Raw genomic sequence first — 56,588 nt, 5'->3', positions numbered from 1 at the left:
ATCTGGCCTGGTGGTTGTATCTGGGGCGCCAGTTTGAGCAACGGCTGGGGCAGGTAATGTTGCTAAATGTCACCCTGTCGGTGGCGCTTATTTCAAATGCCGCGCAGTACTTTATGGTTAATCCTAATTTCGGCGGCTTATCTGGCGTGGTGTACGGTTTATTTGGTTATTTCTGGATTGCAGGGCGGTTGAACCCGGCGCAGGGTTTATATATCAGCCCGGGGCTGGTCGGGTTTATGTTGTTATGGTTATTACTGGGGTTTTTCGACGTGCTTTGGGTAAGCATGGCAAACTGGGCGCATCTGGGTGGTTTACTAGCCGGTATGGGCTGGGCCTGGTTGTTGCGTAAACAAACAGGCCGTGAGCATGCGCAATAAAGGGCTTACTGATACAGGTGCTACTGATATAGATATTTGGTAAATAAAATATCTCTGATCATGGCGTTACCGGTTTCTTTTTTCATCGCCTGTTGCAGTTTATCTAAAATAGCCAGGCGAATTTCTTCACGGCCGGTAAGTGACTTTATTTTATCTTCCGGCTGTTTGGTAAAGGTGCCGATAATAAGATCCAGTATCAGCGGCTCGTGATGTTCAATAGCGGTCAGATAAGCTTTATCTTCGATCATCAGCTCTACAGTAACGCGGATATAACCCAGGCTGCGACGGTTGCCGGAAATATAGTTAGTCACGATATCCGGGTCAAAACCGTAATAGACAATTTCTTGTGGCTGCTGTGCAACAGCGGGTTGTGTTGCAAATAGCAGCGGCACTGACAGCACCAGAGAAAGCAGCAGGCTTTTGATCATAAGTATCACTTTTGGTTGAGGAATAAATGGCGGCAACGACACTAACAGTAGCGTTAAGCGTGGCATTTTACCAGCTAACTGAGTTTACAGTAAGCCGTTTTTCTGTGTTGATTACGGCTGAAAAGTCAGCCTGAAGTTGCTATGATACGGCCAGACTTTTGGTTGCAGAATAGATATTTGTGAGCACTCCCCTGATTTCTCTTGCCCGGCACTGGCAGGATGCCAATACCCTGACGTTGCCTGTCGCGTTAGCGCCGTGGATTTTAGAACCCGCCTCGCTGACCGCACGTTTAAAGCAGCATTGTCAGCACTTTCGTCTGCAGGTATTGCAGGAATACAGCGCTGTCTTACCCGAATTTTTACAACCTTTGCTACCTGACACTAATGCAGTGCAGGTGCGGGAAGTGATTTTATGGTGTAACGATATGCCCTGTGTGTATGCACAAAGCTGGTTACCCGAGCAAACTATCACCAAGCTAAGGCCGCTGGCCGATTTAGGCGAACGGCCATTGGGTGACTATATTTTTCAGCATCAGAGCCTGCACCGCGGCACTATTGAAGCTGCACAGTTGGACGTTATGCTGCCACAGCTGAATATTGCTGCATGCTGTTATGTCCGTCGCTCAGTATTTCAGCTGGAAGGCCAGCCACTGCTGGTTGCTGAAGCCTTTTTGCCTGATATCAGTAAACTGGAAGCCACCTTGTGATGAAACTGGCGCTGAACTGGGCCAACCGGGGTTATTACCTGCAATTGATGCGGATAAATAAGCCGATAGGTACATATTTGCTGCTATGGCCCACCTGGTGGGCATTATGGCTGGCTGCCGAAGGCCCGCCGCCGCTGTATTTGCTGCTGGTGTTTAGCGCCGGAGTGGTACTAATGCGCGCCGCCGGTTGCGTAATTAACGATTACGCCGATCGCAAATGGGACGGCGCGGTAGAACGCACTAAACAGCGGCCTTTGGCCAGCGGGGCGATAAGCAGTAGTGAAGCGTTGCAGTTATTTGCACTGTTGGTGTTACTATCTGCCGGTTTATTGCTGTTTTTAAACTGGCAGACGGTATTGTTATCGGTAGTAGCTTTATTGCTGGCGTCGGTGTATCCCTTTATGAAACGCTACACCCACCTGCCACAGGTAGTGCTGGGCGCAGCGTTTAGCTGGGGTATGCCAATGGCGTTTATGGCTATTCAGCTGCAATTACCGCCGCTGCTGTGGCTGCTTTACGTTGCTAACCTGCTGTGGACAGTGGCTTATGACACCTACTATGCGCTGGTCGACCGGCCGGATGATCTGATAGTAGGCATTAAATCTACCGCTATTTTATTTGGCAAATATGCCTTGCCTATTATTGCGCTGCTGCAGTTTTGTACTTTACTGCTGCTGGTTGCAGTGGGGTATCTGGCGCAATTACATCTGGTGTATTACCTTAGCCTTACTGCTGCAGCCGGCTGTTTTATTTATCAGTATATTATTGCCAGAGGCAGTCGCCAGGGCTGCTTTATTGCATTTTTGCACAATCACTATGTGGGTATACTGGTGTTCGCCGGTATAGCCTTAAGTTACCTGTTACAAGGATAAACCTATGATAAAACGATGTTTAGTTATGCTAGCCATGGTAATACCATTGTTGGCTTGTGCCGTACCGGCCGATGAGCGGCAAGTATTCAGTTTGGTGCCGTTGCAGCTGGGTAAGCAATTAATTCACGTGCAGCTGGCCGATACACCGCAAAAGCGCGCACAGGGGCTGATGTTTCAGCAAAGTGCAGACCCAGGCATGTTTTTGCTGTATAGCGAGCCGCGAGAGATTTCATTGTGGATGTTAAATACCTCGATGCCGCTGGATGTGGCTTATATTGATGCCAACTGGACGATAGCAGAGCTGATTACGCTTGAGCCTTATGATGAAACGTCAGTACCATCAAAACAGCCAGCAATAGCTGCGCTGGAAATGCCGCGCGGCTGGTTTGCCAAATATGGCGTAGCGGTTGGGCAAAAGGTAACGCTACGTCCAGAGCAAAAACCCTGAATTTAAATTAAAAACAGGGAGCACTGCGCCGATAGCGCAGCCTTGAGTATCACTTTGCCCACAGACTTGCTAAGTGCCAGCTTCGTAGCACGAGATAGTTGCCGGTCTGCTCGCCACAGCAGGGTTACGGGCATCATGCCCTCCACCAGGCGGACCAGCTGCGCTGACCAAATTCGTTCCAGACGAATTTGTTATCCGCCTTCGCTAACGCGAAAAGGTCCGTGGCTGCGCTATCGACAACTATCTCTGCCTTATTTCACTATCCGCTTAGTATCAGTTTGCTGGTAACACGCGGCGCAGCAGCAAAAAATACAATACCGGCATTAGCAGCATCGACACCAGCGGTGCGGCCAGCATCCCGCCCAGCATAGGTGCGGCAATGCGCTGCATAACCTCATTGCCGGCGCCACTGCCCAGCATTACCGGCAGTAAACTGACAATAATAGTTAGCACCGTCATCGCTTTTGGCCTTACCCGCTGGACAGCACCCTGCATAATGGCCTGCCATAGCTGCTGCTGATTTTGTGGTTTTACTTCCTCCACTGCGCGCTTTAAATACAGCAACATTACTACGGCAAATTCAGCCGCTACGCCCCCTAGGGCAATTAAGCCCACGGCAACGGCTACCGATAGCTGGTAATCCAGCAAATACAGCAACCATAAGCTGCCGCTAAGCGCAAAGGGTAAAGTAACCAGCACCAGCAGCACATCACTAAAGCGGCGGAAGGTTAAATACAATAGCAACACAATAAGCAGTAAAGTAAAGGGCAGCAGTTGCTGCAGGCGCTGTGTTACCCGCTCCAAGTATTCATACTGGCCGCCGATACTTACGCTAACCTGTGGCGCAAAACGCTGCTCTGCCAGCAGTTGCTGCAACTGGGTGATATAATTACCCAGCTGGGTTTCTGCCGGTATATCAATATAAACCCAACTGGTTAAACGGGCGTTTTCAGCGCGGATCATCACCGGGCCTTTTACTACCTCTACTTTTGCTACCTGCTCCAGCAGCAGGTAGGCGCCGTCAGCGGTTTGCAGCGGCAATTTACGGATGTCGTCCGGGTGGCTGCGGCTGTCGCGCGGGAAGCGCAGGCTGATATCGTAGCGCTCGCGGCCCTGAATACTTTGTGCCACCGGCGCACCGCCAATAGCAAAGGCGACATATTGCTGCAGCTCGGTAAGTGTCAGGCCGTAGCGGCCCAATTGCTGTAAGTTGGGTGTGATTTGTAAATACAGGCCATCTTCAACGCGCTCTGCAAATACCGAGCGGCTGCCCGGCAGTTGCTTGATCAGGCTTTCCAACTGTTGCGCTGTTTGAGAAATAGTCGCCAGATCCGGCCCGCTGACACGTACCCCCACTGCGGTACGAATGCCGGTAGATAACATATCAATGCGGGTTTTTATCGGTGGCAGCCAGGCATTAGTCAGGCCTGGTACCTGCACGGTGGCGTCCAGCTCGGCAATAATATCATTTAGCGTAAACCCATCCCGCCATTGGCTTTGCGGCTTTAACTTAATGCTGGTTTCCAGCATTGTCAGCGGGGCCGGATCGGTGGCGGTATCGGCGCGGCCACTTTTACCCAGCACGGTGTCTACCTCGGGCACGGTTTTTATTAAGCGATCCGTTTGCTGCAATAACTTCGCTGCCGTAGCCGGGCTTAGGCCGGGCAGAGTGGTGGGCATATACAGCAGATCGCCTTCAGCAAAGGCTGGCATAAATTCGGTAGATAACCGTTGCCACGGCAGCAGGCTGGATCCCAGTGCCAGCACACACAGCAGCACCAAAGTTTTTGGGAAGCGCAGGCACAATGTTAGCAGCGGCGTATAAAGCGCAATCAGCAGGCGGCTAAGCGGGTTGCTGTGCTCTGAGGGCAGCTTGCCGCGTAAAAAGTACAGCATCAGCACCGGGATCAACGTTATTGCCAGCAATGCCGCCGAGGCCATAGCAAAGGTTTTGGTGTAAGCCAGCGGGGCAAATAAGCGGCCTTCCTGCGCTTCAAGCATAAACACCGGTAAAAAACTGACGGTGATCACCATCAAAGAGAAAAACAGCGCCGGGCCAACATCCAGGCAGGCATCGATAATGGTTTGGCGAAACTCTGCAGCGCTCAGCTCTTTGCCATTAGCACGGGCTTGTTCCAGCTTTTTATGGCCGTGCTCTACCATGACAATGGCTGCATCTACCAATGCGCCAATGGCAATAGCGATACCACCCAGGCTCATCACATTGGCATTAATACCCAGCTTTTGCATCAGCAAAATACTGGCTAATAGTGCCAGTGGCAAGCTGATTACTGCCACTAACGCAGAGCGGGCATGCAGTAAAAACACCAGACACACCAGCGCGACTACCGCCATTTCTTCCAGCAGTTTCTGGCTTAAATTGCTGACGGTATTTTCAATCAGTTCAGAGCGGTCGTACACCGTTACCAGTTCTGCGCCTTCTGGCAGGCCGTTTTTCAGCTCAGCCAGTTTGCGCTTTACTGCATTGATGGTGCTAAGGGCATTTTCGCCCTGGCGCATCACAATAATACCGCCAATCACTTCACCTTCGCCGTTAAGCTCGGCAATACCGCGCCGTGCAGCCGGTACTAATTGCACAGTGCCGATATCAGCTAATGTCAGCGGGTAATCGGCGCTGTTACGCACGCCAAGTGGCACTGCGGCCAGGTTTTCCAGCGATTGAATATATTCACCCGCCTGCACCAGCAGTTCAGTTTCGGCTACTTCAATAATGCCGCCGCCCTGCTGCTGATTATGGTTGTTAATGGCACTAATCACCTTCGCCAGCGTAACGTTATAAGCGCGCATCAGCCGCGGCTCTATTTGTAACTGATAAGTTTTTGCCATACCGCCGATGCTGGCGACTTCTGCCACACCGCTGACACTTTGCAATTCAGGTTTAAGGAAAAACTGCTGCAGGCTGCTTAGTTGCTCCAGCGACTGCTGGCCGGTTCTATCGACCAGAGCGTACTGAAATATCCAGCCGACACCGCTGGCATCAGGCCCTAAGGTAGCATTGGCGCCAGCGGGTAGCGTAACGGTTTGCAGATATTCCAGTACCCGCGAGCGCGCCCAGTACGGGTCGGTACCATCTTCAAAAATAACATACAGATAGCTGTCGTTCGGCATGGAAAAACTGCGTACTGCTTTGGCTTTGGGTACTGCCAGTAACGCACTGGATAGCGGATAGCTGATTTGTTGCTCTATCGTTTCCGGTGTCTGGCCCGGGTAACTGGTTTTTATAATAACCTGCACATCAGATAAATCCGGCAGGGCATCTAATTTCAGCTGCTGGCTGGCCTGATAGCCAAACAGTGCCAGCGCAAAAGTACTGAGCAAAATCAGTAGCGGGTTTTGTACTGACCAGCGAATAATAGCTTTAATCATGTTCGCTGCTCCTAATGCTGATGAGTGCCAGCTGTGCTTTGTGGCAACTGGCTTAAACTGGCCTGGGCATCAAGTAAAAACTGGCCGGATACCACCACCTGTTCACCCTGATGCAAGCCGGTTAACACCTGCACATAACCCTGAGCGCTGCTGCCGGTAGTAATATGCCGTGCGCTAAAGCTATCGCCATCTTTCACAATAACCCGGCTGCTGTTACCTGATAACAACACAGCGTCACGCGGCACTGCTAACACATCACGTAGCGGGCCGCCGTATAGCCGCACTGGCAGCAACATATTGGGCTGCAGCAGTTGCTGTTTGTTATCTACCGTCATGCGTACTTTGCTGCTGCGGCTTTGCGCATCCAGTGCCGGATAAATAAAATCGACCTTGGTTTCAATGCCTGTTACCTGATGCTGGGGAATATCTACCTCGGCGTTCATACCGTCACGTAACCAGCTTTGCTGCGCTTCAGGTACATCGGCCAGTAGCCAGACTTTGGCTAAACTGGTGATTTCCATCAGGGTATCGCCTGGGCTGATATACATGCCATCGCGCACGTTCAGCATAGTTACCACGCCATCCTGATGGGCATACACAGTAATGTGGTACTGGCTTTGCCGGCTTTGTTGTAGCTGGCTAATATCGTTATCGGTAAGGCCAAGCAGCCGCAGGCGGGTTTCGGCGCGTTTTAGCAGGCTGCTGCTGCGCTCGCCATTTTGTTTACTGACAGATAGCGCCTGCAGATAATCATCCTGCGCTACCAGTAAATCCGGAGCATAGTAACTAAACAGTTTTTCACCGGCTTTAACGCGCTGGCCCAGGCTGCGCACATATAATTGTTCTATCCAGCCCTCCGCGCGGATATGGCTGTGGTGAATAGCATCTTCCGGGTATTGCACCTGGGCATAGCTTTCAATAAAGCGCCATAACGTACGCGGCGAGGCAACTTCGGTGCGTATCGCCAGCGCCTGTTGCATAGCACCGTTAACTTCTACAGCTGTTGTTTGCTGCTGGCGCTGCTGCACTAATTCCATGCCACAAATCGGGCAGTTACCGCTCTCGCCCTGCTGAATATGTGGGTGCATCGGGCAGACATACAGCGGTGTTGTTTGTGGTAATATGCCAGGCTGCGCGGCAGGCGAAGCAGCCGGTGTGGCCTGATGAAGATGTTCACTATGATCTTGTGCCGATACAGCAAAAACCGGTTGCAATAACAGCAAGGTTATAAAATAAAAAGTACGCATAATATTTTCCTGAAACAATACAAACCCGTGTGCAAAAGCACAGCATTAACGTGGTTTAAACGGTTCAGGCGTTTATAGGCGGCGGGGGATCTTCAGTAAACAACCACTGTGGCAGGCTGTCAGAGAGCCTTGCAACGGTGTTATCAGGGCGGATATAGCGAAATAACTCAGTGGCTAACAGCGCACCGGCTGTAGCACAGTGCTTGGCGCAGCAATCACCTTTGCATATATGTTGAGCTTGATCACAGCAACTCTGATCGGTCTCTTCAGGTACCGCTTTTTGCGCGCTATGGCATGGCATATCCATTTCGGCTACCGGTGCTGTATGCTGATGCTGAGCCATTGCATCGGCCAGCGTATAGGCATGCGCCTGCTGCACTGATCCGCTAAGGCCGGATAGTGCCAGAGTAAGCAACAGGAGATAGCTAAGTACAGTGCGCATGGCGCTCATCATATGCGGTTTAACTTGCCGGGTCCAGCACGCCGTTAATGCTGGCATTTTTACGAAACCAACCGGCAATGCTGTAGCGGCTGTCTATAGCTGGCAGTACTTCATGTGGGAAGCGCTCGCTTTCAAACAAGATCAGGCCGCCTGCAGTGGGCAGAAATTTATCAATCAGGTTGTCGTGTTCATCATACAGGGCTAACTCGCCGCCCGCGCTGACGCTGTTTAAGTAACTTACCGTGGTAAGCACCCGGTTTGAGCGGCCGCTAAAAGCATCAACATGCTTTTGGTAATAGTCGCCGTTTTGGTAGCGGGCAAAATGGCATTCAAAATCAAATAAACCTAAAAAGCAGCGCCGGTTAAATAGCTGCTGTAACTGTGCCATCTGTGCCAGATATTGCTGCTGAGCCGCTGTGCTGCCATCAAGCCACTGCGTGGCATCGCGGCGGATCTGCTGATTTAACTGGTGATCGCTCTGTCGGCCAACACCGGCTGGTGCCAGTTGTGCATTATATTGTGCCTCGTGCGCCAGTGCGGTATTTAACTCTGTGCTTAAAAAGTTGGGCAGCCAAACCCAGCCGTGCCGATAAAAAGCATCGATAATAGTGTCACTGGAAAATACGGGGCCGGACATAGCGTTACTCAGAAGATAAACGGCGTTTATTGTCGCTGAAAAAATCACGCCCATAAAGCGGATTTTGTTACTCTTTGCATCCGGTTAGTTAACGCCAGAGGAAAACCATGTCAGACAATATCTATTTCTATGAACCCGCGAAAGGCCATGGCTTGCCGCATGACCCTTTTAATGCGCTGGTCGCGCCAAGGCCGATTGGCTGGATTTCATCACAGGACAGCGAAGGCAAGCTTAACTTAGCACCTTACAGCTTTTTTAATGCCTTTAATTACACGCCGCCGATTATTGGTTTCGCCAGCACCAGTTACAAAGATACGCTGCGTAATATTGAGCAAACCGGTGAGTTTTGCTGGAACCTGGTAACTAAACCGTTAGCAGAGGCGATGAACCAGACCAGTGCCGCTGTTGCACCTGAGGTAGATGAATTTGCGCTGGCGGGTTTAACAACCAAAGCGTCCAGTATTATCAAGGTGCCGCATGTTGCACAAAGCCCGGTTACTTTTGAGTGTAAGCTAAGCCAGATAGTGCAGCTAAGTGCAGCCGATGGCAGCAAAATAACAACCTGGATGGTGTTTGGCGAAGTGGTAGGCGTGCATATTGCGCGGCATTTGCTGGTGGATGGACTATACGATACAGCTGCTGCTGAGCCGGTATTACGCGGTGGCGGCGCGGGCGATTACTTTGTCGCAGATGCAGCAACGCGGTTTCAGCTATTGCGGCCAAAGATTTAATAAAGTAGACGAATGTTTAAGCTGCTCACCTAAGTGAGAATCGACTTGCCCTAAGCCAACCGTTGAAGGCATGGATGCCTGAGTCGAGCCCCCAGGGAGGGGTTCACGGCGCGTTGGCGTGGGCAAGCCGGTTCGTTAGCTGACCGGTTGTAGATTGTTGTGTAAAGCTAAAACCGGTAGCTATTGGTTTTAGCCAGTAAATCTTTTGCTTTAATTTTGCCGGTCATACACTGGTTAATATCGGCTTTTTTTACCACCCAGTAATAGCGGCCTTCACTACCACGGTTGTTTACCTGCAAGGTAACGTATTCGTTGTCCGGTATATCGCGCAGGCTGGCGCCGTAGTCACACAATACCTGGCTGAATTTCTCGCCCACGACCTTAACCATAGCTGCGGTTTGTTGTTGTTGTTCAGCCAGTTGTTTGGCGCGTTGTTCCTCCAGCTGTTTACGGCTTAGCTCTGCTTCTTTGGCCACTTCGGCCAGCTTTTCCTGCAGCAGCTTGGTTTTTTGCTGCAGCATTTGCAGTTCCTGCTGCTGCTCTTTATCAAGCTTGGTTAGATTTTTATTAAATTCTATATCGCGCTTGTCGCGCTCAGTATCACGCAACTCACGCTCTATCGCGCGCTGCTTTTCCGCTATGCGATAGGTTTGGCGGTGCTGATCCTGCATCTGCTCGGCCATCTCTTGTGCAGCCTCAGTGATTTTTTCAATATCGCTGGTATCAAACTCAAATTCACCGCCCGGTAATGGCGGCACTGGTGCAGCCGGCGCCGACGGTATACTCATATTTCTGAACTGAAAAATATGCCGGCCGCCACTGCTGGCCTGAAATAATAAGCCCTGGCCAGTTAAGTAACTGTACTGCATAGATGATAAGTTGCTGTTTTCGTTATCTTTAAACGCAGTTTGAAGGATGGTTTGCAGAATGTCGGCATTTTTTTTCAGTGCCGGGCTAACTTCTGCGGCCTGCAATGGCATTAACGCTAAAACTGCGCCAACGGTTGCGGCATAAATTGGGGTACGGCGTAATGCATTCATGGTTTTACCACTCCGGTATTGGTTGGGCTATAGTAATTGCTGGCAGGACGATAACCGGCCTGCATCGGCTGATAGTTTTCCTGCCAGTATTGCCAGTCAGCCTGGCGTTGCTGGTTAAGGTATTCCACCAGTTGCAGCATATCGCTGCGCTGGTCGCGCTTCAGTTCATCCTGCAAGTAATCTTTCAGCAATACCAACTGTGAGCTGGTGCTTTGCTGCTGCGTATCCAGTTGCTGCACCAGCCATTGCTGCTGTTCTTTTTGGTAAGTCAGCAGTGCATGGCTGACGGCGTTGTTAATTTCATTCTGGCTGTTTTGCCAGCTAAGCGTCAGGCTGCCATCCTGTAGCTGAAATTTAGCCGGCGACAGGCTAATTAACATGGCCGCACAAGACAGTGCCAGGCTAAGCTGCGGCCACCAACTACGCTGTGGTTTGGGCCTTTGCCACTGTTTGGCAAATATTGCGCTACTGTCAAAATCCGGTACCGCTTCAAAGTGTGGCGCTTTAGCATCGGTTTGTATTGCCTGAGCATTTTGCATACGGCCGTACCAAACAGCATCATGCTGTAACGCGGTGGCACATTGCTGATCGGTAATTTTACCGTCGAGCCAGTCTTCAAAAATTTGCTGATTGTTCGACATGATCGTCCTCCAACTGCAGGCGCAATTTATCCAGCGCGGCATAAAAACGTGATTTAACGGTGTTGCTTGAAATCGCCAGCTGACTGGCAATTTCGTCAAAAGTAAACTGCTGATAAAACTTTAGCTCCAGCACAAGCCTTTGTTCCGCCGGCAAACTGCGCAACTGCTGCTGCACTTGCTTTTGTTGCCGGTCGCTGGCCAGTTGCTCTGGCAAGCCGGGGCTATCGGCTGGCATTTCAGCCAGTTCATCATCGTTGTCGCTGTATTTTCGCCGGCGCAGCATGTCCATGGCACGATAGTTGGCAATGCCAAACAACCAGCTTTTAAAGCTGCTATCGCCACGGTATTGGCCTAGATTACGGCACAGCACCATCAATACATCCTGTAGCAGGTCATTGGCGTCTTCACGCGAGCCAAGCAAGCGTAAACCAAAGTAAAACAGCGCACTTTGATGTCGGTTTACCAGTTGCTGCCAGGCACTTTGATCACCATTTAACGCTTTGGCAATTAAGCTCTCGTCACTGCGTTTAAACACGATATTGTTATTCTCTGCTGGTTTTGTTTATTAAGTCGGGCTGACTGCAAATTTAGTTGGCTGTTAGCAAAATTTTTTTATTTTCTGAGCTGACAGTTGCTGCGCTGCGTAGTTTGTCAGATTAGTGGAGGGATTTATGCACAAATTATCGTTAGCGGCAGTGGTTGCCAGCACCCTAGCAGTGGCTGGTTGTAGCCAGTCGGTGTCTGAGTATAGTAATGAGACGCCGGTATTAAAGCTGGATCAGTTTTTTCAGGGTGAAAGCCTGGCGTGGGGAGTGTTGCACAACTGGCAAGGTAAACAGAGTGTACGTTTTAGCGCAGAGTTATGCGGCAGCTGGCAGGGCAATACCGGTAACTTGTATGAGCTGTTTCATTTTAGCGATGGCCGTACAGAGCAGCGCCACTGGCAACTGCAACAAAACGCTGATGGCAGTATTAGCGGTACTGCCGGTGATGTAATCGGCAACGCCACCGGGCAACTGGCCGGGAATACTTTGTACTGGGAATATACACTGCGTATTCCGTATGATGGCGACACGCTTGATGTAAAGGTTAAAGACTGGCTCTATCTGGTAGACGAACAGAATCTGATAAATCGTAGTACTCTGCATAAATTTGGTTTAACGGTAGGTGAGCTGACCTTGGCCATTCAACAGCAAAATAAAAACGCCGACTGTGCGGCGTTACAACAAAAAATTAAGCAGCTTATACCTGACGCTGTTTGAGCTGCTTATTCTAACATCAGGCCGCAGTTAAGACTGCGGCGTAACCTGGCGGGTAGGGTATTGCTGGAAAATCAGGCCTACAACTTCTGAAATTGCCTGCTTAGGCTTTTCCAGATCCGATTTTTTCAGTGTGCCCTCAGAAATACCTTCCCAAATCAGCTGTTTTTTCTCTGCGTCAATCACATCAATATTTACTGTGCCGTATTTATAGCGAATGGTATCTACATCATTGGTGTAAAGCGGGAAGCCGGCATAGAAACCACGGCGGTAATTGTAGTAGCCGTAGTTAAAGGTTGCTGATGGCATAGAGCGCACATCGGTGCGGGTTTCCACATTAGAGTTAAAATTTACTAGCAAGTCAGCATTGGCTTCACTGTACTGATAACCTAAAGCCGTCATTTGTGCGCTGATAGCATCTTTAAAGTGCTGAGTTACCAAAGTGGCATAACCTGCTTTATCGGTTGCCGGCTCGGGCATAAAAGCAAAGGTTTTATAGTCCGCGAAGTTGGTGTTCGCCGCCGCGTCAGAGCGTACTTTTGGCCCGGTAGCACAACCGGTGATAACCAGCGCTGCCAGTGCGGCACAGGTAATAACCATCTGTTTAATATTTTTGCGTAGCATACACTTCTTCCTATGCTTAATCTGGGTACGCATCGCGTATTGCGAGGAAAGCATCCAGATTGTTTAACAAGATATCCGCTAATACCGGGTCAAAGTGTTGACCACGTTCATGGCGGATAAGTTCGATAATTTCCGGCAATGGCCAGGCTTTTTTATAACACCGGTCGCTGCCTAAAGCGTCAAAAACATCTGCCAGAGCGGTTATACGCCCGGCAATATGAATATTGTGGCCACTCAGTCCTTGCGGGTAACCTTTACCATTCCACTTCTCATGATGCTGATAAGCGATAGTGGCACCCATCTGCAGTATCTCGTTAGTGGAATGTTGTAAAATCTGGTAACCGAGTTCGGCGTGTTGCTGCATAATAGCCCATTCACTGGCATCATGTTTAGCGGGTTTATTTAAAATATAATCCGGTATCGCGATTTTACCGACATCGTGCAGTGGCGAGGCCAGTTTAATTTTCTCCGCCTCATATTCAGGCAGGCCACATTTAACCGCCAGCAGATAACTGTAATTAGCCACCCGTTTTACATGGCTGCCGGTTTCTTTCGAACGTTTTTCTACCGCTTCACCCAAAATATATGACAGCTCGCGCTGGCTTTCCCGCATCAGCTCGCGCAGTTGGATATTTTCATAAGCTATGGCGATGCTGTGCGAGAAATAACTGAGTAGATGATGATCACTCTGCTCTAACTTACTGCCTTTGCTAACAAAGAGGAAGTTTTCGTTGCCTTTGTGCGTGGTGAAGTAACCAATAAAGCAATCTTCGGCATAGTAAGACTCTTTATTTTGCTGCACCTGTCGAATTTTGCTGGCAACGTCGTCAGGTAGCTTATTGCCGCTGGCAGGGTTGCTGCTGGCAATAATATCTAACCTGGGTACTGGCTGCCCGGCGTTATGAATTGCAGCGCAACAGTATATTTGCTCCCGCTCAAGACCGAGTAAATAAGCAACCTGCCCCAGAATTAATGAGGCAAACTCTTTTAAACTGCTGCACTGTAAAAAACTGGTAGTGCAACCAATTATTTTTTCCAGCCCGGTTTTGTGGTGATCAATAATGCATAAATCCCGGTATGAACGTAGCGCGGCGTACAACATGGTTTTTAGTTTTATCGCGGTTACTTCAGTTTTGTTTTTGTAATCGTTAATGTCGTAATCGCGGATAACGTGCTCTTCGGGCGCCTCTCCCGGCTGGCCGGTACGTAAAATCAGCCGCATACTGCGGTTTTGTAACTGCTGGCGAATAGTTTTAACTAATTCAAGGCCGGCATGCTGTGTTTCCATAACAACGTCAATGATGGCCAGAGCAATGTCCGGCTGCTGCGACACGATGCTTAAAGCTTCGCGTGCGCTGTAGGCATGCAGTAACTGCAAAGGCCGCTGTTCAAATTCAAAATTGTTCAGTACCAAAGTGGTGATTTGGTGAATGCTTTCATCATCATCAACTATCAGCACCCGCCACGGCGGACTGGTGTTGATGTCTGGCTCTTTATCCGGGCCTGGGCTTTCATCCTGAAACAGAAACTCTTCATTACTCATGCTGCCATCCGGTGCTGGTTGTCATCATCGGTGTCCATTAGCGGTTTTGCAGTGATTCCAGTTCTATATTTATGGCATCACAGGATATTTGGATCTCATATAAAGAATAGAGCAGACTAATTAATAAGCTAATCAGGCTGACAACAAACAACAGCTGGCCTGCCGTTTGCCACAACATAAACAGGCAGAACATAGCCGCGGTGCACAGTACAAAGCTAAGTACACCAAAAGCCTGCATTACTTTTATTAACACTATACGGCGGCGTAAGTTGTCAATCTGGCGCCTGGCCATTTGGCGTACATTGTCGCCTTCGCGCTGGTTCAGCTCCCGGATCAATTGCGCCAGCACCAAAAAGCGGTTGGTATAAGCCAAAAACAGCAAAGAGATGGCGGGAAACAGTAGGGCGGGGGTGGTTAAATCCATCATATGCAGGCTCCTGTTATAAAAATTAAACCGCGAAAATGTTAAAACTATCAATAGCGTTAGCTATCAATGATAAGTCATATTACACTAAAGTCCGGCATAGTATGTTATAGCCTTTTTATGCTGATTTTCTGGCTATGGTGTGCTTAACTGTTGACGTCGTGGCGCTTGCAAAACTCAGGCAATGGCTACCGAAGTAAAGCGAGAGCTGATAATGAATGCAGTGAAGGAAAACAACAATAAAAACGAGCAGCAAATTATTGCCGATTTAACCCAGGCTGCCCAGCAACAGTTGGAAGCCAGTCTGGTTGATTTTTCCAGCCAACTTCTTAATGTTCAGCAGCAACAACTGGAGCAATTTGCCAGCGATGTACTGGCCGATAGCCAGCAACAGTGGCAGCAGCGATTGTTTGAACAAGAACAAGCCTACCAGAAGCTCTTTAAAGACTGGCAACACACCAAACAGCAACTTGATATGGCGGTGCCGGTTGCCAGTGCCGATCATCAGGAACTGGCCAAGTTGCGCCAGCAACACGATGACGTTACCGGTGAACTGGAGAAAACCAGCACTCAGTTGTCGGCAATACAGCAAAATTACACTGCACAAATTAAACAGTACGAGCAATTACAACAGCAGGTTGTGCAATTACAGCGCGCCGATAACGGCAATAGTGAGGCTGAGAAAAAGCTGCAGCAGGCCGAATTTCAGCTGAGCCAGCTGCAGCAGCAACTGGCATCAGCAGAGGCTGACACCGAGCAAGCCAAAGCGGCTGCTCATGAGTTAAAGCTGGTAGTGCAGCAGGGTAAGGCCGAGCTGAAAATAGCCAATGAACAACAGCAAAAACATCAGCAGCAACTTGATGCACTGCAAGCTAAGTATGAGTTACAACTGACAGAACTGCAGCAAAACCTGAACACGCAAGCTGCAGCGTTAACGGCAGAGCATCAGCGTATTGCTGCGATGGAAGGCGCGCAGCAGGATAAACTACAAGCTATTGCCAAACTGCAGCAAGAAGTGCAGGACCGTAAAAGAACCCATGAATTACAGCAGCAAAAAATTCAGCAACTGCAACAGCAGCTTTTGGCTCAGGCTGAGCAACAGCAGCAATGGCAGCAGCAACTAAACGAGTCAGAACAGCAGCGGACAGATTTGCAGCAGCAACTGACCAGCGCTACTGACGAAAGCAGCAGCTTAGGCTCTGAACTGACCCGTTTGCAGGCCGATTACGTTAACCTGACAGAGCAATATCAGCTTAGCCAAGGCAGACAGCAAAAAATAGAAGCCCAGCTTGAGCACGCACAAAACCGCCAGTATGCGGCAGAACAAAAACAGCAGCAGGAAGCTGACAGTAGCCGGGAATTAATCCGCACACTTCGCACCGAGTTACAACATCAGCAAGAAACGCATCAGCTGCAGGTGCAGGCAATGGAAGAGCGCATGATGGAGTTCAAACTGAAATTTGAATACGCGCAAAAGCAACTTAAAGTGACGGGCTGACAGTGGAGTTGTTGCACCCCAATGACGTGCAGCAATGGCTGCGGTTATATCAGGCGGCCAACAGTTTTGAGGCGGGCCTGGTGCAAGGCTTATTGCAGCACGGTGCGGTGTTAGTCAGAGTGAGCGGTGAATATCTTGCCGGCGCAGCGGGTGAGCTGCCATTAAATGACGTTGGCATCCAGCTTTGGGTGCCACAGCAGCAATTTCCCTCTGCACAGCGTATAATCAACCAGTATTTACAACAATTACAGCATGAACCAGCACAGTGGCAATGTAGCTGTGGTGAACTTAACTATCAGAGTTTTGATATTTGCTGGTCATGTCTTCAGGACAAAGATGAAACAAAAAGCCAATAATTTTCAGGCGATGCGTGAGCTGAACTTTTACCAGCAAGCCGCTGTCGCTGCCACCTTGCTTGAACGTATGTTACCGAACTACCAGCTGTTTGCTGAAGTAACCCAAACCGGTGATGCCGAACTGCCACGCCATATTTTGACGCTGGTATGGGAGTGGTTAACGGTAAAGAAAGCCAAAATTAATTTTGAAAAGTTATCTGAAGAGCTGGACGCAATAACGCCGGAATTAAGTGACTTTGATATTTTTGGCGTCTATCCGGCAGTAGATTGCGCCACGGCTTTGGATATGATGCTAAGCGGTATTGCCCAGCAAGATGCCGGTGAATTTATCAATGTCGCTAAAATTTCTCAGGCAACCGTAGCGCGGTTAATTGAGCATGACAGTATTGATGATGATATTACGACCGAAGCAGAGCTGAAAAAAATCGTTCGCGAACACCCGCTGATGCAATACGAAATGGACTGTCTGGCGGAGCTAATTGAGCTTGTGACGCCAGTTAAGCAATTTGGCCGTGAAGAGCGGCAAATGCTGCAAAACTGGGTAAAAGAGCAAGGCCTGACTAACCTGGGTATGGATCTGAGCAATACAGATTAACCCTCAGGCGCGGTATTAACCGCGCTGATATAGCCGGTAAGCCAGCTGGCCGGCTATTTTCTCTTTTAGTAAGCGCCAGTTTGCCGGTATTTCTGTTGTGGTAAGTTCTTTTTCCGTTTCCAGATATACCAGTGCATTATCGGCTAACCATTGCTGCTGCTCCAGCGCCTGACAGCAGGGCAGTGCTAAACCTTTGCGAAAAGGCGGATCGATAAATACCACATTGTATTGCTGTGTTGCCATGGTGGATAACAGGCTTAAGCAATCCTGACTTACCACCTGGGCGTTGTCGCAGCTTAGCTTTTGCAGGTTTTGTTTCAGATGCCGCGCCAGGCCTGCATCGCGTTCCACTAAGGTGGCATGAGCGGCATAACGTGATAATGCCTCTATCGCCAGGCTGCCGCTACCGGCAAAACAATCCAGCACCGTTGCCCCGCTAATGTCGTGCATCAGCCAGTTAAACAGCGTTTCTTTTACTCTGTCAGTGGTTGGCCGCAGGCCTTCTGCATTTAGCACGGCCAGTTTGCGGCCGCGCCATTTACCACTTATTACCCGTACTTCTCCAGGTGCACCCGCTGCCGCAGCAACGCGTTTTGCACCGGTAGAAGGGCGTTTTGTTGTGCTTTTTGCTTGTTTCATCTAATCCGTTTTGCCTTTAACACAAAGGTGTTAGTATAACGGCCAAGTTTACCTTAGTTTTTATCTGCATACACTTGGGCTTATGAGCAAAAAAAATAAACTGTTTTCCTGGCTTGGCTTTGGCAAAGACGATAGCCAGACTGAAACTGCTGTGCCAGACACCACTGTAACTGATGCTGAACCAGCGGATATTGCACCTGTTGAGGCTATTGAGACTACAACTGAAACTGCCGATGAACCGGTAGCCGCTGCCGAACCCGTTGCTGTTACTGAACCGGCAAAAAAAACCGGTTTTTTCTCCCGTTTAAAGCAGGGCTTAGCTAAAACCAGCCTGAATTTGGGCTCTGGTCTGGCGGGTTTATTCAGCGGCCGGAAAATAGATGACGAGCTGTATGAAGAGCTGGAAACTCAGTTGCTGCTGGCCGATGTGGGTGTTGATACCACGCAGAAGCTGATCCGGCAGCTGGAGCAGCATGCCGATCGTAAATCTCTTAAAGACTCTTCGCTATTGTTTGAAAAATTGCAGCAGGATATGGCAGCGCTGCTAAAAGATGTTGAACAGCCATTGTTACCGGTAAATGCGGGTGGGCCTTTTGTTATTTTGATGGTAGGTGTTAACGGTGTGGGTAAAACCACTACTATCGGTAAAATGGCTCAGCAATTTAAGCAGCAGGGCAAGTCGGTGATGCTGGCGGCAGGCGATACCTTTCGCGCTGCGGCGGTAGAGCAACTGCAGGTATGGGGCGAGCGCAACCAAATCCCGGTTATTGCTCAGCACACCGGTGCAGACAGTGCCTCAGTTATTTTTGATGCCTATCAGGCAGCCAATGCGCGTAAAGTTGATGTGTTAATTGCTGACACGGCCGGGCGTTTGCAAAACAAAGCTCACCTGATGGAAGAGCTGAAAAAAATTGTTCGTGTGCTGCAAAAAATTGACCCGACAGCACCACATGAAGTGATGCTGACACTCGATGCCGGCACGGGCCAGAATGCGCTTAGCCAGGCCAAAGTGTTTAATGAAGCGGTGCAGTTAACCGGGATCAGCTTAACCAAGCTTGATGGGACCGCCAAGGGCGGCGTAATTTTTGCCATTGCTGATCAATTTAAAATGCCACTGCGTTATATCGGCGTTGGTGAAGGTATAGATGATTTACGCGTGTTTAACAGCCAGGATTTTATTCGCGCGCTATTTAACCGGGACGCTTAACTATGCTGGAGTTTGATCAGGTCAGTAAAAGCTATCCGGGTGGTTTTGTTGCGCTGGATCGTGTCAGTTTTAAACTGGAAAAAGGTGAGATGGCATTTCTTACCGGCCACTCTGGTGCCGGTAAAAGTACGCTGTTAAAGCTGATCAGCCTGATTGAACGCCCCAGTGTTGGCCGGGTGTTGATTAATGAAGTGGATTTAAGCCGTATTCGCCGGCCACATATTCCTTATGTACGCCGCGATATAGGTATTATCTTTCAAAACCACCGTCTGCTGATGAATCACACCGTATTTGACAACGTCGCACTGCCGCTGGTGATAGAAGGCTTTAGCGGTAAAGATATGGTAAAGCGTGTGCACGCTGCGCTGGATAAAGTGGGCCTGCTGGATAAAGTACGTTGCCTGCCGCAAACCTTATCTGGTGGTGAACAACAGCGGGTAGGTATTGCCCGTGCTGTGGTTAATAAACCGCCTTTGCTGCTGGCTGATGAACCTACCGGTAACCTTGACCCGGATTTATCCAAAGACATTATGCGGGTGTTTGAAGCCTTTAATCAGGTAGGGGTATCGGTGCTGGTTGCCACGCACGACCTTGGCCTGGTTGCGCGGATGAAATACCGTACCCTGACGTTAAAACAAGGCAAAATGATTAACGACGGCCTGCTGCAATATCAGGAAGACCCGCTATGAGTATTCTGTTTTCCGGCCGCGCCAGTAGCGGTGCTTCGGCACATAAAATTAGTCTTGGCCGCCGCTTTGTGATGTTTTGGGTTAACCATGTCCGCCAGGCACTATTTAGCCTGGGCGAGTTATGGCGTACGCCTTCTGCTTCTATTCTGACTATTGGAGTGCTGGGTGTTAGCCTGACACTGCCCGCAACCTTGCATCTGTTGGTAAAAAATGTGCAGCAGGTGAGTGACAGCTTTACTCAGGCTGCCGAGATCAGTTTATTTATTAAAGACGGCACTGACGACAGGCAAATTAACAGTTTGCTGAAAATTCTGCAGGCCGACAATGACATTGCCCGCGTTACCCATATTAGCAAGCAGCAGGCGCTGGACGAATTTGCCGACGTCTCCGGTTTTGGCTCAGCACTAACTTACCTGACGGACAACCCGTTACCGGATGTGCTGCTGGTTTTGCCGAAAAATACCAGTGCCGGCAGTGCCCGTCAGTTACTCGAACGCTTGTCAAAGGAACGTATTGTCGAGTTTGGAAAGCTGGATATCGACTGGCTTACCCGGCTTGACGCTATTGTCAGCCTGTTGCGCCAGGCCGTGCTGGTTATCGCAGTTTTGCTGCTTGGTGCTGTATTGCTGATTATTGGCAATACCATCCGGCTATCCATTATGAGTAAGAAAGACGAAATTGAAGTTATGAAGCTGGTTGGGGCAACCGATGCGTTTATTCAGCGGCCGTTCTTATACAGTGGTGTATGGTTTGGTGTATTCGGCGGCCTGCTGGCGTTTTTGATTGTAGAAGCTATGCTGTGGTGGCTGCAGGGCGCTATTGGCAGCGTCACCTCTTTATACGATAGCGAGTTTCGCCTGATGGCGTTTAGCGTAACGGAGTTTTTCAGCTTAATGTTACTGGCGGTATTGCTGGGGCTTACTGGCTCTTACCTTTCAGTACGCCGGCATATCAGTGCCATTGAACCCACCGGCCCTTAATAGCGTTTAATTATTACACCGCAGTTTTTAGAATAAGCAGATCTAAAAACTGCCGCAACTAAAATTAGCACTCTCTGTCAAAGAGTGCTAATATCGATTCACTTAGTTAGGACAGGACACACAAATGAGCGATACAGCAGAAATGATGTCATTACCGGTAGCAGCCAGCAGCAGCCTGGAAGCTTACACTCATGCTGTCAGTTCCATTGCCATGCTTAGCGCAGAAGAAGAGCGCAATCTGGCTGAACGTTTACACCAGAATGGTGATTTAGAAGCTGCGCGCCAGTTAATTATGTCGCACCTGCGTTTTGTAGTGCATATCGCCCGCAGCTACTCTGGTTATGGTTTACCGGTAAGCGATTTAATTCAGGAAGGTAATATCGGCCTGATGAAGGCAGTAAAACGTTTCGACCCGAATGTGGGTGTGCGTTTAGTTTCTTTCGCCGTGCACTGGATAAAAGCTGAAATTCATGAGTATGTGCTGAAAAACTGGCGCATCGTAAAAATTGCTACCACTAAAGCCCAGCGCAAACTGTTCTTTAATTTGCGTAAAGCCAAGAAGCATTTAGGCTGGTTTAACCAGGAAGAAGTGAAAAACGTAGCTGAGTCGCTGGGTGTAGCCGAGCATGAAGTGCGCGAGATGGAGTCGCGCATGAGCAACTATGATATGCCATTTGACGCGCCGGATGATGACGACGAAGCAGCCTATACTGCACCGGCGTATTATTTGCAGGATAAAGCCTCTGATCTGGCTCTGCGGGTAGAAGAAGATCAGTGGGATAACGCTGCGGTAGACCGTTTACAGGCCGCAATGCGCACCCTTGATGATCGTAGTCAGGATATTATCCGTGCCCGCTGGCTTGACCACAATAAGCTGACGCTGCAGGAACTGGCCGACAGATACAGTGTGTCTGCGGAGCGTGTACGCCAGTTAGAAAAGAATGCAATGAAAAAGCTGCAGGCAGCCATGAGCTAAGCCTGAGCTGAATAAAAAAAACCGCCAGTTGGCGGTTTTTTTATTCCTGCAAGTTTACTGTGCCGCTGAAATAGCCGGAGCAGTAAAACCAGCAGCAACGACATTGTGGCTAACTGGCAGCAATGCCGAAATACTAACCAGCTCTATGCCTTGCTGGCGCAACGCCGGCAGGTTTTTACGTAAAAAACGGTACGTTTCCGGGTAAGGATGGCCAATAGCAATGGCGCTGTGGCGCTTGCGGGCAATGGCAAGCAACTGCTCAAACTGTACCGTGATAGCGGCTTCTGTCTGTATGTTATCGAGAAACACATGCCGGCTTAAATTTGTTACACCATAATGGCTGGCATATTTAGCTGCTGTGCTGTCAGGCGTGGTAAGGCTGTCGACAAAAAACAGCTGGCGGCGGCTTAAATACTCCATCATCCAGGCCATTGGTTGTTCCTGCGCGGTGTAAAAGCTACCCATATGATTATTAACGCCAATAGCGTAAGGGATATCCGCTAACGCTTGTTGCAAGGTGTGCTGAATTTGCTGCTTCGACATGTCACTGGTCAGGGCTCCCGGGCCAAGTGCCTTGCCGTTGCTGGCTTCCATTGGCATATGCAACATCACATCTTTTTGTTGCGCAAAAGCCTGCCTGGCAGCTTGGGCGCCATAAGGTGTGTGTGGCAACACGGCATACGTTAACAAGAACGGTAAATCAATAAGTTTTAAATCAGATTTTTGATAACCAATATCGTCAATGATAATGGCGATTTTTGCATTAGGCTCTACAGCATACAGCTTTATGCTAAGCAGGCTAAGCAGCAGGTAAGTTAACAAACGCACGTTATTGTTATTCCTATTTTTCAACCGCTAATTCCTGCTGAGCCATTGTAGCGGGTTAACCGCCTCACCTTTATTGCGGATCTCAAAATACAGCCCGGCAGAGGACTGGCCACCGCTGGTGCCTGCCAGGGCAATGGTTTCACCTGCACTGATACGGGTGCCTGGTTTTTTCAGTAAGTTTTGATTATGGCCATACAGGCTCATAAAACCAGCGCCATGGTCCAGCACGATGACCCAGCCATAACCTTTAAGCCAGTCAGCATAAATGACCTGACCATCAGCAACGGCTTTAACGGCTTGACCTTCTGTACTTTGGATCAGAATACCACGCGATGATATACCGCCCTGACGGCTTTCGCCAAAGCGTTGCAACAAACTGCCTTGCAGTGGCCAGGTCAGCTTGCCTTTATTTTTTGTTAACCCTGCCAGTTCACGGGCTTGCTGTGCCAGCCGGCGCAGCTCTTCCAGTTTGCTTTGCAGGCTGGCTTCGTTCTGGCGCAGGTAATCCAACTGCCGGCCTTGTTGCTTTAACATGGCCTGTAACCGGCCAACGGCTTGTTGTTGCTCGGTTTTAGCGCCAAGCAGTTGCTGTTGCTGCTGCTGCAGTACTGTCAGAGTTTGTGCCAGTTGTTGCTGTTTTTCGCTCAGCTCAGACAGAACCTGTTGTAGTTGGCTAATGGTGTTGTTAAGTTCGGCCAGTTGTTGCATACGGGCCCGGTTAAAGTACTGGTAGTAACTGAGCACACGCTCCAGCTTGCCTGAGTCCTGCTGGTTTAGCAGCATGCGGCTGTAGTCGTGTTGCCCCAGGCTATAAGCACTTTTTAACTGTGATGCCAGCAGCTTTTGCTGCTGTTGCAGACTTTGCTCCAGCTCTGTTTTTTGCTTAAGCAACTGTTGCTCGCGCGCAATAAGTTGCTGGCGTTGTTGCTCGGTTTCGCGTACTTCGGTTGACGCTTCTGCTAGTGCTTTATCCGACTGTTGCAGCTTTTTTTCAGCTTGCTCCAGCTGCTTTTGCTGCTGTTTAACTTCTTTTTCTGTTTGCTGTATTTGCTGTTTAACTTCTGCCAGCTCTTGCTCCTGCTGTTGGGCAACTACAGTGGCGGGCAAGCAAAAGCACAGCAGCCAACAAGACTGCTGTATGAAGCGTTTTACACAGAGTAGAAGCATCTATTTTAGCTGCATCAGTACTTTACCTGTCATCTCGGCAGGCACTGGCATCGACATTAAATGCAACATTGTAGGAGCGATATCACTCAGAATACCGCCCTCAACGACTGTTGCCTGGCGTCCAACATAAATTAGCGGTACCGGCCCGCTGGTGTGAGCGGTATGAGCCTGACCAGATTCAGTGTCCAGCATTTGTTCTGCATTGCCGTGGTCTGCAGTGATCAGACATTCACCACCCACTTCCTGCAACGCGGCAACAACACGGCCGATACAGGCGTCGACAGCTTCAACGGCTTTAATCGCTGCAGACATAATGCCAGTGTGGCCAACCATATCGCCATTGGGGTAGTTACAGATAATAACGTCAAATTCGCTGCTATGAATCGCGGCTACCAGTTTATCTGTCAGCTCAGCTGAGCTCATTTCTGGTTGCAGGTCGTAAGTGGCTACTTTGGGTGAGTCAATCAGAATACGTTGCTCGCCGCTGAACAGCTCTTCACGGCCACCACTGAAGAAAAAGGTAACATGGGCGTATTTTTCAGTTTCTGAGATGCGTAACTGGGTTTTATTATGTTTTGCCAGCCACTCACCCAGTACATTATTCAGGCTTTCTGGTGGATAGGCACAAGGCGCTTTAATGTCGGCGGCATATTCTGTCAGCATAACAAAACTACTCAGAGCCGGGCGGTATTCGCGCTTAAAGCCATCAAAATCATCATTGATAAAAGCGCGGCTAAACTGGCGTGCCCGATCAGCGCGGAAGTTCATAAAAATCAGTGCGTCGCCGTCCTGCATTTTTACCGGTTTACCATCTTTACCTACTATAGCGGTGGCTTTGACAAATTCGTCATTTTCATCACGCTGGTAAGCTTGCTGTAACGCGGTGACAGCATCTGCCGCCTGAAAAGCGGCTTTGCCCTGAGTGAGCAGATCATAGGCTTTTTGCACCCGGTCCCAGCGTTTGTCGCGGTCCATGGCAAAGTAGCGGCCAATTACAGAGGCGATCTGGCCACTGCCGCTGCTGGCAAAATGTGCCTGGATTTTTTCCAGCGAGGCCAGAGCACTGCGTGGCGGGGTGTCGCGGCCATCAAGAAAGGCATGCAAATAAACCGGGCCTGCACCTTGTTGTTCAGCCAGTTTAATCATGGCCAACAGATGGTCTTCATGGCTGTGTACGCCGCCTGGTGACAGCAACCCCATAATATGTACTGCTTTTTGTTGCTTGGCGGCAGTGTTTACTGCCGTTGTCAGTACCGGGTTGGTGAAAAAGTCACCATCGCTGATGGCTTTAGTAATACGGGTAAAATCCTGATATACCACGCGGCCAGAGCCCAGATTAACGTGGCCGACCTCTGAGTTACCCATCTGGCCGTCAGGCAGGCCGACATCCAGTCCTGAGCCTGAAATCAGCGTATGCGGGTAATCGCGCCATAACTGGTCCATTACCGGAGTGTTGGCCTGGGCAATCGCATTGTTGCTGGTTTCTTCACGGTGACCCCAGCCATCGAGAATTAATAATACCAAAGGTTTTTTGCGACTGGTCATGTGTGCTCCGTTGTTTAGCTAAGACATGCGGATAAAGGGAATGGCTATCTTACCGAATTTTGCGCAATTCTCCAGCCCTGTATCGGCAGTGCGCTGGCTCAGGGCTGGCAAACTGAGTATACTCTGCGCTGGTTTATTTTCCGATAAGCAGAATGAGTATGCAGCAGTATATAGAGTTTGTTACTAATCATCCGATCTTAAGTGCAGTTTGGGTGGTGTTATTTATTATGTTAATCACCAGCCTGATCAAGTCGCGTTTTTCTGCGATAAAGCAGATATCACCCACAGAGCTGACATTGCAGGTAAATCGCAACAATGCGGTGGTGCTGGATATCCGCACTGAAGCCGATTTTGCCAAAGGCCATATTACCGGCGCTAAGCACTTACCACTGGCCGATATTGAAAAACAACAGCTGGCCGGGCTTGAAAAGCAAAAAGACGTGCCCATTATTGTGGTATGTCAGGCTGGAATGACCGCATCAAAAGCAGCTTCCAGTTTAGTTAAGCAGGGCTTTACTACTGTATCTATATTACAGGGCGGTATGGGAAGCTGGACAGGTGCCAGTTTGCCGGTCGTCAAATCGAAGAGGTAATTGATGTCGCAAGTCACTATTTACACTAAGGCCTATTGTCCTTATTGTGTTCGCGCTAAGTCGGTGCTGGACAATAAAGGTGTGGCCTATCAGGAAATTCGTATTGATGAGCAACCCGAGCTGCGCCCCCAGATGATCGAACGCGCTGCCGGGCGCACAACAGTGCCACAGATTTTTATCGGCGAGCAGCATATTGGTGGATGTGATGACATGCTGGCGCTTGATGCGGCAGGCAAGCTCGATCCTTTATTACAGTCATAAATAAAAAAATAGGAATTATCATGGCCGAACAACAAGTAAACGGCGTTGCCACTGAGCAGGGTTTACAATTTTCTATCCAGCGTATTTTCGTAAAAGACATTTCGTTTGAAGCACCTAACGCACCTGCTATTTTCCGTAAAGAATGGAAACCAGAAGTGCAACTGGATCTGGATACCCGTAGCGAAAAGCTGGAAGACAACGTGTATCAGGTGGTGTTATCTCTGACAGTAACCACCAAAGTAGAAGGCGAAGTGGCGTTTTTGTGTGAAGTTCAGCAAGCGGGTATTTTCTCTATCGGCCAGCTGGAAGACTCACAAATGGCGCATATGTTAGCGTCGTTCTGCCCAAATACGTTATTCCCTTATGCCCGTGAAGCCGTATCTAATCTGGTGAACCGTGGTACTTTCCCGCAGCTGAACCTGGCTCCGGTGAATTTCGATGCGCTGTTTGCGCAATATTTGCAAAAACGCCAGGCGGATATGCAAGGCGTGAAGGCAGACGCTTAAATAATGCAGCCTTCAGCAATTGCTGTGATCGGAGCAGGGTCTTATGGCACTGCTTTGGCTATTTGTCTGGCGCGTAACGGTAACACCATTAGTTTGTGGGGCCGTAATGTGCCGGAAATGGCCCAAATGGCTGAGCACAGAGTTAACCAGAAATACCTGCCTGACATCCGCCTGCCCGATACATTGCAAGTAAGCTCAAACTTAGCTGATGTTGTTGCCAGCAGCCGCGACATTCTGATTGTGGTACCAAGCCATGCCTTTGCTGACACATTACAGCTGATTAAACCGCATTTGCAGGTTAATGGCCGTGTGGCCTGGGCCACCAAAGGCCTGGAGCCCGACACTGGCCGGCTGTTGCAGGATGTGGCACGGGATATTCTGGGCGAACAGGTATCGCTGGCGGTATTCTCGGGCCCAACTTTTGCCAAAGAAATGGCCATGGGCTTGCCCACGGCTATCTCGTTGTCATCAACCGATCCTGAGTTTATCCGCGAGTTATCAGACTTACTGCACTGTGCAAAAAGCTTCAGAGTGTATACTAACCCCGATTTTATCGGTGTTCAGTTAGGTGGCGCAGTAAAGAATGTGATTGCCATTGGTGCCGGTATGGCCGATGGTATTGGCTTTGGTGCTAACGCCCGCACGGCATTAATTACCCGTGGTATTACCGAGATGTGCCGCTTAGGCTGTGCGCTTGGCGCCAAAAAAGACACCTTTATGGGTATGGCCGGGTTGGGCGATTTAGTGCTTACCTGTACCGACAACCAGTCACGCAACCGGCGCTTTGGTTTACTGCTGGGGCAGGGCAAAGGCGTTGAGGAGGCTGTACAGGCCATCGGCCAGGTGGTTGAAGGGTACCGCAACGCCAAAGAGGTGTTTAATCTGGCGCAGCGTGTCGGTGTGGAAATGCCGATTACTGAGCAGATCTATCAGGTGTTGTATCAGGGCAAAGATGCCAAACTGGCCGCACTGGATTTACTGGGCCGGGAAAAACGCGACGAAGTTACTTAGAGTGAGTGACGCAGTTAACTACTTAAGTTAACCACGTTTTACTAGCTAACTTCTTTACGTAGTAGCCGGTTTTCTCTTGCCAGCAAAGCGGGCACTTCGCTTGCTGGCAGTGCTTTACTGAATAAGTGGCCCTGTAAAATATCACAACCCATCACATGCAACAGGTACGCCTGCATTTCATTTTCAATACCGGTTGCTATCACATCTATTTGTAAATAAGACGCCAGTCGGATCAGGCTGGCCGTTATATTACGCTGTTGCTCATTGTGTTCCATATCCCGGATATAGCTCTGCGCTATTTTCAGACTGTGCAGTGGGTACTCGCGCAACACAGACAATGACGACACGCCCTGGCCAAAATTATCCAGCGTTAAATGAAAGCCCAGTGTAATAAGCTGCTGTAACGTGGTGTTTATGGTGCTGTCGGGTTGTAGGAAAATATCTTCATGCAGCTCCAGTTCAAACAGCTCTGCTGTTAACTGCGACTCTTCCAGTTGTTGCTGTAGCGTGCTGACAAAATCTTGCTGGCGAAAGCTCAGGGTTGAGATATTCAAGGAGATACGGCCACGGCTGATACCGGTTTGTTGCCAGTGCTTCAGTTGCTGGCAGCACTTACGGAAAACCAGTTTATCCAAGGCAACCACCTGACCGGTATCATCCGCGATATTAAGAAAATACTGGGGCGCCAGTATGCCGCGTTTCGGATTGTGCCAGCGCAGCAAAGCCTCATAACCGACAACACGGTTGCTGCCAATGCTGAGCCGCGGTTGATAATAAACATCGAATTCGTCATTATCCTGTGCTTTTAGTAACTCTGCTTCCAGCGTGAGATATTCCGGCGCTTTAAGCTGATACCGGCTATTGGCAAACTGCATATTACTGCGCCCCAGCCTGGCGGCGTTGCAGACGGCTGTTGAAGCACTACTTAGCAGCATTGCCGGGGTTGCACCGTCCAAAGGATAAATGCTGATGCCAATATAGCTTTGTAAAGCTGATTGCTTAAATTCTTGTGCAGCCTGATCGGCAGCCAGCAACATTTTTTGTGCCAGCCGGTTCAGGTTCACTTCAATTTGGGTAGAGCATAGGTGTGCGGGGACCAGTATGGCCAGTGTATCGGTATTGTATCTGGCAACTACTGCACCTTTGCTGCTGTATTGTTTTAACTGTGCGCTGAGGCTGCGAATCACATCAGGCACTTTGCCTTGGGGGGCAGCGACCATATAACTTAATACCTGATTGTACTTGATCAGGAAGATAGCAAATTGGGGTTGTCTGGATGTGGTGCTGTGTATCGCGGTCTGAATAAATTGATTAAGCAGTAATGGCGTAAAAAGGCCGGTGTCAGTATCGTAAATATAATCAGCGTCTTGTTCGGTTTGCTTTCGCTTACAGCTGCTGATATCACGCCCGGTTAGCAAGTAACTACCACTATTCTGATGGTGGGTCATTGTTAATGCTATCGGCATGCGTCTTTCATTCTGTGTAAGCTGCAGCCAGGCCTCACCTTGCCAATGTGGTTGCCTGGCAATCTCGTTAAGCAGCAAAACATCGCCTTCTTCGTCTTTAAAAACCGCTAGTGGATATTGCTGGACTGGAATAACGGATGAAAAAGCCGGGTTCAGGTAAGTGGGCTCTAAATTGCTGTCCAGAACCGCAATGAATTCAGCCGACTGATCAAGCAAGTTTTTCAGTATCTGCTGTTCAGAATCAGCGGCTTTATTGTTGTGCATCAGTTTGCGGTTGTACAGGCTAAGTACAATAATCAACAGCAGTAATACGGTTAGTGCCAGTAGCATAGCGTGAGTATCTCCACTCAAAGCAACAGCTGCTGGCAGCGGTAACACAGCAGACAAGAGCAGCCAACCAGACAGCGGCATAGTATCGACATCCTTGTTATCGATAAAAACAACTCTAAATATAGCCGGAGTCTTTTACTATATGCAAATGCTATTACGGGTTGTTATTGCCTGGCTCCGGCGTAGCCCAGCTGGCGCCATGATTCATAAACAAAAACAGCTACGGCATTGGATAAATTCATTGAGCGGCTGTTGGCTGTCATTGGAATACGCAGCCAGTTTTCTGTTGGCATTTGTTGCAACACCTCTAATGGCAGGCCACGGCTTTCCGGGCCAAATACCAGAGCATCGCCCGGGGCAAAGGCGGCATCGCTGTGGCGGGTATGGCCTTTGGTCGTGCAGGCATATAAGCGGGCTGGTTGCAGTTTAGCAATAAAGTCGCTGAAGCTGGCGTAGTGTTTTACATCGGCAAACTCATGGTAATCGAGCCCGGCACGTTTTACCCGCTTGTCGTCCCACTCAAAGCCTAGCGGCTCGATCAGATGTAACTGATAACCGGTATTGGCACAAAGACGGATAATATTGCCGGTGTTCGGCGGAATTTCGGGTTCAAACAGCACTATATGTAACATGTGGCTCTCCGGCATAATAAGGCGGTATTGTAGCAAAAGCAGCTTAGCCTGGCAGCTGTGCCAGAAAATCATTAATAGCAGCGAATGCCTGTCGCCTGATGCTGTCTGTTTCCATAAAAATTTCATGTCGCGCTGGCCTTAGCACAACACTGCGGTGATAAACCGTTGCAGGTAATTGCTGATACCAAAGCTGCTGGGCGTAATTGCTGACGACTTTATCGTCACCGGCTTGTAGCATTAACACTGGCGTGTGCCACTTAGCAGCTTCTTGCTGCAGGCGCCGCATGGCTATTATGGCTGCACCAACCCAGGCGGTTGTCACGCCGCCAAGCCTGGCGTCGGGGTAAGTACGATATAGCTGATGTAGCCACTGATAGCGCTCTGCACTGCTGGTTAAGGGGTTATTGGCAAACGCTTTTTCCTGATAATTATGCTGGCCTGGAAAATACCAGGGCTGCTGACTAAGCGCCCGGTTAACAGCACCAAATGCCAGTGCCAGTGGTTCGGCGAAACGGGCTGGCACCAGGCCGGTATAAATACCCAGCATAGGGGACGCCAGTATGGCAGCACTAAACGGGTGCGGCTGTTGTTGTAAATAACCGGCAAGAATGGCGCAACCCATTGAGTGTGCCAGCGCAATATGGCTGCTGTGACCGGTTGGCAGCACAATATGCTGAATAAACTGGGCTAAATCTTGCTGATACAGAACAAAATCAGCTACATAACCTTTATGTGGGTTGCCCAGTTCACGCTGCGACAGGCCCTGCCCCCGGTGGTCGAGTAAAAAAACACTGTAGCCTGAACTGGCGAGTTCAAAACAGAGTTCGGCATATTTTACTGCCATTTCCATCCGGCCTGCGCTGATCACCACTGCATGGCGCGTGTTGGGGTGTTGATGGTAGTGGTAACACAGTTTCAGGCCATCGCTGCTGGTAAGTACGCCTGAGGTCATATTTTGCCAGAATGGCTGTAATTGCTGCGTCCAGCGGTCAGCCAGATCGACAGCGTTACCGCTGGTCTGCCACTGTGGAAAATCACTTGCTGTCAAAATAGACTCTTTTAATCAGTATTGTGGCGCTAGTGTAGCGGTAACTGCACAGTGATACAAAGCCCTTGCTCGGCGGCATTGGCTGCATACACTTTGCCGCCATGCTGGCGGATTATTTGCGCCACTATTGCCAGGCCAAGCCCGGTGCCACCGGTGCTGCTGGTGCGGCTGTCAGAAACCCGGTAGAAGGGTTCGAATATTGCCTCAAGCTGATCGGTGGCAATACCCGGCCCCTGATCGCAAATTTGTAACACCAGTTGTTGCTGTAGCTGAGTGACAGCACAGGTTATTGCACTGTTTGGCGGCCCGTATTTAATGGCGTTACGCAAAATATTTTCAATGGCCCGTGCCAGCAGCCTGCTGTCGGCGGTTATTTCCAGGTGTTGCGGCGCTTGCATCAGTATTTGTTGTTGCTTTACATCCGCCTCTACCCGGTTAACATCAATAATATCGGACAGCAATTCGGTTAAATCGAAACGTTGCTGTTGCAGCTGATACTGGCCTGCATCCAGCTTACTGAAGGTCAGCAGTTCATCCAGCATAATATCCAGCCGGTCCAGCTCTTGCTTTAGCCTGGGGACCTGCTCAAGATTTTGCTGACGTTCGGTCAAGCCCAGCGCCAGCTGCGCTCTGGCAAGCGGCGAGCGTAACTCGTGCGAGATATCACGCAGTAAGCGCTGCTGATTGGTTAACAGGGCACTGATGCGTTCGGCCATGGTATTAAAGCTGTGGCCTAATTGTCCCAGTTCATCTTTACGCTTAATCAGGCTGGTTACCCGGCTATTAAGCTGGCCATCGGCAAATTGCAGGTTACGCTGCAACAGCTCACGTAGCGGGCGGGAGATGGATACCGCCAGCACAAAGCTGGCAACGGCTGAAATAAGTAAGGTAAATAACATTAATACATGCTGCGGAATTTCGCTCAGCCGCCACCATGGCTGCGGCGGGCGTTGTCTTTTTTGGTACAGTGCCAGGGTTTCATCACCAAGCTGTAAAATAAAAGGCCCGGCAAGCGAGGTGTTGTGGTGTTTTAGCCAGCGCGGGCGCGATAATTGCGACAGCTCAGTCAGCCAGTGCTGATCAAAGTCACGCGGCAACAGCTGGGGGGTTAGCACGCTTTGGGTTTGCGCATCGACTACCAGCCAGCGATCCGGGCTGTCTTGTTGCAGCCGGGCAAGTAAATGCTCACTGTTTTTGCTGTCGGCCAGCGGTGCAAGTTGTTGCTGTAGCTGCTGAATTACATTATGTGGCAAGCGACGGATTTCGGTTTGCTCAACTAAAGCCCGTGATAAGCCCAGAGTAGCAAACACAGCACTTAACAATACCAGCCAGAACCAGAGAAAAATCCGCCCGGCCAGATAGTGAAACGGGTTCAGGTGAGTTAACCAGCTCATACTTTACCTTGTAAAAACAAATAACCGCTGCCGCGTAGGGTCTGGATTTTTTCGTCACTGCTATATACCGCAATTTTTTTACGAATATTACTGATGTGCATATCCAGGCTGCGGTCATACATTTGCAGCCGTTTGCCTAATACTTCGCGGCTGAGCTCGTCTTTGCTGACCACTTCGCCGGCGCGGCGCATCAGCAGTTCCAGCAGTTGAAACTCAGTGGCGGTTAGCGCGACAACTTCGCCATTACAACTGAGTTGCCGGTTAGCCGGGTTTAGCAACAGCTCGTTCAGGTTCAGCACGCTGTCACTGGTGCTGTTGGGGGCTTGTGTCAGTTCAACCCGGCGCAATATCGCTTTAATACGTGCAACCAGTTCGCGTGGGTTAAAGGGTTTAGCCAGATAATCGTCTGCGCCCAGCTCAAGGCCAACAATACGGTCAACATCATCGCCACGGGCGGTTAGCATTAATACCGGACAGTACTGGCTGGCTCGCAGCGCTTTAAGCACCGACAGGCCATCCATGCCAGGCAGCATGATATCGAGCAGAATTAACTGGTAGTCGCCACTTTGAGCCATAGTCAGACCGTGCTGGCCGTCGTGGGCGGCAGTAAACTGAAAGCCATCCAGCGCCAGATATTGCGCTACCAGTTCACAAAGTTCGGTATCATCGTCGATCATTAAAATTGCAGGCATAACCACTCCTTATTTGTTATGAGTTTACCTAATGTAAGTGCCTCGCAATATAGCTTTACAGAATCTTTACCCGGCCTTTGCGTTGCTTTGCATTGGGAGTTTTATGCTTAGCCTGTCTTAATAAAGGAGTGCATCCGATGAAAGTATCAAAACTGATTTTTGCGTTAGGTTTACTTACTGCCAGCAGCCTGTCTGGTGTTGCTTTAGCACATGAACACAAAGCCGCAGGTTATGAACATGGCCGCCACATGCAGCATGCTCCGATGAAGCGCATGCTGGCCGGGCTGGAATTGACTGATAGCCAGCGGGAACAGATCAAACAGCTGATGCAACAACACCGTAGCGAGCAAAAAGCGGCCCGGCCTGACAAGGCAGATCGCCAACAAATGCGTGACTTACTGGCTGCAGATACCTTTGATGAAGTCACTGCACGTCAGCTGATAGAAAAGCAGCAACAACAAGCCGTAGACAAACGGCTGGCCGCGATGAAATTACAGCATCAGGTATTGCAGGTGCTGACAGATGAACAACGCCAGCAGCTAAATGAAAAACGGCAAAAATGGCAGCAAAAAAAGCAGCAGCGCAGTGATTCCTGAGATATTCACTTTGTACATCACACTGTAGGCGTTTCTTACAGCTAACAGCAGGCCGGTGCGTTTTAACGCCCGGCCTCGTTATTTATTCTATATCCAGTTCTTTAAGTTTACGGGTCAGGGTGTTGCGCCCCCAGCCCAACCGTTTTGCTGCTTCCTGTTTATGGCCGTGGGTAAACTGCAGTGCTTGTTGTAACACTGTGCGCTCAAACTCCGGCCCGGCTTCTGCAAGAATATTCTCTTCGCCGGCATTTAACTTATGGCTGATCCAGCCTGCCAGTAAATCCTGCCAGCTACCACCTTGGCCATTGAGCACTGTTGGTGCAGCCTTTTGTGGCGATGTCAGCTCAGGCGGTAAATCGGCCACTACAATATGTTTACCACTGGCCATTACCGTGAGCCAGCGGCAGGTGTTTTCTAACTGACGCACGTTACCGGGCCAGTCGAGTTGGCTTAAAAACTGCTCAGCCTCCTTGGTCAGGGTTTTCGCCTCAACATTTAGCTCTTTTGCCGCCTGCAATAAAAAATGCTGTGCCAGTTTGGCGATATCCTGCTTCCGTTCTTTTAATTGCGGCAAATGTACTCTAATCACGTTTAGTCGGTGGAATAAGTCTTCACGGAATTTGCCTTCACCGACCAGATGCTCAAGGTTCTGGTGGGTAGCGGCAATAATGCGTACATCTACACCAATCGCCTGATGGCCGCCAACACGGTAAAATTGGCCATCTGCCAGTACCCGCAGTAAGCGGGTTTGCACATCCAGCGGCATATCGCCGATTTCATCGAGAAATAAAGTGCCGCCATCGGCTTGTTCAAAGCGGCCTTTGCGCAGATTATTCGCACCGGTAAAAGCACCTTTCTCATGGCCAAACAGCTCTGACTCAATCAGATCTTTTGGTATTGCGGCCATATTCAGTGCAATAAACGGCAATTCGCAGCGTGGGCTGTGCTTGTGCAGAGCCCGTGCGACCAGCTCTTTACCGGTACCAGACTGGCCATTAATTAATACGCTGATACTGGAACGTGCCAGCCGGCCAATAGCGCGGAAAACTTCCTGCATTGCCGGCGCTTCGCCAATAATTTCCGGCGACAGAGTAGGGGCTGCAGCCTTATGCTTAGGTTGACGTGCACTGGCGTGTTCCAGAGCGCGGCTGATTAACGCCACTGCATCATTGACATCAAAGGGCTTTGGCAGATATTCAAAAGCGCCGCGTTTAAAGGCGTTAACCGCGCTGTCCAGATCAGAATGCGCGGTCATAATGATCACCGGTAGCTCGGGGGCCAGCTCTTGCAATTTACTCAGTAAAGCCATGCCATCAGTACCGGGCATCCTGATATCTGACACCACAACAGCAGGCTGATCATACTCCAGCCGCTGCAGCATTAAATCGGCTGAGGCATAGCTTTCACATAAAATATCCGCGCGGGCCAGGGCTTTTTCCAGAACCCAGCGGATAGAATTGTCGTCATCAATAATCCACACAGTATGACTCATTAGTTCAATCCTCAGTGTCTGCAATTGGCAGGTATAACGTAAATTCGGTATGGCCGGGCCAGCTGTCACAATCAATCCAGCCGCCATGCTGATGGATCAGGGTTTGGCCAATAGACAAGCCAAGCCCTGTACCACCGGCTTTGCCACTGACCATCGGGTAAAATAAGGTATCTTTAATATCGGCAGGAATACCTGGGCCATTGTCGATAACCCGGATCAGTGCCACCAGCTTGTAGCGCTTGCCATGCAGAGTGTGTTGGTGTAACACACGGCTTTGCAGGCAAATTGCCGGTTGCTCAGTTTGCTCCAGAGCTTGCTGGGCATTACGCACTATGTTCAGCAGGGCTTGCTCAATTAACTCCGGGTCAAACGGAAAGTCGGGAATGCTGGGGTCGTAGTCGCGGCTAAACTGCACTAATGCCGGGTTGTCCATCAGTGCCAGCTGGCGCACTTGTTCAATAATCTGATGCAGGTTGGCACTAACGCGCTGTGCTGGCCGGTAGGGCCCCAGTAGCCGGTCTACCAGATTACGCAGCCGGTCAGCCTGCGCGATAATAAGCTGGGTGTATTCTTTTAACTCATCGTTTAACGATTCTTCCAGTAACTGTGCGGCTCCGCGCAAACCGCCAAGTGGATTTTTAATTTCGTGTGCCAGGCCGCGGATTAATTCCCGCGCTGCCAGGTGCTGATGTTGTTGCAGGCTTTCCAGACTGATTTTGCGTTGTTGGTCAACCTGGCGAATTTCCAGCAATAAATGCTCTGGCGGGTTTTCGCAGATAGTGACTGAAATATCCAGCAACAGATGACGACCGTCGGCCAATACGGCTTGTACATCACTGACACCGAAACCCTGTTTGCTGTTTAGCGCACTAACAAAATGGTTAGCGTTAATATCGCAATGTTGGAATAAATCCGGGAAAAATTGCGCACTAAGGCGCTTTTCGCCCAAGCCCAACACAGCACAACATGCGGTATTGAAGTAGCGGATCATCAGATCGGCGTCCAATAGCATTATTGCAGTTGTCAGTTGTTCGCTGATATGAGCGTGTAATTGTTCAGTTGCTATTACTGTATTTGTCACTGCTTCACCTTATGCACCAAGTTGGTGCGCTAGTTTTGCAGTGTAATTCAGTTCAGGCTGAATTGCATAGCGTACGCACTAATTTGGTGAGATTACCGATGTTCTATGTAAATAGAAGGTCGTTACAGGACTTGTTGCAATAAGCTTGCCGCTTTGATCAAAAAGCTCCATCTGCAATTTGTGTTCGCCGCGGTGTACATCGCGCAGAATAAATACCGCGTTATTTTGTGGCTCACCCTGTGGTTTACCGTCTAATAACAAGCGCACCCGTAAGCCACGTTCAAACATCGGGCTGATTTTGCCAGATACATAAACAGAGCCGGTATTGTCACGCACTGTACCTTGTTCTTCAGGCTGCACAATCTCAACATTAAAAGGCTCTGCGGCTGGAGCTTTGCGGGCGGGTAAGGTAGGGTCTGTTGCGGCCATAATATTGGCCCGGGTTGATAGCGTCAGCTCTTCTGCGCCGGGTTGCGGGCTGTCAGAAAATACCAGTACGCCATTGGCATCGCGTGTGACAAATACTTTTTTGTTTTCCTGGGCCGGCAAAGGTGGTGTACAAAGCAACATTATTAAAATAAACAATACTTTATTCATATACTTTGCAGGTTCCATTTTATTTATTGTTGTTACTCCATCCGATTACTCTAGCTTGCTTCGGTTTAATTTTCTACAAAAAAAAAGCTCACCGAAGTGAGCTTTTAATCAGATTGTCATTTAAACACTGTAATACAGTTCAAATTCCAATGGGTGCACGGCTACAGCCACTTTACGGGCTTCAGCACGTTTAATGTCGATATAGGCATCGATCATCGCATCAGACATTACACCGCCTTTAGTAAAGACTGCGCGGTGTTTATCCAGCTCGTTCAGCGCTTCTTCCAGTGAGGTTGCAACCTGTGGAATATTAGCGGCTTCTTCTGCCGGTAAGTCGTATAAGTCTTTATCCATCGCATCGCCTGGGTGGATCTTGTTCTGGATACCATCTAAACCAGCCATCAGCTGAGCAACAAAAGCCAGGTATGGGTTAGCTGCCGGATCCGGGAAGCGACATTCAATACGACGTGCTTTAGCACTTGGTACCAACGGGATCCGAATAGACGCTGAGCGGTTGCGTGCAGAGTAAGCCAGCATTACCGGTGCTTCAAAGTGTGGCACCAGACGCTTGTACGAGTTAGTCGACGGGTTGGTAAAGGCGTTGATAGCTTTAGCATGTTTAATAATACCGCCGATGTAGTACAACGCTGTTTCAGACAAACCGGCATATTTATCACCGGCAAACAGGTTTACACCATCTTTTGCCAGAGACTGGTGGCAGTGCATACCTGAACCGTTATCACCTACTAATGGTTTTGGCATAAAGGTAACAGTTTTGCCATACAGGTGCGCTACGTTATGAATAACGTATTTAAGTTGCTGCACTTCATCTGCTTTTTTGGTCAGGCTGTTGAACTTGGTAGCAATTTCGTTTTGGCCGGCAGTAGCAACTTCGTGGTGGTGGGCTTCAACGGTTTGACCCATTTCTTCCAGTACCATACACATAGCGCTACGGATATCGTGGCCTGAATCTACCGGTGGCAGCGGGAAGTAACCGCCTTTTACGCCAGGACGGTGGCCTTTGTTGCCATCTTCATAGCTGGTGCCTGAGTTCCATGCGGCTTCAGTAGAGTTAATTTTAAAGAAAGAACCTGACATCGTGGTTTCAAAACGAATGTCGTCAAACATAAAGAATTCTGGCTCTGGCCCAAACAGCACAGTGTCAGCAATGCCAGTAGACTTCAGATACTCTTCAGCGCGCTTGGCAATTGAGCGTGGGTCGCGGTCGTAACCTTGCATAGTGCTGGGTTCGATAACGTCGCAGGTAATGTTCAGTGTGGTTTCTTCAAAGAACGGGTCCAGTACTGCGGTAGACGCATCTGGCATCAGGATCATGTCTGAATCGTTAATACCTTTCCAGCCAGCAATAGAAGAGCCGTCAAACATTTTGCCGTCTTCAAAAAAATCGTCGGTGATCTGATTAACCGGAATTGTCACGTGCTGTTCTTTACCTTTGGTGTCGGTAAAACGTAAATCTACAAACTTCACTTCATTTTCTTTAATTAAACTCAGTACAGATGATGCAGACATGCATTCCTCCAATTAATCTGTTTTGAACTGATTTAGCGGTGTTGCTCCATTAAATGCCAGATATATGCCAAACATTTAAGCATTTGATTTATATCTATATTTACGGCTGACGCAGCGTCGCCATAACCAGTATTGCACCAGTGTGGTGCTGTGTTGCGTTTTTATGGTGCACTTGCAGCGGGCTTAAGTCTAGATGCTGTTGAGGCCTGTGAGAAAAAAAATTGCTTAAACTGCAGTTGCTGTTTTTATTTCCATGCAAAAACAGAGTAGAATGTGCGCCCTTTCGTTTCAGTTAGTTTTGCCTGGTGGTCATTACGGTCATCTAGTGCCACAGAGGATATATTTACATGAGCGTTACCGCGACATACTTAGACAAGCTGCGCAATGTTGCCATTATTGCGCACGTTGACCATGGTAAAACCACTTTGGTTGACAAACTGCTACAGCAGTCTGGCACCTTCGACGCCCGCGCCAAATTACAGGAGCGCGTAATGGACTCGAATGCGCAGGAATCTGAGCGCGGTATAACTATCCTGGCAAAAAACACTTCGGTGCGCTGGAATGGTTACCACATTAATATTCTTGATACGCCGGGCCACGCTGACTTCGGTGGCGAAGTTGAGCGCGTACTGTCAATGGCCGACTCAGTGCTGTTGTTAGTAGATGCCGTTGACGGCCCTATGCCGCAAACCCGCTTCGTTACACAAAAAGCGTTTTCACACGGTTTAAAGCCAATTGTTGTAGTAAACAAAATCGACCGTCCGGGTGCACGTCCGGATTGGGTTATCGATCAGGTATTTGATTTGTTCGATAACTTAGGTGCCACTGACGAGCAGTTAGATTTCCCTATCGTTTACGCTTCTGCATTAAACGGTTGGGCAACTTTAGATCATAACGTGCCAAAAACCGATATTACTGACTTATTTGAAGCTATTGTTAAGCACGTAGCACCGCCAGCTGTTGAGCTAAATGGCGAAACTCAGTTACAGGTGTCACAGCTGGATTACTCCAGCTACCTGGGCATTATTGGTATCGGCCGTATTAAACGCGGTAGCTTAAAATCAAACCAGCAGGTCACTATTGTTGGTGCTGACGGCAGCAAACGTAACGGTAAAGTAGGCCAGGTATTTGGTTACTTAGGTTTAGAGCGTGTTGAAACTACCGAAGCCAACGCCGGTGACATCGTAGCCTTTACCGGCCTGGGTGAGCTGAAAATTTCTGACACTATTTGCGCCACCACTAAAGTAGAAGCATTGCCTGCCCTGCAGGTAGATGAGCCTACCGTTACTATGACCTTCCAGGTCAATACTTCACCTTTCGCCGGTAAAGAAGGTAAGTTTGTTACTTCACGCCAGATTTTAGAGCGTTTAACTAACGAGCTGAAACATAACGTAGCCCTGCGGGTAGAAGAGACGGAAGACGGCGATAAATTTAAAGTATCCGGCCGTGGTGAATTGCACCTTGGCGTATTAATTGAAAATATGCGCCGTGAAGGTTTCGAATTAGCGGTATCACGCCCTGAAGTTATCATGAAAGTGGTTGACGGCGTGAAGATGGAGCCAATGGAAAACGTTACCATCGACTGTGAAGAGCAAAACCAGGGTTCTATCATGGAGCGTATGGGTGAGCGTAAAGCTGAAATGACCAATATGCAGCCAGATGGTAAAGGCCGTATCCGCATGGATTTCTTAATGCCAAGCCGTGGTTTGATTGGTTTCCGTACTGAGTTTATGACCATAACGTCAGGCACAGGCCTGATGTACCACAGCTTTGATCACTACGGTGAGCATAAAGGCGGTACTATCGGCCAGCGCACCAACGGTGTAATGATCTCTAACGCCATGGGTAAAGCTGCCGGTTATGCCATTTTCTCGTTGCAGGAACGTGGCCGTATGTTTATTGGTCATGCTGAAGAAGTGTACGAAGGCCAGGTTATCGGTATTCACAGCCGCAGTAACGATTTGACTGTAAACTGTTTAAAAGGTAAGCAATTAACTAACGTGCGAGCTTCTGGTACCGACGAAGCAATTAATCTTGTGCCACCAGTGCGTTACACGCTGGAACAGGCACTGGAATTTATTGATGACGATGAACTGGTAGAAGTAACACCTAAGTCGATCCGCATCCGTAAGCGTCACTTAACTGAAAACGATCGTAAGCGCGCCAGCCGCGGTTAATACCGATCGATACGTGTACAAAAGGCCAGCATGATGCTGGCCTTTTTTCTGGGGTATTTTAGCACTCAGAGGGTTAGGTTATTGCCAAGCTGGTTGAGCCACTGCTTTTCTTGTATCCTTTGATAGTATTCTATGTGATTTGGAGGCGTTATGCTGCCCGAGTGGCAATCCTACCTAAAAACTGCTGTGCGCTTTATCAAACTCTATATCCAGCGTTGCCAGCAGGATCAAATTGGTATGATTGGCGGTTATCTGGCTTATATCTCTCTGTTGTCTGTGGTGCCTTTGATCGCAGTGATGTTTTCCATGTTAAGTGCTTTTCCGATGTTCGCTCAGTTTCGTCAGACGATCGAGGCTTTTGTTTACGCCAATGTTATTCCTTCGCGTGGTGACGAGATTCAAACCTACATTAACCAGTTTATTGGCAATACCGGCGGTATGACGGCAATAGGCATTGCGGTGCTGGTGTTTGTTGCGTTGCTGCTTATTCACAATATTGATAAAACACTGAACAAAATCTGGCGGGTAACCAAAAGGCCAAGGCCGGTTATCTCATTCTCGATTTACTGGATGATTCTGACATTAGGGCCGATTCTGTTTGGTTCATCCATCGCGGTAACCTCTTATCTGATTAGGCTAACCCGTCTCGCTGAGGATTACACTCCGGGATTGTCTACGCTGTTGTTGGGTGTGGTACCGTATCTGATGTCTTTATTGGCGTTTTTTCTTTTATATCTTGTGGTACCTAATGTCAAAGTACGTTCCCGGCATGCCTTTTTTGGTGCACTGCTGGCGATGCTGCTGTTTGAGTTATCTAAACGCGGCTTTGCGGTTTACTTAACGCATTTTCCGGCCTACGACACCCTATACGGTGCACTGGCATTAGTGCCGATTGTCTTTGTCTGGGTATATCTATGCTGGCTGGTAGTATTGCTGGGGGCTGAAATGACGGCCTTGCTGCAGCAAATCGCTGCCGATACTGAAAAAGCCGACGCTGATGATCCAGACCAAATAGACCCGTCTGAAGACGAAACCGGAGTTAAGTTATAAGATGAAAGCATTGATCCAGCGGGTTGATCAGGCGTCAGTTACCGTTAACGGTGCGGTTATCGGCCAAATTGAGCACGGTCTGTTAGTGCTGCTGGGGGTTGAAGCTGATGACACACCGGCAGATATTACCCGCTTGGCGCACAAGGTTTGCCATTACCGGGTGTTTTCAGACAGCAATGGCAAAATGAACCTTAATGTACAGCAGGCTGGCGGCAGCTTGCTGGTGGTATCACAGTTTACGCTGGCTGCTGATACCCAATCGGGTTTAAGGCCAAGTTTTACCCCTGCGGCAGTACCCGACAAAGCCAACCAGTATTACGAAACTTTTGTGGCATATTGCCGTTCATTTGGCCTGAACACCGCAACGGGACAATTTGCAGCTGATATGCAGGTGAGTTTGGTGAATAACGGCCCGGTAACGTTTTTACTGCAAAGCTAATTTTTCGGAGTTGTACTTTATGCGGCATTGGCAATTACGCTCGCCCGCCACACCTGACGAGTGGCAACGTTATTATCATTTGCGATGGCAAATATTGCGTGCGCCCTGGCAGCAGCCACCCGGTTCTGAGCGCGACGATCTGGAAGCGCAGGCTTATCATCTGATGTTGTTGACACCACAAGGCGATATTGCAGCGATTGGGCGTTTGCATCAGCTTGAACAAGGTGGGGCTCAGGTGCGTTATATGGCAGTTGCTACTGAGCATCAGGGCAAAGGTGCCGGTGGCAAAGTATTAGCCGCATTGGAGTTACAGGCGGTAAAATGGGGTTGCGGTTATATCAGATTAAATGCCCGTGATACTGCTTTGGCGTTTTATCAACGCAATGGTTACCGCCAAACTGCCATGGGCCCTCAGCTATACGGTATTGCACACTTTGTTATGCAAAAGCAGATCCGGCTGGCAGGCACTAAAGAGCAGCACCAGTTGTGGTGCAGTCAGTTACATAATACCTGGCAGCAGACCATACCGCTTAGCCAGTATATGCAACTGACTATCGCCAGCTTTGATGGCAATGAAATATGCTGCGAGGCACCGCTGGCACCAAACATTAACCTGCACCAGACCATGTTTGCCGGCAGTATTTATGCACTGGCAACGTTGACCGGCTGGGGCATGTTATATCTGCAGTTGCAGGCATTGGGGCTGCATGGCGACCAGGTTCTGGCAGATGCGACAATTAAATATCTCAGGCCGGTAGCGGCACAGCCACAGGCACGCTGCGCATTACAACAATGTTCCGGCGCTCTGGAAATGTTAGCTGAAGGGCGTAAAGCCGTACAGCATATTAAAGTGCAGGTGTTCTCGGCAGGTGAACTTGCTGTTGAATTTACTGGCCGTTATGCGGTATTGCCTGCCAAGGTAGAAACAGTATGAAAGTCGTTATTATAGGCTGTGGCTGGTTAGGGCAGCAATTGGCGGCCGATCTTATAATGCAGGGCCATCAGGTGTATGGCAGCCGTCGTTCAGTTTCAGCACTGGTTCACTTTCCTGTAGGGATAACCGGTTTTTTGCTGGATTTAAATAGTGCTGCTAGCGATAAAGATAGCATAATGCCTATTTTGCATGATGCAGTCGTTATTTGTGCTATCACTCCGGGGCGGGATCAGAGGCAACAGCACTATATAACCGCATTGCAGCAGCTCGCCGGGTTGGCAACGGCAGCCGGTAGCAGGCAGCTAATACATTTTAGCTCTACCGGTATTTATCAGGGGCTGCAAGGTGAAGTCGATGAAACTGCGCAATTACAAATTGAAGAGCCCCGGGTCAGTTTATTGTGGCAAGGTGAGCAGGCATTGCAGCAGTTTCAACCTGCATTAACACTGCGTCTTGCCGGGTTAATGGGCCCGGGGCGGCACCCGGGGCGTTTTACCGCAGGTAAGGAGCTACCTGATGCAACAGCGCCAATTAATATGCTGCATTCGGCAGATATCATTGCAGCAGTAAAGCTGTTACTTGGCGCTACACCTTGTAGCGGAGTGTTCAATCTCAGCTGCCCGTTAACCATAATACGGCAGGATTTTTATCAGCAGGCGGCTGTGTCAGCAGGTAAAACACCCGCCATTTTCGCCAACGATAGTGGTGGAGGCCGTAAAGTGAATGCCGAAAAGTTTGTCCGGCAGTTTAACTTTTCTTATCGCTTTGCTACTGCTTCTGACGCTTTGGCCTACTGCAATTGATGTAAAATTAAGCAAGCAGCGTCTTTATAATCCATTTATCAACTTCTTGTTAAGAAAAATCTCAGCATCAGATTGATACTGTAGGCTGTTGCATATGGACTTGAGGTTGATATGAAAAATAAATGGCTACTTATCTCATCTGTCAGTACCGGCCTTGGCATTATCGCCGGTGCTGTTTATCTGTTCTTTGCTGAACATTCTTTGCTGCTGAGCGACAACCAGTGGGTGTTATCAGCTTTCTGGTCAGCCTTTATGTTGTGGACCTTTGTGCTGATGTTTATGGTGGCATTGTTCTTTAACGTATTAGCATTTTTTGAATTGGATGAGCAGCATAAGCTGCTGGGGCTGGCGCGCCCGATAAAGGCGTTTTTATCTTCGGCAGACAAACAGCAGCAATTTATGCAGGAAGCAGAACGCTTTTTACTGCGACAAGGCAAGCTGACGTATTCCAGCCGTGTTAGCCCCGATTATAAATGTCTGCAGGGCGACGGCGAAAAACTGGTCTATATACAGCAGAAGAATCAATCCGTTGATATTTCCCAAATCCGCGCACTGTTCCAACAGATGTTGGCTGCGGATTTCAGCAGTGGTGTTGTAGTGAGCTACGCCGGTTTTAGTAATCAGGCCTTAATATTTGCTCATGAAGCCAATATTGAACTGATTGATGCGAAAAGCTTAAAAAAGCAGCAAAAAAGACAGCGCGAGCAACAATTTGCAATGGTTTAGCAGCAATATCATGTTTTCATCGGGTTTTTTGTTGCTGTTTTGGCACTATGAATAGTGAATGGAATCGAAATAAAAACAAAGGGACACAAAGATACTTCCTGCCTGGCTGGACATTGTCCAGCCCTTTTCTTAGCTCAGGATAAGCAACAAAAGCGGCAGGATGCCGCTGTATTACAAATACCTTCGCATTTACAACGGCTTTATTAAACAATCACCGTTTAAACAACCATCGTATTAAATAAGCACACCACAGCATAAAATCACTGTAGTGTTTTATCTGTGTCATCAGGATATTTTAAAGGCACTGGCAGCTTGCTGTAGTTCTACTGCCAGTTCAGATACGCCATCACTGTGTTGTAAAGTACGGCTGGCTTTTTCGCCACTGATATGAGCAATATTGACCATCTGTTGCATATTTTTATCTATAGCCAGGCCCAGGCTCAGTTGCATTTCGGTAGCGGCCGTTACCCGGCTGCTGATATCCTGGGTTTGGGCTATCGCCTGATTCACCAGAACAAGTGAAGACACCAGCTCCAGCGTTTGCGCCACACAGCTGTCTGCGTCTGCTTTACCATTGGTAATAGCCTGTACAGCCTGTTTACTTTGTTGCTGTAGTGTTTCGATCATTTGACGGATTTCGTCAGTGGCCTGTTGCGTTCGTCCGGCCAGTGAGCGCACTTCATCAGCGACAACAGCAAAACCGCGGCCTTGCTCTCCGGCCCGGGCTGCTTCAATCGCTGCGTTTAGCGCCAGCAAATTCGTTTGCTCTGCAATACCGCGAATGGTAGCCAAAATGCTACCGATGTTATTGGCTTCGTCGTTTACCTTGCTCATTACTGCGCTTGTTGCTGTCAGTTGGTCTGCCAGATGATTGATAAGTTTATTATTCTGACCGGCAATTAAGTCTATCTGTTCGCCTTGTAATAATGCCTGTTGCATTGCCGCAGTGGTTTCAGACGATTGCAGGGCAATATCGCGGGTACTGTCTGCCAGTTGCCGGGTAACATCGTTTACCAGCGCAATCTGGCGCTGCTGTTGGTGTAGCGAGTCATTAATTTCACCCACTTCCTGTGCTGACTGGCTGGCGTTTAAATTAAGCTCTGTAGCATTATTCTGAATATTAATAATCAGTGCGCTTAGTGCATTAATCAGGCTGTTTACCTTGGCGGCCAGAGCACCAAATTCGTCCTGATTGGTAATATGCAGTTTGCGGGTTAAGTCACCTTTAGCAATGTCGCCCAACACCTTATTAATGCCGGCTAACGGGCGCAGCATAGCGTTTATTGTCAGATAGGCTGCAGCGACAGCCAGCAAAATCAGCACCAACATCAGGCTGAGGGTGCGGGTATTGCCGGAACTGACAGAGTCAGACACATTTTGTTGTAAAGTGCTGAACTGGGTGTCAGCAGCAGAGAGTAATTTATCCAGTGCAACGATAACCTGCTCAACCCGTTGCTCTGACAGATTCAGTTGCACCCGCGCTGTTTGCTGCGCGCTAACCTGTTGCAGTTTCAGGCTGGCCAGGCTGTTTGAGCTTTCCAGTCTGGTGGTCAGTTGAGCCAGTTGTTCCGTGGTATTTTGCCATAAACCATCAGTATCGAGCTCATCCAAAATATTAGCCAGATAGTCGACATTGACCTGCATATCACTGAGGGTAAAGCTGATATTTTCCTGGCCGGTTTCTGCCGCTGTCAGCTCATTGTAGGCCGCTACTTCTTTTAATGTATTCAACAAACCCAGTAATTGACCGTCGATACGGTTTGCACTGCCTGCAATAAGCTCCATTTGTTGTCTGCCGCCCGGTAATTCAAGATAAGAGATGTCCAGCAGGTTGGCGCCTATATTATCAATCAGCTGTTCGAGCCCGGTCAGTTCGGTCAGCATCTGACGTTGCATAGCAATACTTTGTAGCCTGGCATTAAACATCGTATCAACTGCTGCGGCATATTGCTGGTAGCGGTTGTCGATATCATTCAGGGTTTGCGTAAATGCGGGTTCGGCGCTGGTAAGCTTAGCCAGATCGGTTAGCAGAGCATGCAGAGTTTGGCTGCCGCTGTTAAACAGTTGTTGATATTGGCTGATTTCGCTGTCTTGTTCTGCTGTAAAACCCAACGCCGATAACTTGGCCAGTTTTAACAGTTGAATTTGCGCTGCATTACTTTGTTGTTGTACGGGCACCGCAAGGGCATTAACTCTGTCGCTGGACTGATTAATTGCTGCAAAGCTCTGCAGTGCAGAGCCGCTGGACAATAATAGCAACAAGGCGATAAACCCAAAGCCGATAATAACTTTATGGGCAACTTTTAATGATATCACTGAAGCAAACTCCACGCCGTTGCTGTGCCTTAACCATAGACACTAGCCGTCTGGTAAACAACCTGAAGTTAACAAAGAAACAAAAACTGGTCTAGCCAGTAAAGAGGTACATGAACGAAAAGAGGGCGGCAGCACCAAAATGGTGCTGCCTTATAACTCAGAAGCTACATAACAGCTTTTGTGGTAACAGGGCATTTAACTGACGCTGGCGCAGTAAGTTGGCGCTTTGTTCGATATCCGGTGCAAAGTAGCGATCTTCGCCATAAAAACTTACCTGTTCGCGCAGGTAATGTTTGGCTTGCTCGATAGCCGGAGTTGATTTCAGCGGAGCGCGGAAATCCAGGCCCTGGGCTGCTGCCAGATACTCTACTGCTAACACACCCACGGTGTTTTCCGCCATATCGGCTAAACGCCGTGCCGCAAAGGTGGCCATTGATACATGGTCTTCCTGGTTAGCGGATGTGGGAAGACTGTCTACCGAGGCCGGATGTGCCAGGCTCTTGTTTTCCGATGCCAGGGCTGCTGCTGTTACCTGGGCAATCATAAAGCCGCTGTTTACGCCACCGTTGGGCACTAAAAACGCCGGTAACTTACTTAACGTCGCGTCAATTAACAGCGCCATGCGCCGCTCAGATATAGCGCCGATTTCGGCAATCGCCAGCGCCAGATTGTCGGCCGCCATCGCCACCGGTTCGGCATGAAAGTTACCGCCGGATAAAATATCGCCATCATCGGCAAACACCAGCGGGTTGTCGGTAACGCCGTTAGCTTCTACCGCTAGCACTTCTGCAGCCTGACGGATCTGCGTTAAACAGGCGCCCATTACCTGCGGTTGACAGCGCAGGCTATAAGGGTCTTGTACTTTTTCGCAGTTATGATGCGCTTCGCCGATTTCTGAGGTAGCACCTAACAGATGACGATAAATGGTCGCGGCATCGATTTGCCCACGCTGGCCACGGGCCTGGTGAATACGGTCGTCAAACGGGGAGCGGCTACCCATAGCAGCTTCTACGCTCATAGCACCAATAACGCTACCAGCGGCGAATAAGTCTTCCGCTTTAAATAACCCTTCCAGTGCCAGCGCGGTAGACGCCTGGGTGCCGTTAAGCAGCGCCAGGCCTTCTTTTGCTGCTAAGGTTACCGGCTCAAGACCGGCAAAGCCTAAACCCTCACGCGCATCATAAATCTGGCCCTTGTAGCTGACTTCGCCTTCGCCAATCAGCGGCAATACCATATGTGACAGCGGCGCTAAATCGCCGGATGCACCCACCGAGCCTTTTTTCGGAATGCAGGGGTAAACTTCAGCGTTGACCAGTTTAATCAGTGCTTCAATCACAGACAGGCGAATGCCGGAAAAGCCGCGCGCCAGCGAGTTAATTTTCAGCACCATTAATAAGCGCACTGTGCTGTCGTCCATAATATCGCCAAAGCCGGCAGCGTGGGATAACACGATCGAGCGTTGTAGCAGCTCCAACTCTTCGTTTTTAATCCGCGTATTGGCCAGCAAACCGAAACCGGTATTTATGCCATACACCACGCGGTTTTGTTTAATAATATCGGCGACACAAGCAGCGGATTTTTCAATCCCGGCTATGGCAGAGTTGTCGAGGCTCAGTTCAACCGGACCTTGTTGTACCTGGCGTAATTGCGCCAGTGTCAGGGTGCCCGGCACTAAATTCAGTTTAAAGCTCATGTTGTTACTCCGTTACCATAGGTAAATCAAGGCCCTGTGTTTTGGCACAGTTGCTTGCAATGTCATAACCGGCGTCAGCATGGCGCATTACGCCGGTGCCCGGGTCGTTCCATAATACCCGGCCAAGACGCGCCGCTGCTGCGTCGGTGCCGTCGGCCACTATTACCACGCCGCTGTGCTGGCTGTACCCCATGCCCACGCCACCACCATGGTGCAGTGATACCCAGGTAGCACCACCGGCAGTGTTAAGCAGGGCATTTAACAATGGCCAGTCTGATACGGCATCAGAGCCATCAAGCATGGCTTCGGTTTCGCGGTTCGGGCTGGCAACTGAGCCGGAGTCCAGATGATCACGACCAATCACGACTGGTGCGCTTAGCTCGCCGTTTTTGACCATTTCGTTAAACGCCAGCGCGATACGGGCGCGATCTTTTAAGCCAATCCAGCAAATGCGCGCGGGTAAGCCCTGAAACTGAATGCGCTCACGCGCCATATCCAGCCAGTTATGCAGGTGCGGGTTATCCGGAATAAGCTCTTTTACTTTTGCATCGGTTTTATAGATATCTTCGGCATCGCCCGATAGCGCAACCCAGCGAAACGGCCCTATACCTTCACAGAACAGCGGCCGGATATAAGCCGGTACAAAACCCGGGAAATCAAAAGCATTAGTTACGCCTTCGTCTTTGGCCATCTGGCGGATATTATTGCCGTAGTCAGTAGCGACGGCGCCACGTTGCTGCATGGTCAATATTGCTTGTACCTGCACCGCCATTGACTGTTTAGCGGCTTTAACCACGCCATCTTCGTCTGTTTTACGCTGCTCAGCTGCTTTTTCCATGCTCCAACCCTGCGGCAGGTAGCCGTTCAGCGGGTCGTGGGCGGAGGTTTGGTCGGTCACCACGTCCGGCGTAATACCGCGCGCAACTAACTCGGCAAACACATCCGCTGCATTGGCCAACAAGCCGATAGAGGTGGGCTTACCTTCTGCTTTAGCCGCTGCCAGCATCGCCACGGCTTCATCCAGTGAACGGGCTTTTTTGTCCAGATAACGCGTTTTTAAGCGGAAATCGATCCGGCTTTCATCCACTTCACAGGCCAGCATATGAAAACCGGCCATAGTCGCCGCCAGTGGCTGAGCACCGCCCATACCACCTAAACCGCCGGTTAATACCCATTTACCGGCTGCCTGGCCGTCAAAATGTTGTTTGGCGATGGCTACAAAGGTTTCATAGGTGCCCTGAACTATGCCCTGGGTACCGATGTAGATCCATGAACCGGCGGTCATCTGGCCGTACATCATCAGGCCTTTGCGATCCAGTTCATTAAAGTGCTGCCAGTTAGCCCAGGCCGGAACCAGGTTAGAGTTAGCTATCAATACACGTGGCGCGTCGGGGTGGGTCGGGAATACGCCAACCGGCTTACCGCTTTGCACCAACAGGGTTTGGTTGTCTTCCAGCCGGTCCAATACTTCAACAATTTTGTCGTAGCACTGCCAGTTACGTGCCGCACGGCCAATACCGCCATATACCACCAGCGCTTGCGGGTGCTCTGCCACTTCCGGGTCGAGGTTATTCATTAACATGCGTTTGGCGGCTTCGGTCTGCCAGCTTTTAGCGGTGATCTTGCTGCCGCGATCAGCGCGGATCACCCGGCTGTTATCAATACGTGGGTCTGTCATCAGATAGTCTCTCTGCTGCTGGGTAAGGAAAAGTTCAGATGGCCGCCTAAACGATAGCGGCTACCTGGTGAAGTTAAATACGCCAGGCTGACCGCGCCTTCACGGCTAAAGGTACGGCGGGTCAAACGCAGGCAGGGTTCGGCTTTTTTCAGCACTAAATGCTTACAGGTAAAATCGTCCGGCCAAATGGCCTCAACGGTGTGTTCGGCTTCAGTCAGCGGTGCAATAATGCTTAAGTACTGGTGTGGTGTTTGTTGGTTAAAGTCTTGTTTTACGTAGTCAGGCACCAGTTGCGGGCTTACGTAACGAGCCTCCAACTGCAGCGGCTGGTTGTTCTCTAAATGCACTATCAGGGAGAAATACACCGCTTCATTGCGCTTTAATCCCAGCGCGGCAGCAATAATGGTAGGGCAGGGCAGTTCGGTCAGCTGTAACAAACGCGCACTGTAGGCATGGCCACGGCTGTTTATCTCGTCAGCAATATTGCGGATTTCCAGTAACGACGACTGCGACTTAAGTGCCGCAACAAAGCTGCCTACGCCCTGGGTGCGATACAAAATGCCTTGTTCGGTCAGCTCCTGCAGCGCGCGCCGTGCTGTCATCCGGCTGACACTAAACTGCACTGCCAGCTCGTTTTCTGATGGTACACGGCTGTGCTCCGGCCAGGCGGAAATTTCAATCTGGCTGAGCATGTACTCTTTAATTTCGGCAAATTTGGCAACAGCCATAACACCCCCTGGTTTTACTAAATAAAAAATAAGCTAATTTGGTTGTATATACAAGTTGTTGGTGTAAAATTATTTTAAAACCACTTACAGGATGCCCTTATGCAGCAGTTTGATGCTATCTGGATTAACGCCAATATCGCCACCATGACTGACAACGGCAGCGCCTATGGCGCCATTGAAAACGGCGCCCTGGCTATTAAAGATGGCGTAATTGTTTTTGTTGGCACTAAAGCGGATTTGCCGTCATTTGATGCCCCGGCTACCCCGCTGTATGACGCACAGGGGCAGTGGCTGCTGCCGGGTTTTATTGATTGCCATACGCATTTGGTATACGCCGGTAACCGTGCCAATGAGTTTGAAATGCGCCTGAACGGCGCCAGCTATCAGGATATTGCTGCAGCCGGTGGCGGTATTAAAGCTACGGTGGCAGCAACCCGAACCGCCAGCCATGAAGATTTATTCGTGCTGGCCAAGGACCGGCTTAATACCTTGCTGGCACAAGGCGTCACCACGGTAGAAATAAAATCCGGCTATGGCCTCGATTTAACCAGCGAGCAAAAAATCCTTGAAGTTGCAGCTGAGCTGGATAAGCACCACCCTGCCAGCGTACAAAAAACCTTTTTAGGCGCCCATGCCTTGCCGCCGGAATTTAGCAATGATGCTGATGGCTACATTGAGGCTGTGTGCCGGATGCTGCCGCAGCTGCACGCACTTGGGCTGGTCGACGCCGTGGACGTATTTTGCGAGGGCATAGGTTTTAGCCTTGAACAAACACGCAAAGTATTTACTGCCGCTACTGCACTGGGGTTGCCGGTTAAAGCCCACGCCGAGCAATTATCTAACCTGGGTGGCAGCGCCTTAGTGGCACAGTTTGGCGGTTTGTCGGCTGATCATATCGAGTTTTTGGATGAAGCAGGTGTTGCCGCGATGGCCAAAGCCGGCAGCGTTGCGGTACTGCTACCCGGCGCGTTTTACTTTTTGCGCGAAACTCAGCTGCCGCCGATTGCACTGCTGCGCCAATACGGCGTGCCGATGGCAGTTGCCACCGATTTAAACCCCGGCACCTCGCCGCTGTGTTCCTTACCGTTAATGCTGAATATGGCCTGCACGCTGTTTCGTTTAACCCCGGAAGAAGCTTTGCTGGGCGTAACCCGGCATGCAGCCAAAGCGCTTGGCTTAACAGATCGCGGTACTCTGGCGGTAGGGCAACGGGCTGATTTTGCCTGTCATGCCATAAGCCGCCCGGCAGAGTTATGCTACCAATTTGGTGTGAACTCACTTAAACAGCTGATTATTAATGGTAAAGAGATAAATCACCGGCGTTAATCTGCTTTACAAGCTGGTATTTTAGCTTAAGCTAATAGCACTATTTTTGCTGGAGTATCGCTTTGTCTTACCGGCTGCTTGTTACTGGCCTGCTCAGTTGTCCGCTGGCAGCGCAGACATCAGAGTCTTCGTTGCCAATTGTCAGTTTGCTTAGTGGCTTTTTGCTGCTGGCATTTGTTTACATGTTTAAACTGAAGCTGGACATCAACAAGCTACAGAAAGCCAAAACGACCAAAAAAGGCAGCCGGCTTGGCTTCTATTCACTACATGACGATATCAGCGGTTTTCCAAACAAATTCTTTTTACAGCAACAACTGGACGAATTGCTAAAACGGGCGCCTGAGCAGCATTATTCATTGTTACTGATAAAAATAACGCAGTTTGAACAAGTGAATAAGTTACTGGGGCACAGTAATAGCAACCTTATTCTGGCGCAGATAGCGCAGCGCATTAATGACCACCTGGCCGCTGAAGATAAAGCACTGACGTTTGAATTTCGTCAGCAAAAGCCCACCCGTGTATGCCACTTAGGCGGTGTTGATTTTGCTATCTGGGTAGACAGTGACGACAAAGAACATATAGCCGAGTATCTGGCAGATACACTGGAGCGTGCTATTCCTGAACCGATGATAGTGCATGGCTGTGCTGTTGATTACCAGCTACAGTCGGGAATTGCACATTACCCTGAGCATGGCACTCAGCTAAATGAGTTGCTGGAGCGCGCCCATCTTGCACTGCAATATCACAGCTCGTTGCAGGGCAGCAGCCAGGTGTTTAGCACCGACATGCTGCACTACACCAACGACAAATTAACGCTGATGGCAGAGCTGCGTCAGGCTATTACCGAGCAACAACTGGCGTTATATATTCAGCCGCAGGTAGATATGCGCAGCCATGAGGTATTAGCCGGTGAGGTTTACATTCGCTGGCGCCACCCGACGCGGGGTTTGCTGACGCCAGACAGTTTTCTGGCACTGGCAGAAGAAATGGGGGTTATTTACCCGCTGACCCAATGGGTATTAAATGAAGCGGTTGCCATGATCGCCAAACTGAAACAGGCTGGGTTGGTCAGTAAAATTGCGGTAAATATTTCCAGCAAAGATTTATTGCATGACGAGCTGGTTGAAGCGCTGGAGCAGTTATTTGACAAATATCAGGTAGCGCCGGGGCAACTGATACTGGAGCTAAAAGAAAGTGCGCTGGTAGCTGAGCCGGTAAAAGCCATGACAATGCTGCAGCGTTTACATCAGTTGGGTGTAGAGCTGGCGCTGGATGATTTTGGTACCGGCTTGTCGTCGCTGGCATATATCAGGCAACTCCCTGTGCAGTACGTTAAAGTTGACTGCTCTTTTATCAGTGATCTGCATAAATCTGATATGAATGCTGCCATTACCGGCGCCATTATTGATATGGCGCGTAATCTGGATCTGGGTGTGATAGCCGAAGGCGTGGAAGAAGCAGAAGTAGAGCAAAAATTGTTGCGTATGGGCTGCAGCCGTGGGCAGGGCTTTTTTTACTCACGGCCGTTTGAACTCAGTGGTTTTGCCGTATGGTTAAAGCAGTGGCAGCCAGACAAGATTAAATTGCAATAGCCTGATCTTTTTTACCCTGCATAAACGCCAATACCAGCGCCGACAGCACTTGTCCGGCTTCGTTAATGCCAGCGGCCAAACCAGCCGGATGTTGTACCGGAGCCGCTTCTGCCAGATGCAAATACCGGCTGCGGGGTAATTTAGCCAGTTGATAAACAAATAGCTCGGCGGCCTGCACACTGATGCCGCAGTTAGTAAAGGCGCTTACCGGCATCAGACTGATGCTGTCGGTGTCTACTTCAATACCAATGTCGCCATTGCCCAGTACAACATTGTCGATACACTGATCCAACGCCTGCTGATAATTTAATTCCTGACGGACAAAAATTCGCTGATAACTGCAAAATTCCCCGCCAGCTTGTTGTAATTGCGCCAGTGTTGCGGCTGAATTTTTCAGCTCATGCAAACCCAGCACAAAGTAATGTTTTAGCATACCGTCTTGCCAGGCATAGCTAAAGCCGTTGCCGCTGTGGCGGCCTTCAAGCGGCCGAAAATCTGAGTGGGGGTCTAAATTTGCGCAATTAACCTGTTGGCCGCTGGCCTGGCTTAACGCTTTTATTATCGGGTAACTATTATTGTGGCCACCGCCGATGACAACAGGTAATAGGCCGGCGTCAAATATTGTCTGCACCACGGTTGCAACTCTGTGGTCGAGAACCTCAACCAACTGCCGTAACTGGCTAAGCTGCTGTGGTTGTGAGACATCAAAAGTACTGGCTTGCTGTTGCAAGTCGGCACACTGTATCCCGCCCAGCAGTAAAATTTGCCCGGCGGCAATAAAATGATTACTTTGCAGGTTTACAAATTTGCTTAAAAACGCTGTCCAGCCTTTGTCTGCTCCGCCCTGGCCAAGATTTGCCCGGGGGCCGATATCTTCCGGTACACCCAGCAGCACAAAACGGCAGCCTTCAGCTTTGCTTTGTGCCAGTTGTTCAGCCAGGTTTAGCGCCGGATCAGGCAGGTTTAGTGCCTGCCCTAGGCGCTGCTCACCATCACGGATGCTGCAGTACTGGTTAAGTTGGTCGCGGGTAAAGAAATTCAGCATGCCAGTGCCGTTTTATTCAATATCCAGTGCATCTGGCGACATAATAATGCCAGTGCTGTCGGCATACAGATGATCGCCCGGTAAAAAGGTGACACCGGCAAAATTGACCGGCACATCGGTTTCACCGAAGCCTTTATCATCAGCACCCACCGGGATGGCATTAACAGCATGAATACCGATATCGAAATCTTCCAGCAGGTCTAAATCGCGCACACTGCCATAACATACTATGCCTTCCCAGCCATTAACCGCCGCCAGTGACGCCAGTTCAGCGTCAATGATAGCGCGACGGGCAGAGCCGCCTGCATCTATCAGCAGCACTTTGCCAATGCCAGGATCAGTTAGCATCTGCCGTACCAGGCCGTTGTCTTCAAAACATTTGATGGTATGAATTTTACCACCAAAAGAACGTCTGCCACCGTAGCTGGCAAACAGCGGCTCTACTACATCAACTAAATCGGCATAAAGATCACATAATTCAGAAGTGTTGTATTCCATAAGAAGCTCCGGTTGAGAGAAGGTACTGAGCCCACAGTATAGCGCTGACTGGAGTAAGCTCAAACTATTATTATTATTGGTTTTTCGTAGCCTGTAGCATGTCGCATAGTTGTCGTTTTGGCAGGTTGTTTGCTATGGTGATGGTAACCAAATTTACCGGCTGCCCGTAGTGACCTCCGAATTATTTGCCAGGTTTGTTTTGTACTTTACCCAGCTGGGCATAGCATTATTATTGTGTTATTTGCTATGGCATTTCAGCCGGATATACCGGCAGGAATACATCAAGTGCTGGTTTGCCGCTTTGCTTTGCTTTGCCGTATATCAGTCGGCAATTTTGGTCCAGGGCGCTGTGGGGCTGGGGGCTGAAACCGCGATAATCCCCTCTGTATTTCAGTTTTTACTGATCTTCAGCAGCTATGCTTTTGCCATGCTACTGCTACGCGGCATGGTAATGACAAGGCATGACAGGCAGCATTTGTTGTTAAGAGTAAAATTGCTGCCTACTCTGCTATTGCTGGCTGTTATTGCGCTGCTAAGCGTAGTGCCATTTGCAGTAACCGACGCCTTCGCCGGTTGGCAGTTATATTTTCAGTTGTATATCAGGCTGTTATTGATGGGTATTGTGTTGCTGACAGCTGCTGTAGGGTTATGGCAGAGAATGTCACCCACATTGGGGCAGCGGCTGGCCGTGCTTACACTGATACTCTGGGGCTTATTGTATGTTGGCAACGGTATCTGGCTGATGCTGGCAGAACGCCAGGAGGAGTGGAGCTACTGGATCCTGTTGTATAAAAGTGCCGAATTGTTTTTGCTTTGTTGCCTCGGGCTAAGCCTGATTATGTGGCTGCAAGAGCATGAACGCAATACCAACGCACAGCTGACCGAAAAAGCCCACTACCTTAACCGCTACGATCAACTGACCGGTGCGTTAAACCGCGATGCGCTGTTATCTGTACTAAACGACCAGTTGCGGCAGGAAAAGGCAGCACCGTTACATTTGCTGATGCTGGGTTTAGATAAATTTAAAACCGTCAATGAGTCGGTTGGCCTGAAACAGGGTGATGAGA

At 49.5% G+C, this 56,588-nt stretch carries 57 protein-coding genes (2 of these 57 cut by a window edge); 27 read left to right on the top strand and 30 right to left on the bottom strand.

Annotated elements, in window-relative coordinates:
• Positions 1-377: the end of a rhomboid family intramembrane serine protease GlpG gene (glpG, locus tag MJX74_RS17695; protein WP_240224347.1), read on the top strand. 463 nt of this gene lie to the left of the window's left edge; 377 of the gene's 840 nt are visible here — the last part of the coding sequence; its start codon lies beyond the left edge, outside the window; it ends in the stop codon at positions 375-377.
• Positions 378-397: 20 nt separating this feature from the next.
• On the opposite strand, the gene MJX74_RS17690 is transcribed toward glpG, so the two are convergent.
• Positions 398-805, bottom strand: coding sequence for a flagellar basal body-associated protein FliL (locus MJX74_RS17690; protein ID WP_240224346.1), 408 nt, complete (start codon positions 803-805; stop codon positions 398-400).
• Between the two features lie 179 nt (positions 806-984).
• Here MJX74_RS17690 and MJX74_RS17685 point away from each other — a divergent pair, with 179 nt between their 5' ends.
• The 3 genes from MJX74_RS17685 to MJX74_RS17675 are packed head-to-tail and all read left to right on the top strand — an operon-like array spanning position 985 to position 2,832.
• Entirely contained in the window at positions 985-1,512 is a 528-nt protein-coding gene (locus tag MJX74_RS17685) for a chorismate--pyruvate lyase family protein (protein ID WP_240224345.1), read from the top strand.
• Positions 1,512-2,384, top strand: a complete 873-nt coding sequence (gene ubiA, locus MJX74_RS17680) for a 4-hydroxybenzoate octaprenyltransferase (protein WP_240224412.1) — start codon at positions 1,512-1,514, stop codon at positions 2,382-2,384. Before MJX74_RS17685 ends, ubiA begins: the two co-directional genes overlap by 1 nt.
• Positions 2,385-2,388: 4 nt before the next feature.
• A complete protein-coding gene (locus MJX74_RS17675; protein WP_240224344.1) occupies positions 2,389-2,832 on the top strand; it encodes a DUF192 domain-containing protein in 444 nt (147 codons plus the stop codon).
• A 273-nt stretch (positions 2,833-3,105) separates the two neighbouring features.
• Here the strand turns inward: MJX74_RS17675 and MJX74_RS17670 are convergent, their stop codons facing one another.
• The 4 genes from MJX74_RS17670 to MJX74_RS17655 all read right to left on the bottom strand — a co-directional run bounded on the left by MJX74_RS17670 (position 3,106) and on the right by MJX74_RS17655 (position 8,545).
• A complete protein-coding gene (locus MJX74_RS17670) occupies positions 3,106-6,219 on the bottom strand; it encodes an efflux RND transporter permease subunit (RefSeq protein WP_240224343.1) in 3,114 nt (1,037 codons plus the stop codon).
• An 11-nt stretch (positions 6,220-6,230) separates the two neighbouring features.
• Positions 6,231-7,466, bottom strand: coding sequence for an efflux RND transporter periplasmic adaptor subunit (locus MJX74_RS17665; RefSeq protein WP_240224342.1), 1,236 nt, complete (start codon positions 7,464-7,466; stop codon positions 6,231-6,233).
• A gap of 64 nt (positions 7,467-7,530) precedes the next feature.
• Complete coding sequence (locus MJX74_RS17660; protein WP_240224341.1) at positions 7,531-7,908, bottom strand: hypothetical protein; 378 nt, start codon at positions 7,906-7,908, stop codon at positions 7,531-7,533.
• A gap of 19 nt (positions 7,909-7,927) precedes the next feature.
• Entirely contained in the window at positions 7,928-8,545 is a 618-nt protein-coding gene (locus MJX74_RS17655; protein ID WP_240224340.1) for a 2OG-Fe(II) oxygenase, read from the bottom strand.
• Between the two features lie 107 nt (positions 8,546-8,652).
• Here MJX74_RS17655 and MJX74_RS17650 point away from each other — a divergent pair, with 107 nt between their 5' ends.
• The gene (locus tag MJX74_RS17650) at positions 8,653-9,276 is read left to right on the top strand and encodes a flavin reductase family protein (protein WP_240224339.1); all 624 of its coding nucleotides are present in this window, start codon (positions 8,653-8,655) and stop codon (positions 9,274-9,276) included.
• A 167-nt stretch (positions 9,277-9,443) separates the two neighbouring features.
• On the opposite strand, the gene MJX74_RS17645 is transcribed toward MJX74_RS17650, so the two are convergent.
• From MJX74_RS17645 to MJX74_RS17635, 3 genes are read right to left on the bottom strand one after another with little or no spacing between them, the layout of a single operon-like run.
• Positions 9,444-10,316, bottom strand: coding sequence for a hypothetical protein (locus MJX74_RS17645; protein WP_240224338.1), 873 nt, complete (start codon positions 10,314-10,316; stop codon positions 9,444-9,446).
• Positions 10,313-10,957, bottom strand: a complete 645-nt coding sequence (locus tag MJX74_RS17640; protein ID WP_240224337.1) for a hypothetical protein — start codon at positions 10,955-10,957, stop codon at positions 10,313-10,315. The genes MJX74_RS17645 and MJX74_RS17640 overlap by 4 nt, the downstream gene beginning before the upstream one ends.
• Entirely contained in the window at positions 10,932-11,492 is a 561-nt protein-coding gene (locus MJX74_RS17635; RefSeq protein WP_240224336.1) for an RNA polymerase sigma factor, read from the bottom strand. Before MJX74_RS17635 ends, MJX74_RS17640 begins: the two co-directional genes overlap by 26 nt.
• Positions 11,493-11,628: 136 nt before the next feature.
• On the opposite strand from MJX74_RS17635, the gene MJX74_RS17630 reads away from it, so the two are divergent.
• Positions 11,629-12,219, top strand: a complete 591-nt coding sequence (locus tag MJX74_RS17630; RefSeq protein ID WP_240224335.1) for a DUF3833 domain-containing protein — start codon at positions 11,629-11,631, stop codon at positions 12,217-12,219.
• 27 nt (positions 12,220-12,246) lie between these two features.
• On the opposite strand, the gene MJX74_RS17625 is transcribed toward MJX74_RS17630, so the two are convergent.
• The 3 genes from MJX74_RS17625 to MJX74_RS17615 are packed head-to-tail and all read right to left on the bottom strand — an operon-like array spanning position 12,247 to position 14,810.
• A complete protein-coding gene (locus MJX74_RS17625; RefSeq protein WP_240224334.1) occupies positions 12,247-12,840 on the bottom strand; it encodes a DUF4136 domain-containing protein in 594 nt (197 codons plus the stop codon).
• Positions 12,841-12,856: 16 nt separating this feature from the next.
• Positions 12,857-14,383 (bottom strand): response regulator, encoded by a 1,527-nt coding sequence (locus MJX74_RS17620; protein ID WP_240224333.1) that lies wholly within the window; start codon positions 14,381-14,383, stop codon positions 12,857-12,859.
• Between the two features lie 37 nt (positions 14,384-14,420).
• Complete coding sequence (locus tag MJX74_RS17615) at positions 14,421-14,810, bottom strand: DUF2721 domain-containing protein (protein ID WP_231732036.1); 390 nt, start codon at positions 14,808-14,810, stop codon at positions 14,421-14,423.
• Positions 14,811-15,021: 211 nt separating this feature from the next.
• Between MJX74_RS17615 and MJX74_RS17610 the strand changes: the two genes are divergently transcribed.
• From MJX74_RS17610 to MJX74_RS17600, 3 genes are read left to right on the top strand one after another with little or no spacing between them, the layout of a single operon-like run.
• Positions 15,022-16,305 carry a coiled-coil domain-containing protein gene (locus MJX74_RS17610; RefSeq protein WP_240224332.1) on the top strand — a complete coding sequence of 428 codons (1,284 nt, stop codon included), beginning with the start codon at positions 15,022-15,024 and terminating at the stop codon, positions 16,303-16,305.
• 2 nt (positions 16,306-16,307) lie between these two features.
• Positions 16,308-16,661, top strand: coding sequence for a putative signal transducing protein (locus tag MJX74_RS17605; RefSeq protein ID WP_240224331.1), 354 nt, complete (start codon positions 16,308-16,310; stop codon positions 16,659-16,661).
• Complete coding sequence (locus MJX74_RS17600; RefSeq protein ID WP_068233055.1) at positions 16,642-17,256, top strand: YjaG family protein; 615 nt, start codon at positions 16,642-16,644, stop codon at positions 17,254-17,256. Before MJX74_RS17605 ends, MJX74_RS17600 begins: the two co-directional genes overlap by 20 nt.
• A gap of 15 nt (positions 17,257-17,271) precedes the next feature.
• Here the strand turns inward: MJX74_RS17600 and rsmD are convergent, their stop codons facing one another.
• Positions 17,272-17,895, bottom strand: coding sequence for a 16S rRNA (guanine(966)-N(2))-methyltransferase RsmD (gene rsmD, locus MJX74_RS17595; protein ID WP_240224330.1), 624 nt, complete (start codon positions 17,893-17,895; stop codon positions 17,272-17,274).
• Positions 17,896-17,977: 82 nt separating this feature from the next.
• Here rsmD and ftsY point away from each other — a divergent pair, with 82 nt between their 5' ends.
• From ftsY to rpoH, 4 genes are all read left to right on the top strand, one after another.
• A complete protein-coding gene (gene ftsY / locus MJX74_RS17590; RefSeq protein ID WP_240224329.1) occupies positions 17,978-19,102 on the top strand; it encodes a signal recognition particle-docking protein FtsY in 1,125 nt (374 codons plus the stop codon).
• A 2-nt stretch (positions 19,103-19,104) separates the two neighbouring features.
• Positions 19,105-19,791, top strand: coding sequence for a cell division ATP-binding protein FtsE (gene ftsE / locus MJX74_RS17585; protein ID WP_068233045.1), 687 nt, complete (start codon positions 19,105-19,107; stop codon positions 19,789-19,791).
• Positions 19,788-20,771, top strand: coding sequence for a permease-like cell division protein FtsX (gene ftsX / locus MJX74_RS17580; RefSeq protein ID WP_240224328.1), 984 nt, complete (start codon positions 19,788-19,790; stop codon positions 20,769-20,771). The genes ftsE and ftsX overlap by 4 nt, the downstream gene beginning before the upstream one ends.
• A 124-nt stretch (positions 20,772-20,895) precedes the next feature.
• Complete coding sequence (gene rpoH / locus MJX74_RS17575; RefSeq protein WP_068233039.1) at positions 20,896-21,747, top strand: RNA polymerase sigma factor RpoH; 852 nt, start codon at positions 20,896-20,898, stop codon at positions 21,745-21,747.
• 54 nt (positions 21,748-21,801) lie between these two features.
• Here rpoH and MJX74_RS17570 read toward each other — a convergent pair whose 3' ends face one another.
• Genes MJX74_RS17570 through gpmM form a run of 3 tightly spaced genes read right to left on the bottom strand, consistent with a single transcriptional unit; the run spans position 21,802 to position 25,287 of the window.
• Positions 21,802-22,599, bottom strand: coding sequence for a divergent polysaccharide deacetylase family protein (locus MJX74_RS17570; RefSeq protein ID WP_240224327.1), 798 nt, complete (start codon positions 22,597-22,599; stop codon positions 21,802-21,804).
• 3 nt (positions 22,600-22,602) lie between these two features.
• Positions 22,603-23,682: a murein hydrolase activator EnvC family protein gene (locus MJX74_RS17565; protein WP_240224326.1), complete on the bottom strand. Its 1,080-nt coding sequence runs from the start codon at positions 23,680-23,682 to the stop codon at positions 22,603-22,605.
• 60 nt (positions 23,683-23,742) lie between these two features.
• Entirely contained in the window at positions 23,743-25,287 is a 1,545-nt protein-coding gene (gpmM, locus tag MJX74_RS17560) for a 2,3-bisphosphoglycerate-independent phosphoglycerate mutase (RefSeq protein ID WP_240224325.1), read from the bottom strand.
• Between the two features lie 158 nt (positions 25,288-25,445).
• Between gpmM and MJX74_RS17555 the strand changes: the two genes are divergently transcribed.
• From MJX74_RS17555 to gpsA, 4 genes are read left to right on the top strand one after another with little or no spacing between them, the layout of a single operon-like run.
• Positions 25,446-25,880, top strand: a complete 435-nt coding sequence (locus tag MJX74_RS17555; RefSeq protein WP_240224324.1) for a rhodanese-like domain-containing protein — start codon at positions 25,446-25,448, stop codon at positions 25,878-25,880.
• A 3-nt stretch (positions 25,881-25,883) separates the two neighbouring features.
• Positions 25,884-26,141 carry a glutaredoxin 3 gene (gene grxC, locus MJX74_RS17550; RefSeq protein WP_240224323.1) on the top strand — a complete coding sequence of 86 codons (258 nt, stop codon included), beginning with the start codon at positions 25,884-25,886 and terminating at the stop codon, positions 26,139-26,141.
• A 20-nt stretch (positions 26,142-26,161) separates the two neighbouring features.
• The gene (secB, locus tag MJX74_RS17545; protein ID WP_240224322.1) at positions 26,162-26,647 is read left to right on the top strand and encodes a protein-export chaperone SecB; all 486 of its coding nucleotides are present in this window, start codon (positions 26,162-26,164) and stop codon (positions 26,645-26,647) included.
• 3 nt (positions 26,648-26,650) lie between these two features.
• Complete coding sequence (gene gpsA, locus MJX74_RS17540; RefSeq protein WP_240224321.1) at positions 26,651-27,658, top strand: NAD(P)H-dependent glycerol-3-phosphate dehydrogenase; 1,008 nt, start codon at positions 26,651-26,653, stop codon at positions 27,656-27,658.
• 41 nt (positions 27,659-27,699) lie between these two features.
• On the opposite strand, the gene MJX74_RS17535 is transcribed toward gpsA, so the two are convergent.
• From MJX74_RS17535 to MJX74_RS17515, 5 genes are all read right to left on the bottom strand, one after another.
• Positions 27,700-29,475 (bottom strand): putative bifunctional diguanylate cyclase/phosphodiesterase, encoded by a 1,776-nt coding sequence (locus MJX74_RS17535; RefSeq protein WP_240224320.1) that lies wholly within the window; start codon positions 29,473-29,475, stop codon positions 27,700-27,702.
• 143 nt (positions 29,476-29,618) lie between these two features.
• Complete coding sequence (trmL, locus tag MJX74_RS17530) at positions 29,619-30,086, bottom strand: tRNA (uridine(34)/cytosine(34)/5-carboxymethylaminomethyluridine(34)-2'-O)-methyltransferase TrmL (RefSeq protein WP_240224319.1); 468 nt, start codon at positions 30,084-30,086, stop codon at positions 29,619-29,621.
• 43 nt (positions 30,087-30,129) lie between these two features.
• Positions 30,130-31,134, bottom strand: a complete 1,005-nt coding sequence (locus tag MJX74_RS17525) for an alpha/beta fold hydrolase (protein WP_240224318.1) — start codon at positions 31,132-31,134, stop codon at positions 30,130-30,132.
• A gap of 29 nt (positions 31,135-31,163) precedes the next feature.
• Entirely contained in the window at positions 31,164-32,528 is a 1,365-nt protein-coding gene (locus MJX74_RS17520; protein WP_240224317.1) for an ATP-binding protein, read from the bottom strand.
• Positions 32,525-33,220: a response regulator transcription factor gene (locus MJX74_RS17515; protein ID WP_240224316.1), complete on the bottom strand. Its 696-nt coding sequence runs from the start codon at positions 33,218-33,220 to the stop codon at positions 32,525-32,527. Before MJX74_RS17515 ends, MJX74_RS17520 begins: the two co-directional genes overlap by 4 nt.
• A gap of 137 nt (positions 33,221-33,357) precedes the next feature.
• Between MJX74_RS17515 and MJX74_RS17510 the strand changes: the two genes are divergently transcribed.
• Positions 33,358-33,816 carry a Spy/CpxP family protein refolding chaperone gene (locus MJX74_RS17510; RefSeq protein ID WP_240224315.1) on the top strand — a complete coding sequence of 153 codons (459 nt, stop codon included), beginning with the start codon at positions 33,358-33,360 and terminating at the stop codon, positions 33,814-33,816.
• 82 nt (positions 33,817-33,898) lie between these two features.
• Here the strand turns inward: MJX74_RS17510 and glnG are convergent, their stop codons facing one another.
• The 4 genes from glnG to glnA all read right to left on the bottom strand — a co-directional run bounded on the left by glnG (position 33,899) and on the right by glnA (position 38,516).
• On the bottom strand, positions 33,899-35,308 hold the full coding sequence (gene glnG, locus MJX74_RS17505) for a nitrogen regulation protein NR(I) (protein WP_068233005.1): 1,410 nt from the start codon (positions 35,306-35,308) through the stop codon (positions 33,899-33,901).
• A gap of 4 nt (positions 35,309-35,312) precedes the next feature.
• A complete protein-coding gene (glnL, locus tag MJX74_RS17500; protein WP_240224314.1) occupies positions 35,313-36,389 on the bottom strand; it encodes a nitrogen regulation protein NR(II) in 1,077 nt (358 codons plus the stop codon).
• Between the two features lie 78 nt (positions 36,390-36,467).
• Entirely contained in the window at positions 36,468-36,986 is a 519-nt protein-coding gene (locus MJX74_RS17495) for a DUF4124 domain-containing protein (RefSeq protein WP_240224313.1), read from the bottom strand.
• Positions 36,987-37,106: 120 nt separating this feature from the next.
• On the bottom strand, positions 37,107-38,516 hold the full coding sequence (gene glnA / locus MJX74_RS17490) for a glutamate--ammonia ligase (RefSeq protein WP_240224312.1): 1,410 nt from the start codon (positions 38,514-38,516) through the stop codon (positions 37,107-37,109).
• Between the two features lie 347 nt (positions 38,517-38,863).
• Between glnA and typA the strand changes: the two genes are divergently transcribed.
• The 6 genes from typA (at position 38,864) to MJX74_RS17460 (ending at position 44,645) form a co-directional block, all read left to right on the top strand.
• A complete protein-coding gene (gene typA / locus MJX74_RS17485) occupies positions 38,864-40,693 on the top strand; it encodes a translational GTPase TypA (RefSeq protein ID WP_240224311.1) in 1,830 nt (609 codons plus the stop codon).
• A 150-nt stretch (positions 40,694-40,843) separates the two neighbouring features.
• The gene (locus MJX74_RS17480) at positions 40,844-41,743 is read left to right on the top strand and encodes a virulence factor BrkB family protein (RefSeq protein WP_240224310.1); all 900 of its coding nucleotides are present in this window, start codon (positions 40,844-40,846) and stop codon (positions 41,741-41,743) included.
• Position 41,744: 1 nt separating this feature from the next.
• A complete protein-coding gene (gene dtd / locus MJX74_RS17475) occupies positions 41,745-42,182 on the top strand; it encodes a D-aminoacyl-tRNA deacylase (RefSeq protein WP_240224309.1) in 438 nt (145 codons plus the stop codon).
• Positions 42,183-42,201: 19 nt separating this feature from the next.
• Positions 42,202-43,116 (top strand): bifunctional GNAT family N-acetyltransferase/hotdog fold thioesterase, encoded by a 915-nt coding sequence (locus tag MJX74_RS17470; protein ID WP_240224308.1) that lies wholly within the window; start codon positions 42,202-42,204, stop codon positions 43,114-43,116.
• Positions 43,113-43,919: a Rossmann-fold NAD(P)-binding domain-containing protein gene (locus tag MJX74_RS17465; protein WP_240224307.1), complete on the top strand. Its 807-nt coding sequence runs from the start codon at positions 43,113-43,115 to the stop codon at positions 43,917-43,919. The genes MJX74_RS17470 and MJX74_RS17465 overlap by 4 nt, the downstream gene beginning before the upstream one ends.
• 111 nt (positions 43,920-44,030) lie before the next feature.
• A complete protein-coding gene (locus MJX74_RS17460; RefSeq protein WP_240224306.1) occupies positions 44,031-44,645 on the top strand; it encodes a restriction endonuclease in 615 nt (204 codons plus the stop codon).
• A gap of 285 nt (positions 44,646-44,930) precedes the next feature.
• Here the strand turns inward: MJX74_RS17460 and MJX74_RS17455 are convergent, their stop codons facing one another.
• The 4 genes from MJX74_RS17455 to hutC all read right to left on the bottom strand — a co-directional run bounded on the left by MJX74_RS17455 (position 44,931) and on the right by hutC (position 51,060).
• Positions 44,931-46,961, bottom strand: a complete 2,031-nt coding sequence (locus MJX74_RS17455; protein ID WP_240224305.1) for a methyl-accepting chemotaxis protein — start codon at positions 46,959-46,961, stop codon at positions 44,931-44,933.
• 157 nt (positions 46,962-47,118) lie between these two features.
• The gene (gene hutH / locus MJX74_RS17450) at positions 47,119-48,654 is read right to left on the bottom strand and encodes a histidine ammonia-lyase (protein ID WP_240224304.1); all 1,536 of its coding nucleotides are present in this window, start codon (positions 48,652-48,654) and stop codon (positions 47,119-47,121) included.
• Positions 48,655-48,658: 4 nt separating this feature from the next.
• Positions 48,659-50,332, bottom strand: coding sequence for a urocanate hydratase (gene hutU / locus MJX74_RS17445; RefSeq protein ID WP_240224303.1), 1,674 nt, complete (start codon positions 50,330-50,332; stop codon positions 48,659-48,661).
• On the bottom strand, positions 50,332-51,060 hold the full coding sequence (gene hutC, locus MJX74_RS17440; RefSeq protein WP_240224302.1) for a histidine utilization repressor: 729 nt from the start codon (positions 51,058-51,060) through the stop codon (positions 50,332-50,334). Before hutC ends, hutU begins: the two co-directional genes overlap by 1 nt.
• A gap of 99 nt (positions 51,061-51,159) precedes the next feature.
• On the opposite strand from hutC, the gene hutI reads away from it, so the two are divergent.
• On the top strand, positions 51,160-52,386 hold the full coding sequence (hutI, locus tag MJX74_RS17435) for an imidazolonepropionase (RefSeq protein ID WP_240224301.1): 1,227 nt from the start codon (positions 51,160-51,162) through the stop codon (positions 52,384-52,386).
• Between the two features lie 62 nt (positions 52,387-52,448).
• Positions 52,449-53,978: a putative bifunctional diguanylate cyclase/phosphodiesterase gene (locus MJX74_RS17430; RefSeq protein ID WP_240224300.1), complete on the top strand. Its 1,530-nt coding sequence runs from the start codon at positions 52,449-52,451 to the stop codon at positions 53,976-53,978.
• Here the strand turns inward: MJX74_RS17430 and MJX74_RS17425 are convergent.
• Both MJX74_RS17425 and rraA read right to left on the bottom strand, forming a co-directional pair.
• Entirely contained in the window at positions 53,965-55,023 is a 1,059-nt protein-coding gene (locus tag MJX74_RS17425) for a formimidoylglutamase (protein WP_240224299.1), read from the bottom strand. The two genes, MJX74_RS17430 and MJX74_RS17425, sit on opposite strands and share 14 nt — an antisense overlap.
• 12 nt (positions 55,024-55,035) lie before the next feature.
• The gene (rraA, locus tag MJX74_RS17420; RefSeq protein WP_240224298.1) at positions 55,036-55,521 is read right to left on the bottom strand and encodes a ribonuclease E activity regulator RraA; all 486 of its coding nucleotides are present in this window, start codon (positions 55,519-55,521) and stop codon (positions 55,036-55,038) included.
• A 169-nt stretch (positions 55,522-55,690) separates the two neighbouring features.
• On the opposite strand from rraA, the gene MJX74_RS17415 reads away from it, so the two are divergent.
• Positions 55,691-56,588, top strand: the 5' portion of a protein-coding gene (locus tag MJX74_RS17415) for a putative bifunctional diguanylate cyclase/phosphodiesterase (RefSeq protein WP_240224297.1). Its footprint extends 1,112 nt past the window's final position; only the first 898 of its 2,010 coding nucleotides appear in the window; it begins with the start codon at positions 55,691-55,693; its stop codon lies off the right edge, out of view.

Source organism: Rheinheimera hassiensis, from assembly GCF_022436675.1.
Classification (GTDB): Bacteria; Pseudomonadota; Gammaproteobacteria; order Enterobacterales; family Alteromonadaceae; genus Alishewanella; species Alishewanella hassiensis.
This window is presented reverse-complemented; position numbering and strand designations above follow the sequence as displayed.

Excerpts from the sequence above, each read along its gene's own strand:
- MJX74_RS17660 (WP_240224341.1), bottom strand. The coding sequence starts at position 7,908 with ATGCGCACTGTACTTAGCTATCTCCTGTTGCTTACTCTGGCACTATCC.
- ftsE (WP_068233045.1), top strand. The coding sequence starts at position 19,105 with ATGCTGGAGTTTGATCAGGTCAGTAAAAGCTATCCGGGTGGTTTTGTT.
- MJX74_RS17650 (WP_240224339.1), top strand. The coding sequence starts at position 8,653 with ATGTCAGACAATATCTATTTCTATGAACCCGCGAAAGGCCATGGCTTG.
- hutI (WP_240224301.1), top strand. The coding sequence starts at position 51,160 with ATGCAGCAGTTTGATGCTATCTGGATTAACGCCAATATCGCCACCATG.
- MJX74_RS17640 (WP_240224337.1), bottom strand. The coding sequence starts at position 10,957 with ATGTCGAACAATCAGCAAATTTTTGAAGACTGGCTCGACGGTAAAATT.
- MJX74_RS17480 (WP_240224310.1), top strand. The coding sequence starts at position 40,844 with ATGCTGCCCGAGTGGCAATCCTACCTAAAAACTGCTGTGCGCTTTATC.
- MJX74_RS17615 (WP_231732036.1), bottom strand. The coding sequence starts at position 14,810 with ATGATGGATTTAACCACCCCCGCCCTACTGTTTCCCGCCATCTCTTTG.
- MJX74_RS17600 (WP_068233055.1), top strand. The coding sequence starts at position 16,642 with ATGAAACAAAAAGCCAATAATTTTCAGGCGATGCGTGAGCTGAACTTT.
- hutC (WP_240224302.1), bottom strand. The coding sequence starts at position 51,060 with ATGGCTGTTGCCAAATTTGCCGAAATTAAAGAGTACATGCTCAGCCAG.
- MJX74_RS17610 (WP_240224332.1), top strand. The coding sequence starts at position 15,022 with ATGAATGCAGTGAAGGAAAACAACAATAAAAACGAGCAGCAAATTATT.
- MJX74_RS17425 (WP_240224299.1), bottom strand. The coding sequence starts at position 55,023 with ATGCTGAATTTCTTTACCCGCGACCAACTTAACCAGTACTGCAGCATC.
- MJX74_RS17520 (WP_240224317.1), bottom strand. The coding sequence starts at position 32,528 with ATGAGCTGGTTAACTCACCTGAACCCGTTTCACTATCTGGCCGGGCGG.
- MJX74_RS17555 (WP_240224324.1), top strand. The coding sequence starts at position 25,446 with ATGCAGCAGTATATAGAGTTTGTTACTAATCATCCGATCTTAAGTGCA.
- MJX74_RS17510 (WP_240224315.1), top strand. The coding sequence starts at position 33,358 with ATGAAAGTATCAAAACTGATTTTTGCGTTAGGTTTACTTACTGCCAGC.
- trmL (WP_240224319.1), bottom strand. The coding sequence starts at position 30,086 with ATGTTACATATAGTGCTGTTTGAACCCGAAATTCCGCCGAACACCGGC.
- MJX74_RS17465 (WP_240224307.1), top strand. The coding sequence starts at position 43,113 with ATGAAAGTCGTTATTATAGGCTGTGGCTGGTTAGGGCAGCAATTGGCG.
- glnG (WP_068233005.1), bottom strand. The coding sequence starts at position 35,308 with ATGAGTCATACTGTGTGGATTATTGATGACGACAATTCTATCCGCTGG.
- rraA (WP_240224298.1), bottom strand. The coding sequence starts at position 55,521 with ATGGAATACAACACTTCTGAATTATGTGATCTTTATGCCGATTTAGTT.
- MJX74_RS17625 (WP_240224334.1), bottom strand. The coding sequence starts at position 12,840 with ATGCTACGCAAAAATATTAAACAGATGGTTATTACCTGTGCCGCACTG.
- gpmM (WP_240224325.1), bottom strand. The coding sequence starts at position 25,287 with ATGACCAGTCGCAAAAAACCTTTGGTATTATTAATTCTCGATGGCTGG.
- grxC (WP_240224323.1), top strand. The coding sequence starts at position 25,884 with ATGTCGCAAGTCACTATTTACACTAAGGCCTATTGTCCTTATTGTGTT.
- dtd (WP_240224309.1), top strand. The coding sequence starts at position 41,745 with ATGAAAGCATTGATCCAGCGGGTTGATCAGGCGTCAGTTACCGTTAAC.
- MJX74_RS17630 (WP_240224335.1), top strand. The coding sequence starts at position 11,629 with ATGCACAAATTATCGTTAGCGGCAGTGGTTGCCAGCACCCTAGCAGTG.
- ubiA (WP_240224412.1), top strand. The coding sequence starts at position 1,512 with ATGAAACTGGCGCTGAACTGGGCCAACCGGGGTTATTACCTGCAATTG.
- MJX74_RS17645 (WP_240224338.1), bottom strand. The coding sequence starts at position 10,316 with ATGAATGCATTACGCCGTACCCCAATTTATGCCGCAACCGTTGGCGCA.
- hutU (WP_240224303.1), bottom strand. The coding sequence starts at position 50,332 with ATGACAGACCCACGTATTGATAACAGCCGGGTGATCCGCGCTGATCGC.
- MJX74_RS17495 (WP_240224313.1), bottom strand. The coding sequence starts at position 36,986 with ATGAATAAAGTATTGTTTATTTTAATAATGTTGCTTTGTACACCACCT.
- gpsA (WP_240224321.1), top strand. The coding sequence starts at position 26,651 with ATGCAGCCTTCAGCAATTGCTGTGATCGGAGCAGGGTCTTATGGCACT.
- MJX74_RS17515 (WP_240224316.1), bottom strand. The coding sequence starts at position 33,220 with ATGCCTGCAATTTTAATGATCGACGATGATACCGAACTTTGTGAACTG.
- ftsY (WP_240224329.1), top strand. The coding sequence starts at position 17,978 with ATGAGCAAAAAAAATAAACTGTTTTCCTGGCTTGGCTTTGGCAAAGAC.
- MJX74_RS17460 (WP_240224306.1), top strand. The coding sequence starts at position 44,031 with ATGAAAAATAAATGGCTACTTATCTCATCTGTCAGTACCGGCCTTGGC.
- secB (WP_240224322.1), top strand. The coding sequence starts at position 26,162 with ATGGCCGAACAACAAGTAAACGGCGTTGCCACTGAGCAGGGTTTACAA.
- MJX74_RS17690 (WP_240224346.1), bottom strand. The coding sequence starts at position 805 with ATGATCAAAAGCCTGCTGCTTTCTCTGGTGCTGTCAGTGCCGCTGCTA.
- rsmD (WP_240224330.1), bottom strand. The coding sequence starts at position 17,895 with ATGAAACAAGCAAAAAGCACAACAAAACGCCCTTCTACCGGTGCAAAA.
- MJX74_RS17620 (WP_240224333.1), bottom strand. The coding sequence starts at position 14,383 with ATGAGTAATGAAGAGTTTCTGTTTCAGGATGAAAGCCCAGGCCCGGAT.
- glnA (WP_240224312.1), bottom strand. The coding sequence starts at position 38,516 with ATGTCTGCATCATCTGTACTGAGTTTAATTAAAGAAAATGAAGTGAAG.
- typA (WP_240224311.1), top strand. The coding sequence starts at position 38,864 with ATGAGCGTTACCGCGACATACTTAGACAAGCTGCGCAATGTTGCCATT.
- rpoH (WP_068233039.1), top strand. The coding sequence starts at position 20,896 with ATGAGCGATACAGCAGAAATGATGTCATTACCGGTAGCAGCCAGCAGC.
- MJX74_RS17670 (WP_240224343.1), bottom strand. The coding sequence starts at position 6,219 with ATGATTAAAGCTATTATTCGCTGGTCAGTACAAAACCCGCTACTGATT.
- hutH (WP_240224304.1), bottom strand. The coding sequence starts at position 48,654 with ATGAGCTTTAAACTGAATTTAGTGCCGGGCACCCTGACACTGGCGCAA.
- ftsX (WP_240224328.1), top strand. The coding sequence starts at position 19,788 with ATGAGTATTCTGTTTTCCGGCCGCGCCAGTAGCGGTGCTTCGGCACAT.
- MJX74_RS17470 (WP_240224308.1), top strand. The coding sequence starts at position 42,202 with ATGCGGCATTGGCAATTACGCTCGCCCGCCACACCTGACGAGTGGCAA.
- MJX74_RS17655 (WP_240224340.1), bottom strand. The coding sequence starts at position 8,545 with ATGTCCGGCCCCGTATTTTCCAGTGACACTATTATCGATGCTTTTTAT.
- MJX74_RS17665 (WP_240224342.1), bottom strand. The coding sequence starts at position 7,466 with ATGCGTACTTTTTATTTTATAACCTTGCTGTTATTGCAACCGGTTTTT.
- MJX74_RS17675 (WP_240224344.1), top strand. The coding sequence starts at position 2,389 with ATGATAAAACGATGTTTAGTTATGCTAGCCATGGTAATACCATTGTTG.